Annotated in this window: 56 protein-coding genes, 1 tRNA gene and 1 pseudogene (1 of these 58 cut by a window edge); 36 read left to right on the top strand and 22 right to left on the bottom strand. The window is 64.3% G+C overall.

Features of this window, described 5'->3' with window-relative positions; translation table 11 throughout:
• The 6 genes from LB524_RS20195 to LB524_RS20170 form a co-directional block, all read right to left on the bottom strand.
• A protein-coding gene (locus LB524_RS20195; RefSeq protein ID WP_224529602.1) for an aminotransferase class I/II-fold pyridoxal phosphate-dependent enzyme crosses the window boundary here: on the bottom strand, positions 1-511 show its 5' portion. It extends 590 nt beyond the left edge of the window; the window shows 511 of its 1,101 coding nt (coding positions 1-511); its start codon is at positions 509-511; its stop codon lies off the left edge, out of view.
• A 125-nt stretch (positions 512-636) separates the two neighbouring features.
• Positions 637-1,119 (bottom strand): MucR family transcriptional regulator, encoded by a 483-nt coding sequence (locus LB524_RS20190; protein ID WP_015315076.1) that lies wholly within the window; start codon positions 1,117-1,119, stop codon positions 637-639.
• 189 nt (positions 1,120-1,308) lie between these two features.
• The gene (locus LB524_RS20185) at positions 1,309-2,013 is read right to left on the bottom strand and encodes an ROK family protein (RefSeq protein ID WP_224529601.1); all 705 of its coding nucleotides are present in this window, start codon (positions 2,011-2,013) and stop codon (positions 1,309-1,311) included.
• Between the two features lie 14 nt (positions 2,014-2,027).
• The gene (gene zwf, locus LB524_RS20180; RefSeq protein ID WP_224529599.1) at positions 2,028-3,404 is read right to left on the bottom strand and encodes a glucose-6-phosphate dehydrogenase; all 1,377 of its coding nucleotides are present in this window, start codon (positions 3,402-3,404) and stop codon (positions 2,028-2,030) included.
• 22 nt (positions 3,405-3,426) lie between these two features.
• A complete protein-coding gene (gnd, locus tag LB524_RS20175) occupies positions 3,427-4,443 on the bottom strand; it encodes a phosphogluconate dehydrogenase (NAD(+)-dependent, decarboxylating) (protein ID WP_224529597.1) in 1,017 nt (338 codons plus the stop codon).
• Positions 4,444-4,491: 48 nt separating this feature from the next.
• Complete coding sequence (locus LB524_RS20170; protein ID WP_224529595.1) at positions 4,492-6,909, bottom strand: glucan 1,4-alpha-glucosidase; 2,418 nt, start codon at positions 6,907-6,909, stop codon at positions 4,492-4,494.
• A gap of 210 nt (positions 6,910-7,119) precedes the next feature.
• On the opposite strand from LB524_RS20170, the gene LB524_RS20165 reads away from it, so the two are divergent.
• The 5 genes from LB524_RS20165 to LB524_RS20145 all read left to right on the top strand — a co-directional run bounded on the left by LB524_RS20165 (position 7,120) and on the right by LB524_RS20145 (position 13,824).
• The gene (locus LB524_RS20165) at positions 7,120-8,133 is read left to right on the top strand and encodes an ABC transporter substrate-binding protein (protein ID WP_140822767.1); all 1,014 of its coding nucleotides are present in this window, start codon (positions 7,120-7,122) and stop codon (positions 8,131-8,133) included.
• Positions 8,134-8,182: 49 nt separating this feature from the next.
• Entirely contained in the window at positions 8,183-9,703 is a 1,521-nt protein-coding gene (locus tag LB524_RS20160) for a sugar ABC transporter ATP-binding protein (protein ID WP_224529594.1), read from the top strand.
• A gap of 1 nt (position 9,704) precedes the next feature.
• Positions 9,705-10,700: an ABC transporter permease gene (locus tag LB524_RS20155; protein WP_181177736.1), complete on the top strand. Its 996-nt coding sequence runs from the start codon at positions 9,705-9,707 to the stop codon at positions 10,698-10,700.
• On the top strand, positions 10,688-11,635 hold the full coding sequence (locus LB524_RS20150) for an ABC transporter permease (protein WP_023771850.1): 948 nt from the start codon (positions 10,688-10,690) through the stop codon (positions 11,633-11,635). Before LB524_RS20155 ends, LB524_RS20150 begins: the two co-directional genes overlap by 13 nt.
• A 119-nt stretch (positions 11,636-11,754) precedes the next feature.
• Positions 11,755-13,824, top strand: coding sequence for a 3-hydroxyacyl-CoA dehydrogenase NAD-binding domain-containing protein (locus LB524_RS20145; protein ID WP_224529592.1), 2,070 nt, complete (start codon positions 11,755-11,757; stop codon positions 13,822-13,824).
• A 17-nt stretch (positions 13,825-13,841) separates the two neighbouring features.
• Here LB524_RS20145 and LB524_RS20140 read toward each other — a convergent pair whose 3' ends face one another.
• Complete coding sequence (locus LB524_RS20140; RefSeq protein ID WP_224529589.1) at positions 13,842-14,654, bottom strand: response regulator transcription factor; 813 nt, start codon at positions 14,652-14,654, stop codon at positions 13,842-13,844.
• Positions 14,655-14,768: 114 nt separating this feature from the next.
• Between LB524_RS20140 and LB524_RS20135 the strand changes: the two genes are divergently transcribed.
• The 10 genes from LB524_RS20135 (at position 14,769) to LB524_RS20090 (ending at position 24,220) form a co-directional block, all read left to right on the top strand.
• A complete protein-coding gene (locus LB524_RS20135) occupies positions 14,769-15,905 on the top strand; it encodes an ABC transporter ATP-binding protein (protein WP_224529588.1) in 1,137 nt (378 codons plus the stop codon).
• On the top strand, positions 15,886-17,049 hold the full coding sequence (locus LB524_RS20130; protein WP_140660487.1) for a PotD/PotF family extracellular solute-binding protein: 1,164 nt from the start codon (positions 15,886-15,888) through the stop codon (positions 17,047-17,049). Before LB524_RS20135 ends, LB524_RS20130 begins: the two co-directional genes overlap by 20 nt.
• 63 nt (positions 17,050-17,112) lie before the next feature.
• Complete coding sequence (locus tag LB524_RS20125) at positions 17,113-17,976, top strand: ABC transporter permease (protein WP_140660488.1); 864 nt, start codon at positions 17,113-17,115, stop codon at positions 17,974-17,976.
• The gene (locus LB524_RS20120; protein ID WP_023771844.1) at positions 17,976-18,788 is read left to right on the top strand and encodes an ABC transporter permease; all 813 of its coding nucleotides are present in this window, start codon (positions 17,976-17,978) and stop codon (positions 18,786-18,788) included. The genes LB524_RS20125 and LB524_RS20120 overlap by 1 nt, the downstream gene beginning before the upstream one ends.
• A 10-nt stretch (positions 18,789-18,798) precedes the next feature.
• Positions 18,799-19,560, top strand: coding sequence for an SDR family NAD(P)-dependent oxidoreductase (locus tag LB524_RS20115; RefSeq protein ID WP_140874621.1), 762 nt, complete (start codon positions 18,799-18,801; stop codon positions 19,558-19,560).
• A gap of 285 nt (positions 19,561-19,845) precedes the next feature.
• Complete coding sequence (locus LB524_RS20110; protein ID WP_140719804.1) at positions 19,846-20,667, top strand: hypothetical protein; 822 nt, start codon at positions 19,846-19,848, stop codon at positions 20,665-20,667.
• Between the two features lie 63 nt (positions 20,668-20,730).
• Positions 20,731-21,138: a hypothetical protein gene (locus tag LB524_RS20105; RefSeq protein ID WP_224529586.1), complete on the top strand. Its 408-nt coding sequence runs from the start codon at positions 20,731-20,733 to the stop codon at positions 21,136-21,138.
• A gap of 171 nt (positions 21,139-21,309) precedes the next feature.
• Positions 21,310-21,543: a hypothetical protein gene (locus LB524_RS20100; protein WP_041163291.1), complete on the top strand. Its 234-nt coding sequence runs from the start codon at positions 21,310-21,312 to the stop codon at positions 21,541-21,543.
• Between the two features lie 5 nt (positions 21,544-21,548).
• A complete protein-coding gene (locus LB524_RS20095) occupies positions 21,549-22,919 on the top strand; it encodes a glutamine synthetase family protein (protein ID WP_318012232.1) in 1,371 nt (456 codons plus the stop codon).
• Positions 22,920-22,921: 2 nt separating this feature from the next.
• A complete protein-coding gene (locus LB524_RS20090) occupies positions 22,922-24,220 on the top strand; it encodes an NAD(P)/FAD-dependent oxidoreductase (protein WP_181174480.1) in 1,299 nt (432 codons plus the stop codon).
• Between the two features lie 54 nt (positions 24,221-24,274).
• On the opposite strand, the gene LB524_RS20085 is transcribed toward LB524_RS20090, so the two are convergent.
• On the bottom strand, positions 24,275-25,045 hold the full coding sequence (locus tag LB524_RS20085) for an IclR family transcriptional regulator C-terminal domain-containing protein (RefSeq protein WP_140712327.1): 771 nt from the start codon (positions 25,043-25,045) through the stop codon (positions 24,275-24,277).
• Between the two features lie 122 nt (positions 25,046-25,167).
• Between LB524_RS20085 and LB524_RS20080 the strand changes: the two genes are divergently transcribed.
• The 9 genes and pseudogenes from LB524_RS20080 (at position 25,168) to LB524_RS20040 (ending at position 34,452) form a co-directional block, all read left to right on the top strand.
• Entirely contained in the window at positions 25,168-26,025 is an 858-nt protein-coding gene (locus tag LB524_RS20080) for a CoA transferase subunit A (RefSeq protein WP_224529582.1), read from the top strand.
• On the top strand, positions 26,022-26,822 hold the full coding sequence (locus LB524_RS20075; RefSeq protein ID WP_140712329.1) for a CoA-transferase subunit beta: 801 nt from the start codon (positions 26,022-26,024) through the stop codon (positions 26,820-26,822). The genes LB524_RS20080 and LB524_RS20075 overlap by 4 nt, the downstream gene beginning before the upstream one ends.
• 1 nt (position 26,823) lies before the next feature.
• Positions 26,824-28,029, top strand: a complete 1,206-nt coding sequence (gene pcaF, locus LB524_RS20070) for a 3-oxoadipyl-CoA thiolase (RefSeq protein ID WP_140874629.1) — start codon at positions 26,824-26,826, stop codon at positions 28,027-28,029.
• Between the two features lie 152 nt (positions 28,030-28,181).
• Positions 28,182-29,213, top strand: coding sequence for a BMP family protein (locus LB524_RS20065; protein WP_224529579.1), 1,032 nt, complete (start codon positions 28,182-28,184; stop codon positions 29,211-29,213).
• Between the two features lie 160 nt (positions 29,214-29,373).
• Positions 29,374-30,720, top strand: a pseudogene (locus LB524_RS20060) (ABC transporter ATP-binding protein); the annotation flags it as partial.
• 236 nt (positions 30,721-30,956) lie between these two features.
• Complete coding sequence (locus LB524_RS20055; protein ID WP_224529578.1) at positions 30,957-32,012, top strand: ABC transporter permease; 1,056 nt, start codon at positions 30,957-30,959, stop codon at positions 32,010-32,012.
• Positions 32,009-32,953 (top strand): ABC transporter permease, encoded by a 945-nt coding sequence (locus LB524_RS20050; RefSeq protein ID WP_140662481.1) that lies wholly within the window; start codon positions 32,009-32,011, stop codon positions 32,951-32,953. The genes LB524_RS20055 and LB524_RS20050 overlap by 4 nt, the downstream gene beginning before the upstream one ends.
• A 263-nt stretch (positions 32,954-33,216) precedes the next feature.
• Positions 33,217-33,372, top strand: a complete 156-nt coding sequence (locus LB524_RS20045; RefSeq protein ID WP_015315103.1) for a hypothetical protein — start codon at positions 33,217-33,219, stop codon at positions 33,370-33,372.
• A gap of 138 nt (positions 33,373-33,510) precedes the next feature.
• Positions 33,511-34,452 carry an LLM class flavin-dependent oxidoreductase gene (locus LB524_RS20040; protein WP_224529576.1) on the top strand — a complete coding sequence of 314 codons (942 nt, stop codon included), beginning with the start codon at positions 33,511-33,513 and terminating at the stop codon, positions 34,450-34,452.
• Here LB524_RS20040 and LB524_RS20035 read toward each other — a convergent pair.
• Entirely contained in the window at positions 34,410-35,144 is a 735-nt protein-coding gene (locus tag LB524_RS20035; RefSeq protein ID WP_140616531.1) for a cysteine hydrolase family protein, read from the bottom strand. The genes LB524_RS20040 and LB524_RS20035 overlap by 43 nt on opposite strands.
• A gap of 289 nt (positions 35,145-35,433) precedes the next feature.
• Here LB524_RS20035 and LB524_RS20030 point away from each other — a divergent pair, with 289 nt between their 5' ends.
• The 4 genes from LB524_RS20030 (at position 35,434) to LB524_RS20015 (ending at position 38,639) form a co-directional block, all read left to right on the top strand.
• Positions 35,434-36,225: an ATP-binding cassette domain-containing protein gene (locus tag LB524_RS20030; protein WP_224529797.1), complete on the top strand. Its 792-nt coding sequence runs from the start codon at positions 35,434-35,436 to the stop codon at positions 36,223-36,225.
• Positions 36,226-36,290: 65 nt separating this feature from the next.
• Positions 36,291-37,217, top strand: coding sequence for a tonB-system energizer ExbB (exbB, locus tag LB524_RS20025; protein WP_224529573.1), 927 nt, complete (start codon positions 36,291-36,293; stop codon positions 37,215-37,217).
• Between the two features lie 13 nt (positions 37,218-37,230).
• Positions 37,231-37,698 carry a TonB system transport protein ExbD gene (exbD, locus tag LB524_RS20020; RefSeq protein ID WP_140616534.1) on the top strand — a complete coding sequence of 156 codons (468 nt, stop codon included), beginning with the start codon at positions 37,231-37,233 and terminating at the stop codon, positions 37,696-37,698.
• Positions 37,695-38,639 (top strand): energy transducer TonB, encoded by a 945-nt coding sequence (locus tag LB524_RS20015; RefSeq protein WP_224529570.1) that lies wholly within the window; start codon positions 37,695-37,697, stop codon positions 38,637-38,639. Before exbD ends, LB524_RS20015 begins: the two co-directional genes overlap by 4 nt.
• Positions 38,640-38,690: 51 nt before the next feature.
• On the opposite strand, the gene LB524_RS20010 is transcribed toward LB524_RS20015, so the two are convergent.
• The 4 genes from LB524_RS20010 to LB524_RS19995 all read right to left on the bottom strand — a co-directional run bounded on the left by LB524_RS20010 (position 38,691) and on the right by LB524_RS19995 (position 40,600).
• Positions 38,691-38,942: a hypothetical protein gene (locus LB524_RS20010; protein WP_015315110.1), complete on the bottom strand. Its 252-nt coding sequence runs from the start codon at positions 38,940-38,942 to the stop codon at positions 38,691-38,693.
• Positions 38,943-39,009: 67 nt separating this feature from the next.
• Complete coding sequence (locus LB524_RS20005; RefSeq protein WP_224529567.1) at positions 39,010-39,213, bottom strand: nitroreductase family protein; 204 nt, start codon at positions 39,211-39,213, stop codon at positions 39,010-39,012.
• 241 nt (positions 39,214-39,454) lie between these two features.
• Positions 39,455-40,204 carry a helix-turn-helix domain-containing protein gene (locus LB524_RS20000; RefSeq protein ID WP_224529564.1) on the bottom strand — a complete coding sequence of 250 codons (750 nt, stop codon included), beginning with the start codon at positions 40,202-40,204 and terminating at the stop codon, positions 39,455-39,457.
• Positions 40,205-40,524: 320 nt separating this feature from the next.
• Positions 40,525-40,600, bottom strand: a tRNA-Ala gene (locus tag LB524_RS19995).
• 148 nt (positions 40,601-40,748) lie between these two features.
• On the opposite strand from LB524_RS19995, the gene LB524_RS19990 reads away from it, so the two are divergent.
• A complete protein-coding gene (locus tag LB524_RS19990) occupies positions 40,749-41,042 on the top strand; it encodes a YggT family protein (RefSeq protein ID WP_015315112.1) in 294 nt (97 codons plus the stop codon).
• A 7-nt stretch (positions 41,043-41,049) separates the two neighbouring features.
• Entirely contained in the window at positions 41,050-41,364 is a 315-nt protein-coding gene (locus LB524_RS19985; RefSeq protein ID WP_224529562.1) for a DUF167 domain-containing protein, read from the top strand.
• 138 nt (positions 41,365-41,502) lie between these two features.
• Here LB524_RS19985 and LB524_RS19980 read toward each other — a convergent pair whose 3' ends face one another.
• From LB524_RS19980 to LB524_RS19970, 3 genes are read right to left on the bottom strand one after another with little or no spacing between them, the layout of a single operon-like run.
• Entirely contained in the window at positions 41,503-42,384 is an 882-nt protein-coding gene (locus LB524_RS19980) for a MurR/RpiR family transcriptional regulator (RefSeq protein ID WP_015315114.1), read from the bottom strand.
• A gap of 16 nt (positions 42,385-42,400) precedes the next feature.
• On the bottom strand, positions 42,401-43,471 hold the full coding sequence (locus tag LB524_RS19975) for an ABC transporter ATP-binding protein (protein WP_140616538.1): 1,071 nt from the start codon (positions 43,469-43,471) through the stop codon (positions 42,401-42,403).
• A 2-nt stretch (positions 43,472-43,473) separates the two neighbouring features.
• Positions 43,474-44,244 carry an SDR family NAD(P)-dependent oxidoreductase gene (locus tag LB524_RS19970; protein ID WP_224529559.1) on the bottom strand — a complete coding sequence of 257 codons (771 nt, stop codon included), beginning with the start codon at positions 44,242-44,244 and terminating at the stop codon, positions 43,474-43,476.
• A 182-nt stretch (positions 44,245-44,426) separates the two neighbouring features.
• On the opposite strand from LB524_RS19970, the gene LB524_RS19965 reads away from it, so the two are divergent.
• From LB524_RS19965 to LB524_RS19950, 4 genes are all read left to right on the top strand, one after another.
• On the top strand, positions 44,427-45,653 hold the full coding sequence (locus tag LB524_RS19965) for an ABC transporter substrate-binding protein (protein ID WP_140662496.1): 1,227 nt from the start codon (positions 44,427-44,429) through the stop codon (positions 45,651-45,653).
• Positions 45,654-46,084: 431 nt separating this feature from the next.
• Positions 46,085-46,954, top strand: coding sequence for a carbohydrate ABC transporter permease (locus LB524_RS19960; protein WP_015315118.1), 870 nt, complete (start codon positions 46,085-46,087; stop codon positions 46,952-46,954).
• Positions 46,951-47,775 carry a carbohydrate ABC transporter permease gene (locus LB524_RS19955; protein ID WP_224529558.1) on the top strand — a complete coding sequence of 275 codons (825 nt, stop codon included), beginning with the start codon at positions 46,951-46,953 and terminating at the stop codon, positions 47,773-47,775. Before LB524_RS19960 ends, LB524_RS19955 begins: the two co-directional genes overlap by 4 nt.
• Positions 47,776-47,853: 78 nt before the next feature.
• Entirely contained in the window at positions 47,854-49,347 is a 1,494-nt protein-coding gene (locus LB524_RS19950) for a M81 family metallopeptidase (protein ID WP_224529557.1), read from the top strand.
• A 25-nt stretch (positions 49,348-49,372) separates the two neighbouring features.
• Here the strand turns inward: LB524_RS19950 and LB524_RS19945 are convergent, their stop codons facing one another.
• The 6 genes from LB524_RS19945 to LB524_RS19920 all read right to left on the bottom strand — a co-directional run bounded on the left by LB524_RS19945 (position 49,373) and on the right by LB524_RS19920 (position 54,677).
• The gene (locus LB524_RS19945; RefSeq protein WP_224529556.1) at positions 49,373-51,427 is read right to left on the bottom strand and encodes a M3 family metallopeptidase; all 2,055 of its coding nucleotides are present in this window, start codon (positions 51,425-51,427) and stop codon (positions 49,373-49,375) included.
• 89 nt (positions 51,428-51,516) lie between these two features.
• A complete protein-coding gene (locus LB524_RS19940) occupies positions 51,517-51,951 on the bottom strand; it encodes a nuclear transport factor 2 family protein (RefSeq protein WP_224529555.1) in 435 nt (144 codons plus the stop codon).
• Positions 51,948-52,592, bottom strand: coding sequence for a carbonic anhydrase (locus LB524_RS19935; RefSeq protein WP_140616544.1), 645 nt, complete (start codon positions 52,590-52,592; stop codon positions 51,948-51,950). The genes LB524_RS19940 and LB524_RS19935 overlap by 4 nt, the downstream gene beginning before the upstream one ends.
• Before the next feature lie 147 nt (positions 52,593-52,739).
• Positions 52,740-53,531, bottom strand: a complete 792-nt coding sequence (locus LB524_RS19930) for a DUF429 domain-containing protein (protein ID WP_224529554.1) — start codon at positions 53,529-53,531, stop codon at positions 52,740-52,742.
• The gene (gene pdxY, locus LB524_RS19925) at positions 53,528-54,412 is read right to left on the bottom strand and encodes a pyridoxal kinase PdxY (protein ID WP_140616546.1); all 885 of its coding nucleotides are present in this window, start codon (positions 54,410-54,412) and stop codon (positions 53,528-53,530) included. Before pdxY ends, LB524_RS19930 begins: the two co-directional genes overlap by 4 nt.
• Before the next feature lie 13 nt (positions 54,413-54,425).
• Positions 54,426-54,677: a hypothetical protein gene (locus LB524_RS19920; protein WP_023771802.1), complete on the bottom strand. Its 252-nt coding sequence runs from the start codon at positions 54,675-54,677 to the stop codon at positions 54,426-54,428.
• A gap of 162 nt (positions 54,678-54,839) precedes the next feature.
• Between LB524_RS19920 and LB524_RS19915 the strand changes: the two genes are divergently transcribed.
• Positions 54,840-55,478, top strand: a complete 639-nt coding sequence (locus LB524_RS19915; RefSeq protein ID WP_015315127.1) for a LemA family protein — start codon at positions 54,840-54,842, stop codon at positions 55,476-55,478.
• Positions 55,479-55,577: 99 nt separating this feature from the next.
• A partial coding sequence (locus LB524_RS19910) for a TPM domain-containing protein (protein WP_224529796.1) occupies positions 55,578-56,026 on the top strand: 449 nt, incomplete at its 3' end.

Raw genomic sequence — 56,026 nt, 5'->3', positions numbered from 1 at the left:
CGACCAGCGCGTCCAATTCGGCACGGCTCATCATGGTGCCGGTCGGATTGTGCGGGCAAGTAACGCTGATCAGCTTCGTGTTCGGCCGCATCGCGGCCCTGACGCGCTCGACGTCGATGGCGAAGCCTTCGTCGAAGGCGAGGTCGACAAAGCTGATGGCGCAGCCGATCGCCCGCGGCGTTTCGATGTTGGTGGCGTAGTTGGGCCTGATGACGACGAGGTGATCGCTGGCGGAGAGCAGCGAGGTGGAGATGATGAACAACGCGCCGGCCGCACCGGCCGTGACCAGCACATCGTCGGGCGCGATGCCGGCATCCTGCGCGGCGATCAGCGCGCGCAATTCCTTGTCGCCGCGATGCTCGCCATAGAAGAGGGTCAGATCAGGCAGCGAGAGGCCGATGTCGGAGAGTTTCTGATCGGCGATCGAACTTTCGGAGAGGTTGTAACGGATGCGGTCGTAACCGTACTCCTCCGGCGCTTCTCTCTCGATCACCATCCTGGTGTAATTCATGGCTTCCCCCAGATCGTCTTGTCCCAGGGTATCCAAGCCACAAAAGCACGAAGCCTGCCAAGGCGAATTCGCCGGCAGGCTTCTATTCCAGTCGTCCTAACAATTGGCTCAGCGTCCAAATCGCCTCAGGCCGAGACTTTGGCCTTTCGGCCCTTGCCTTTGACGGCGGCGACCACGGCGGCCTTGCGGCCGAGGCCGATCGACTTCGCCAGTTCGGAGCGCGAAGCCGCGTAGTTGGGGGCAACCATCGGATAGTCGGAAGGCAGGCCCCATTTGGCGCGATAGGCGTCCGGCGTCAGGCCGAAATGCACGCCGAGATGACGCTTCAGCGATTTGAATTTCTTGCCGTCCTCGAGGCAGATGATGAAATCCGGCGTCACCGACTTCTTCGGGTTGACGGCCGGGACCAGCGGTGCCGCCACCGGGGCGACCGGCTGGCCGAGCCCACTGATCGAGGCGCTGACGCTGGCGATCAGCTCGGGAAGGCCGGACGCAGGCAGGCGATTCTTCTCGACATAGGCCGATACGATATGGGCCGTCAGCTCGAGAAGGTCGAGTGTCTTGCTGGCGTGGCTGTTTTCGTCGGTCAATCTATTTCCTCCATCCATGGCGCATAACCTCGAAAATGGGGCCGTTTTCAAAAAGGATGATGCGCAAAATTAAAGTGGGTCGTCTTCGTGCGTCGCGCGCGACGCGATGTAGTGGGGCTGACTTCCTAGTCGGCAAATCTGCGCAATGCAATCTATCGCCGCGACATAACACGGCATTTTGAACAACTATACTAAGCTGTAATAATATCAGACGATCAGCGCCTTGTCGCGCCACAGACGAAATCCGCCTTCGAAGGCGCGTGTGTTGTCACCGCGCCTGGAGTCGGGGGGCAATTCGTCTAGCTTGTCGACATTGCCGCCGCCGATGACGACATAGTCTGGCTGCAGGGCGGCGCGCAGCCGGTTGACGACGTCGAAGACATGACCGCGCCACTTCTTCTTGCCGCGCTTTACGAGGCCACGTTCACCGACATAGTCCTCGAAACTCTGGCCTTTTCTGTAGGGAAGGTGGGCGAGTTCCATCGGCTGGCCGACATTGTCGAGGACCATCGCGGCACCGAGGCCGGTTCCGAGGCCGAGGAACAGCATGCGCCCGCCCTCATAGCTGCCGAGGGCCTGCATCAGCGCGTCATTGACCACCTTGACCGGCTTGCCGAACTCAGCGGTGAAATCGAAGGCGGCCCAGCCCTTGCCGAGATTCATGGGATCGAGCACCGGCTTGTTTTGACGCACGGGGCCCGGATAGCCCATCGAGATGACGTCGTAGGACAGGCCGTCGGCGAGCTTCTTCACCTTGTCGATCATCTGCCCTGGCGTCAGGTCAGGCCCGGAATCCGTCCGGCGCTCGGTGCCACCGTCGCTGGTCAGGATCTTGACGTGCGACCCGCCAATGTCGATCGAAAGGACTACCTGCCCGGTGTCCGACGCGGCCTTCTTAACCACCTTGGCCATCTCGTCCCCTCCACTCATGCGACCGGGTCGATCCAGCCATTGGGCGGCCCGAAGCCGGCCATGGCGTCCGCTGGCCCCCACGTCTTCGGCTCGTAAAGATGCGGCGGCGTGGTGTCGCCGAGCACCGGACCGACGATGCGCCAGGCGAGTTCGGCGGCGTCCTGGCGGGTGAAGAGCTGGCCGTTGCCGTTCATGGCGTCGCCGATCAGCCGTTCATAGGGCGGCATGTCGCCCTTCGAATCGTCGAGCGCGGTGAGTTCCACCTGCTCGCCAATCATGTCGTCGCCCGGCGCCTTGCGCTGGGCGCCGATGGCGATCATCACCTGCGGGTCGATGCGGAAGCGGACGTAATTCTGGTCGGCGGGCTTGATCGGGTCGAAGACGTCGAGCGGCGGCCGTTTCAGCCGCACCACCACCTCGGTGACATGCACCGGCATGTTCTTGCCGGCGCGGATGAAGAACGGCACGTCCTGCCAGCGCCAGGTGTCGACGAAGAAGCGCACCGCCGCGAAGGTCTCCACCGGCGAGTTCGGCGCCACGCCGGGCTCGGCGAGATAGCCGGTGAACTGGCCGCGCACGACATCGTCTTTCGTCAATGTCCGGATGGCGCGCAACACCTGCACCTTCTCGTCGATCAGGTCGTCGGCGGAGCGGCCGACCGGCGGCTCCATGGCCAGGAGCAGCAGGATGTTGAGCAGATGGTTCTCGATGACGTCGCGGATGGCGCCAACATCGTCATAGAACCGCCCGCGCCCCTCGACGCCGAAATCCTCCGCCATGGTGATCTGCACACTCTCGACGTAATTGCGGTTCCAGATCGGCTCCAGCAGGGAGTTGGCGAAGCGGAAATAGAGCAGGTTCTGGATCGCCTCCTTGCCGAGATAGTGGTCGATGCGGAAGATCGACTGTTCGTCGAACACCAGGTGCAGCACTCGGTTCAGCCAGCGCGCCGACTGCAGATCGTGGCCGAACGGCTTTTCGACCATCAGCCGCGCGCCGTGCGCGGTGCCGGATTGCTCCAGCCCTTGCACGACGGTCTCGAACATGGACGGCGGCACCGCCATGTAATGCAGCGGCCGCTGGGCGCTGCCGAGTGCCGTCTTCAGCTTCTCGAAGGTCGTGGGATCGCGATAGTCGCCGCTGACATAGCGCAGCAGCGACGCGAACTTGGCGAAGACCGTCTCATCGACGGCGCCCAGGGCATGGACGATGCCGTCGCGGGCGCGGTCCTGCAACTGCTTCAAATCCCAGGCGTCGAAGGCGACGCCGATCACCGGTTCGGTGAGCGTGCCCTTGGCGACCATCTGGTAAAGCGCTGGAAATATCTTCTTGTGGGCGAGGTCGCCGGTCGCTCCGAAGAGCACCAGCGTATCGGACCGTTCCTGGCTCATGCGTGCGTCTCCCCTGTCGCCGTCACTTGCCGCCCTTCGGCTTTTCGATGTGCCCGCCAAAGGCATAGCGCATGGCAGACAACAGCTTGTCGGCGAATTCGGATTCGCCTTGCGAGGAGAAGCGGTCGAACAGGGCCGACGACAGCACCGGTGCCGGCACGCCGGTGTCGATCGCCGCCTTCAGCGTCCAGCGGCCCTCGCCGGAATCCGAGAGCCGGCCGCCGAATTGCGCCAGACCCGGATCGCTCTTCAGCGCACCGGCGGTGAGATCGAGCAGCCAGGAGCCGATGACGCTGCCATGCCGCCACACCTCCGCCACCTGCGGAAGGTCGATGTCGAACTGGTAGTATTGCGGGTTTTCCAGCGGGCTTGTCTCGGCGTCCGCCGTCCGCTGCCGTTTGCCGGCATTGGCCGACTTCAGGATGTTCATGCCTTCGGCATAGGCGGCCATGACGCCGTATTCGATGCCGTTGTGCACCATCTTGACGAAATGGCCGGCGCCGCTCGGTCCGCAATGCAGGTAGCCATAGGGCGCGGTGCCGGCGGTCTTGTCCGGGGTGGGCGCTCCGGCATCAGCGCCAGGCGCCAGCGTGGCAAAGACCGAATCGAGGTGCTGCACGGCCACGTCGGGACCGCCGATCATCAGGCAGTAGCCGCGCTCCAGCCCCCAGACGCCGCCACTGGTGCCGACATCGACAAGATGCATGCCCTTGGTGGCCAGTTTCGCGGCCTGGTCGACGGCGTCGTGATAGTAGGAATTGCCGCCGTCGATGACGATGTCGCCGGGCTCCATCAGCGCCGCGACCTGATCGATGATCCTGCCGGTGATCGCCGCCGGCAGCATCAGCCAGACACAGCGCGGCTTGGCCAGCTTGCCGACGAATTCCTCCAGGGATGCCGCCCCCAAGGCGCCGTCGCTCACAAGCGCCGCGACGCTGGCCGGGTTGATGTCATAGACGACGCATTCGTGGCCGTCGCGCATCAGCCGCCGCACCATGTTGGCGCCCATCCGGCCCAGTCCCATCATTCCGATCTGCATGGTTTCGTCCCTGTTCCTAGAGATTTTCTGGGGTTGTCGAGGAAGGATCTACTGGCTGTCCTGCGCGCCTGACATGACGGAGAAGTCGACATTCTCCCAATCGCCGGTTCCGGGCCAGAAAAAAGTGAAGATCAGCGTGCTTCCGTTGGGAAGGCTGGCCGTGGGCAGATCGACAAGGTGAAGGCCGAAAGCGTTTTCCGCTGTCCGGCTGTCGTGGGCGGTTGCCCAATTGTCCGTGCTCCAATGGATGGTGGCCGCCGTCAACAGCTCGACGCGCAATGTCTTGCCCTCCGGCAGTGCGCGGATCTTGTTGTTGAAGCGCCATGCCCTGAACGACGATACGGTCTTGTCCTGGATGTAGCGCTTCACGCCTTGCGGCGGCATGTCGAAGACGGCGCCGTCGCGTAGCGAGCGCAGCAGCTTGATGTGTTCGGAATGCGCCCAGACCAGTGGCATGGCGCTGCCCGATGGCTTGCCATGCAGCAGCTCGCGCTCGGGAATATCGGCGCCGTCCCACACCTGTTCGGGCAGCAGGCCGCCAGGCCCGGCCGACCGCTCCAGCGCATCGAGCAAGCTGGACGCCTTGTCCTTGCGCCCGGCGGCCAGCTCGTAATGCGCCCTTTCGCCGGCAAGCAGGGGCCACGGCCGGCCCTGGCCGGTGCCGTCGAAGGGCGCGCCATCCTCATGCTCGCCATAGCCGTCGCTGTTATAGCGGTACCAGAGCGGCCCTTGTGGCAGTTCGCAGCGCAGCAGCGCGTCGATGACCTTGACGGTGTCGACGATGCGCGGATCGTCGGTGGCCCTCAGGCCAAAGCGCACCAGGGCCAGCGCGTCCGGGCTGACGATTTCCTCGGCCGGTCGGTCGGTGTCGCCTGGTGGCCGGTTCTTGATCGGCACATAGCCGTCCTTCGGCGAGCCGGCTTCGGGGTCGTCTGGCGGCGCAATGCGGACGTAATAGCCGCCGACCCCGACGGCCTTGCAGATGGCGGTGCCGGTGACATAGGTCCAGCGTTCGACCTGGTCGTTCCAGCAGTCGGCGGTTTCGCGCAGGTAGGCCGCCTCCGCCGCTTTGCCGTAGGCGTCGAGCAGGTCGGCGCCGGCAAGCAGTGCCGCGATCTCGACGGCCAGCGTGAACGGGCTATAGCCGGCGTCTTCTTCCCAGCGGTCCTCGCCGGTGACCGGACCATTGCGCACGACATAGGAGGCGGCGCGTTCGATCATCGGCAGGAAGGCCTTCAGCCTGGCATGCGGCAAGTGGCCAGCGCGATGCAGGGCATCCGCCAGCAGCAAGGGAAAGGCGCATTCGTCCATCTGGATGCCGGGCCAATAGGCCGTGCCGTCGAGCCAGGCGTTCTGCGGCCAATGGCCGTCCGGCTGCTGGACGGAGCGGAGATATTCCAGGATCCGCAGTGCCGAGGCGGCATCGCCGGCGGCGAGAAAGCCGCCCGCCGTTTCGACCAGGTCGCGCGGCCAGACCAGATGGTAGCCGCCGAGATCATCGTCGCCTTTGTTGAACCCCCATGGGATCGACAGGCTGGCCACCGCAGCGCCGGGCATTGCCGACGACCGGTGGGTTGCCAGCACCGCGGTGGAGACGCGGTAGCTGTTCACTCCGGGGACCGCGTGGCGGTCCAGTGGCAGCAGCCCCGCCTGCCATTCGCGCCATTGTTCGACGTAGGATTTCGCCGCCGGTTCAAAACCCCGCTCCAGGCTGGCGAAGGCGTTTTCGGCGGCTTCGTCCGGTGTCGTCCCAAAACCCAGCGCCAGCATGGTTTTTGTGTTGGCGGCGGTGAAGCCGATCTCGCCGGTCAGCGCGACATTGCCGTCCTCGGCACGCCGGCAAGCCGTGTCGAGCTTGCCGGCGCTGTTGAGTTGCTGCCAGCCGTCGGAGAAGCCGACATAGCCGGCCGAGCAATCCCGCCAGGGCAGGGACGAGGCCAGCGCCAGGCAGGTGCCGCGCCCCGAGGCAAACAGGACGGGTTTTCCCTGGTACTCGCCGATCCAGGCGGTGTTGCCCATGCCGGCATTGACCAGATGCGGCGCCAGAAGCGCGTAGACGCGGTAGTCGGCCGCGGAGCCCTTGAGCGGGCTGAAGGTGATTTCCTGCAGCAAGGTCGGGCGCGCCGGATCGGCCAGAATACGCTTCTCGATCCGGTAGGCGCCGTCGTCGGCTGTATTGACCAGCCTGTAGGCGGGCACGCCGTCCTCGAACGGCTCTATGCCGTGCGAGGCATCGCGCTTCTCCTCGGAGAAATAGCCATCCATGCCGGTGACGATCAGGCCGAGGTCGCGCGTGCAGGCGCTGTCGACGCGCGGATAGTACACCTCGTTCAGGATGCCGTGGCTGGTGGTGAACCAGACGCGGCTGGACGGCGAAAGCGCCGAGCCGACTCCGCTCTTGGCGCTAGAGGTCCAGCGCGCGGGAATTCCCGGTGCGCCCGGCGGCACAGTCGGCGTCACTGCCATGCTTGTTCGCTCTCCTGGCCCGCATGCCTAGCCATCAAACGAAGCCATTTCAATCAGCGCACCGCAAGTTGATCGCCGGCGCACATCGGATTGCAGTTGACAGCCCGCCGGCCTTCTGCACTTTTGTCTGACAATAGATAAAAAACAGGATCTCAATCGCGAAATTCGTCGACAATCAAACTGATCAGCAACTCTTGGGAGGAGTATCACATGAAGAAACTATTGGTTCTCAGCACGCTTGCGGCGGTGCTCGCGGCCGGTACGGCTTTTGCCGACACCAGCGGCAAGAAGATCGCGTTCTCCAACAATTATGCCGGCAATTCGTGGCGGCAGGCGATGCTCGACAGCTATGGCATCGTCACCAAGAAGGCCGTCGACGACAAGATCGTCGGCTCGGCTGATGTCTTCACCACTGCCGACAAGGAGGTGCCGACCCAGGCCGCCCAGGTGCAGAACCTGATCCTGCAGGGCTATGACGCCATCGTCATCAACGCCGCCTCGCCGGATGCGCTCAACGGCGCCATCAAGCAGGCCTGCGATGCCGGCATCACCGTCGTCTCCTTCGACGGCACCGTCACCGAGCCCTGCGCCTACCGCGTCGTCGTCGACTTCAAGGACATGGGCAAGCAGGAAGTCGAACAGATGGCCAAGTTCCAGCCCAAGGGCGGCAATCTGCTTGAAATCCGGGGGCTTGCCGGCACCTCGATCGATGATGCCATCCACGCAGGCATCCTCGAAGGCGTGGCCGCGCATCCCGAATTCAAGATCGTCGGTTCTGTCACCGGCGACTGGGACCAGACCACGGCTCAGAAGGCGGTGGCGACCATCCTGCCGTCGCTGCCCGACGTCGTCGGCATCGTCGACCAGGGCGGTGACGGCTATGGCGCCGCGCAAGCCTTCGCCGCCGCCGGCAAGCCGCGCCCGACCATCATCATGGGCAACCGGCAGGATGAATTGAAGTGGTGGAAGGAACAGAAGGACAAGGACGGCTATCAGACCTGGTCGGCTTCGATCGCGCCGGGCGTATCGACGCTCGCCTTCTGGGTGGCGCAGCAGGTGCTCGATGGCCGCAAGGACATTCCGCACGATCTGCTGGTGCCGTATCTGGCCTTCACCCAGGACGATTTCGAGGCGGCCCTGCCCAAGATCAAGGAGGGCGGTGTCGCCACCCACGAATACACGCAGGAAGATGCCATCGCGGCGATCAAAGCCAATATCAAGTGAAAGTCGCAGACGCGTTGCCGCGGGCATCACCGAGCGGATATCGTTGAGCATGGCTGCAGGCGACACGGACATCATCAGACCGGACGGCGCCGAAAACCAATTCGGCGCCGCCAGTGTTGACATCGTAAGACTTGACGGTGCCGAAAAGCATTTCGGCGCCGTCAGGGCGCTGGGCGGGGTGGATTTTCATGTCGGGCCCGGCGAATGCGTCGGCCTCGTCGGCCATAACGGCGCCGGCAAGTCGACGCTGATGCACATGGTGGCCGGGACCTCGACGCCTGACAGCGGCACGATCACCGTGCATGGCGGCATCGAGGACAACTACTCGGTGTCGCGGGCGCAGCAGCGCGGCATACGCTGCGTGTTCCAGGAACTGTCGCTGTGCCCCAATCTCAGCGTCGCCGAAAACACGCGTATCAACCATGCTTCGCTCACCGGCTTCGGCTGGCGGCGCAAGGCGGCAGAGCTGATCGCCGCCAAGCTGGACGAAATCTTTCCGGACCATGGCATCTCGGCCTGGGACATTGTCGGCGATCTGTCGATCGGCCGGCGCCAGATGGTCGAGGTGGCGCGTGCCTTCACCGTGACGCAGGACCGGCTCGACCTGGTCATCCTCGACGAACCGACCTCGTCGCTCGACGCGCACACATCGGGCCAGTTGCTGGCCTTCGTGCGCCGCTTCGTCGCTGGTGGCAAAAGCTGCATCCTGATCTCGCACGTGCTGGGCGAGGTGCTGCGGAACGCCGACCGGATCGTGGTGATGCGCGACGGCAAGGTGGTGGCGTCGGACGCGGCTGGTGACTTTGATCGCGACCGGCTGGTGACCGTGATGGGCGGAGCCGAGGCGCGTGCGAAGACCGCCGCGCAGGCCGCCGCCGCCAACACAGACGCCAATCCGCTGCGCGTGCGGGCGCGGCCGGCCGGACAGGCGGATGGCAAGGACCTCGTCGCGCGCGCGGGCGAGATCATCGGCCTTGCCGGGCTGGCCGGTCACGGACAGACCGACTTGCTGCTGCGCATCTTTGACGCCGCCGCACGCGCCAAGGCCGGCATCGAGGTGACGGCGCCGGTGGCGCTGGTGGCGGGCGACCGCCAGTCCGATGGCATTTTCCCGCAATGGTCGATTGCCGAAAACATTGGCATCCGCTCGCTGGCGCGCTTGCGCAACGGGCTGTTGATTTCACCCCAGCGTGAGGCGGAATTGGCCGCGTTCTGGCAGAAGAAGATCGGCATCCGCACGCCTGACATGAACAACAATATTTTCTCGCTGTCGGGCGGCAACCAGCAGAAAGCGCTGTTCGCCAGGGCGCTCGGCTCCGATGCCCAGATCGTGCTGATGGACGACCCGATGCGCGGCGTCGACATCGGTACCAAGCTGGAGGTCTACGATCTCGTGCGCGAGGAGGCGGGCCGCGGACGCACCTTCCTCTGGTACACGACCGAAACCGAAGAGCTCGACAATTGCGACCACATCTATGTCTTCAAGAACGGCCGCATCGTCGCCAATCTGACGCGCGACGAGCTGACCGAAGAGAAGATCATCCAGTCCTCCTTCGGCGATGCGGCCTGAGATGACGGCGACGCCAATCGACAATGGCTTCAAGGGATCGGCGGCACGCAATGCGGCGGCGCGGGCGCGGCTGTTGCGCGGCCTGCTGCCCGCTCTATCGCTGGCGCTGGTGTTGCTCGCGATCGCCTGGCTCAATCCGCGCGCCATCAGCTATTTCGGCTTCAGTCTGATGTTGAACCTGGCGATTCCGATCGCGCTGGCGACGATCGCGCAGATGTTCGTCATCGCCGGCAACGAGCTTGATCTCTCGATCGGCACCTTTGTCGGTTTTGTCGGTTGCGTCACCGCGACCTGGCTGAAGGATGCGCCGCTCGTTGGAGTCCTTATTCTCGCCGGATCGATCGGCATCTATGCGCTGCTCGGCGCGCTGATCCATCTGCGCAACCTGCCCTCCATCGTGGTGACGCTCGGCATGAGCTTCGTCTGGCAGGGCCTCGCCATTCTCGTCCTGCCAAAACCGGGCGGCAAGGCGCCGGACTGGCTGCTGGCGATCATGTCGTTCAAGCCGCCTTTCATTCCGTTTCCGATCATCGCCGCGCTGCTGATCGCGGCGGTCGTGCATTTCGGCCTGATGCGTACCTCCTACGGGGTGATCCTGCGCGGCTCGGGCGGCAATCCCGCGGCGCTCAAGCGCGCCGGCTGGTCGCTGCTCAAGACCAAGATCGTGCTGTTTGCGCTGGCCGGCCTGTTCGGCGTTCTGTCGGGCATGGCGCTGATCGGCATCACCACCTCGGCCGATGCCAATATCGGCAATGGTTACACGCTGCTGGCCATCGCCGGCGTTATCCTCGGCGGCGGCGAGTTCGTCGGCGGCCGGGTCTCGCCGATCGGCGCCGTCATCGGCGCGCTGACGCTGGCGCTGGCCGCCTCGCCGCTGCTCACCTTCATGCACATTCCGCCCGACTGGCAGGTGGCCGCCAACGGCGCCATCCTGATCATCGTGCTTGCGGCGCGGGTGCTGATCAGCCGCAGGAAAGGTGAGCGATGGCTTCGCTGAAAACCCTGCTCACAAAACCCTGGATCTGGTCGTTTGTCGGTGCGCTGCTGGTGTGGTTGGCGACGATCGCCTTCACCGGGGGCTATGGCGGCGGCGGCATGGTCACGGCGGCATTGTCGCTTGCCGTGTTTACCGTCATCGTCGGCGTCGGCCAGATGTTCGTCATTACGCTTGGACCCGGCAATGTCGACCTGTCGCTGCCGGCCAATATCGGCCTCGCCAGCGCGGTCGCCATGAAGGTGATGGGCGGCAGCGATGCCATGATCCTGGTCGGATTGCTGGCGGCGCTCGCCTGTGGCGCAGCGATCGGCGCCATCAACTATCTCTTGATCTGGGCGCTGCGCATTCCGCCGATCATCGCCACGCTGTCGGCGAGCTTCATCATCCAGTCGGTCGACATCAGCTATGGGCGCGGACTGCAGATCAAGCCGCCGCCTGGCTTCGCCGATTTCACCAACTGGCAGGTGCTGGGCGTGCCCGTGCTGGCGATCCTCACCGTGCTGTTCACCATCGCAGCGGCCATCGCCTTGCAGCGCATGATCTATGGCCGCTCGGTGCTGGCGATCGGCCAGAACATCCGCGCCGCCTGGCTCGCCGGCGTCAATGTCGGGCGCATCCGTTTTCTCACCTATACGCTGTCGGGCGCGCTCGGCGGCATCGACGGCGCGCTGCTCGCCGGTTATTTCCGCGGCGCCAATGTCGACATCGGCAACGAATACCTGCTCGCTTCGATCGCCGTGGTCGTTATTGGCGGCACGTCGGTGGCGGGCGGCAAGGCGAATGTGCCCGGCGTCTGGGGCGCGGCGCTGTTCCTGGTTCTGCTGCTCACCATGCTTAACACATTCGGCGTCAGCGCCGGGGTGCGTCTCCTGCTGACCGGGCTTATCATCGTAGGGGTGATCACGGCTGCGGGCGGCGAGAAGGCGGTGCGCTGACCGCAACGTCTCCGGCGTGACCGCAGCCTGTCCGCCAACCATTGGACCAGCCGGTTCCCATTCGCGGCGTGGCCTTGTAAACCGGTCCCCAATCTCAGCCGGTCTTGGGAGGCCTCCACTTGTCCAGTTCTGTCAGCGTCGCGAACGAGGGTGGCGTCGCCATCGTCACCATCGACAATCCGCCGGTAAACGCGCTGAGTTTCCACGTCCGCGAACCGCTGATGCAGGCTCTGGTCGCTTTGCGCGATGACGCATCGGTCGCCGCCATCGTCATTGCTTGCGCCGGCCGGACCTTCGTTGCCGGTGCCGACATCACCGAATTCGGCAAGCCGATGCGACAGCCGGAATTGCGTTCCATCGTGGCGGTGCTGGAAGCCATTGCCAAGCCGACGGTCGCTGCCATCCACGGTACCGCGCTCGGCGGTGGGCTGGAATTGGCGCTCGGCTGCCATTTCCGGGTTGCCGATCAAGGCGCCAGGCTCGGCCTGCCCGAGGTGAAGCTCGGCATCCTGCCCGGTGGCGGCGGCACGGTACGGCTGCCGCGCCTGGTTGGCGCCGCCAAGGCATTGAAGATGATCGTTTCCGGTGCACGGATCGGTGCCGATGAGGCTTACGGCGCCGGCCTGGTGGATGCCGTTTTCGAAGGCGATCTGACCACCCACGCCGTGAATTTCGCCCGCGAAATGGCCCGCAAGGGCGGTCCGTTCACGCCGGTGCGCGACCGCGACGACGTCCTGAAGGAAACCGACCTTGCCGCCTTCGATGCGGAGGCCGCGGATATTGCCCGCAAAGCGCGTGGCCTCGAAGCGCCAATCGCCTGTGCGCAGGCGGTGCGCAATGCCGTCACGCTGCCCTTCGACGAGGCGCTGGCGGAGGAGCGGGCGCTGTTCGTCAAGCTTGTCGCCAGCGACCAGTCGCGCGCCCAACGGCATCTGTTTTTCGCCGAACGCGAGGCGGCCAAGCTTCCCGGCAAGGATGTCGTCAAGCGCAGGATCGCCCGCGTCGGCGTCATCGGCGCCGGCACGATGGGCGGCGGCATTGCCGTGGCCTTCGCCAATGGCGGCTTTCCCGTCACCTTGCTGGAAACCAGCCAGGAGGCGCTGCGGCGCGGGCTGGCGACGATCGAGAAGAATTACACCGTCTCGGTTGCACGCGGCTCCTTGAGCGAGGATGCCAAGCGGCAGCGGCTCGCCCAGTTCAAAGGCACGATCGACCATGCCGATCTCGCCGAGTGCGACCTGATCGTCGAGGCGGCGTTCGAGGACATGGCGGTCAAGAAAGAAATCTTCGGGAAGCTCGACGCAGCGGCGAGGCCGGGCGCCATCCTCGCCACCAACACCTCTTATCTCGACATCGACGAAATCGCCGCCTCGACCTCGCGGCCGCAGGATGTGCTCGGCCTGCATTTCTTCTCGCCGGCCAACGTCATGAAACTGCTGGAGATCGTGCGCGCCGAAAAAACGGCGCCTGATGCGCTGGCGACCGTGATCGACCTTGCGCGCCGGATCGGCAAGGTGGCTGTCGTCGTCGGCGTCTGCCACGGCTTCGTCGGCAACCGCATGCTGGCCGCGCGCGGCTCGGAATCCGAAGCGCTGCTGCTCGAAGGCGCAACCCCCAGCCAGATCGACAAGGCGTTCACCGATTTCGGCTGGCCGATGGGTCCGTTCCAGATGGGCGACCTTGCCGGCCTCGACATCGGCTGGCGCAACCGCAAGGCGCGGGGCCTGACGGCCGTCATCGCCGACACGCTGTGCGAACAGGGGCGCTTCGGCCAGAAAACCGGCCGTGGCTTCTATCTCTACGAGAACGGTTCGCGCACGCCGGTGCCCGATCCCGAGGTCGAGGCGCTGATCCGCGACAAGGCGGCGGAAAAGGGCATCGTGCCGCGCACGATAGGCGCCGACGAAATCATCGAGCGCACACTCTATCCCCTGGTCAACGAAGGCGCGAAGATTCTGGAGGAGGGCATCGCGGCCCGTGCGTCCGACATCGATGTCGTCTGGGTCAATGGCTACGGCTTTCCCATCGGCAAGGGCGGCCCGATGTTCTGGGCCGGGCTCGAAGGCGCGGCCAGGATCGTCGGGCGACTCAGGTATTGGCATGAGCGGACGGGCAAGGATGTCTTCAAACCGGCGCCCTTGCTCGAGCGGATGGCCGAAACCGGTCATGGGAAGCCTGATCCAGCGTAGTCAGCGGCCTGTGGGAATTACCGGATCCGCCCGTCGATGATCTCGACAAAGCGGGCGAAAAGGCCGGCCTGCGACTTGATGTTGAGCTTGCGGTAGATGTTGCGGCGATGAACCTTCACGGTTCCCGGCACGATGCGCATGGCCCTGGCGATCGATTCCGTCGAATGGCCCTGCAGCACCAGGTCGACGACGTGTTTTTCGCGCGGCGTCAGCGACAGGCTTTTCCAGATATGGGCGCGGTCGAACTCGTTGACCTCGGTGATTTCCTCGTCCTGCTTCGTCTCGGCCGGTTCGTCGGCGGGAAGAGTTGGCCAGCGCAGCCTGGTGAAGCTGATCACCGCCGGCGCCATGTCGCGCAGCAGCCTGGCATCGGCGGTGCCGAACGGACCGGAAGCGCTGAGCCGCATCAGCGACAGCACCAGCGCGTCCTTGCCCGGCAGCGGCACGAAGAAGCCGACTTCCTCGGCCAGCCTGGTCTGGCTGTAATAGGAGCGAAAATATTCGCTGGCGTAGAAGCGATCAGGAGCCAGTTCGCGCATGCGCCAGAACCCTTCCTTGCGCTCGACCGCCGCGTGATGGAAGGGGTCGAGCAGATAGGGGCCTTCCTGATAGAGCGCGACGAAGACGTGGCTTTCGGCCGGCGTGAAGGTCTCGAACAGCAGTGGCGGGCGCGCGGCACCCCGATAGCCGAAGATCACGCAATGGTCGAAGCCGACATGCTGCCGCAGCCAATCGACCATCGCTTGGCCGAAGAGATCGCCGCTCGTCTCCCGCGTCGCCGCGACAAGCGTCGCGAGCCGGCGGTATTCGTCGCTGCGGGAAGCGCTCAATCCAATACCCCCTTAAACGGGAAAATAGATCAGATATACCACCTGCGAGGTATATACTAGCTGCCATTAGCTCTGGTAGCGTCTTGAAATCGCATCGTCCTGGAGCCCGCAGCCTTGACCGCAGTGCCCGACATCGAATTTCGCGGCGTCGCCAAGCGCTATGGCGCGGTGACCGCGGTCAGCGGCATCGACCTTGCCGTGCCGCCCTCCGCCTTCGTTGCGCTGCTTGGACCGTCCGGCTGCGGCAAGACCACCTGCCTGCGCATGATCGGCGGGTTCGAACAGCCGAGCGAAGGCCAGGTGTTCATCCGTGGCCAGGACATGGCCGGCACGCCGCCCTACCGACGGCCTGTCAACATGGTGTTCCAGCAATACGCGCTGTTTCCGCATCTCGATGTCGAAGCCAACGTTTCCTACGGGCTGCGCCAGGCAAGGCCACGGCTGTCGTCGCGCGATATCGGCCGGCGGGCTGGCGAAGCGCTCGAAATGGTGCGGCTCGCCGGCTATGGCGGCCGCAAGATCCACGAACTGTCCGGCGGCCAGCAGCAGCGTGTCGCGCTGGCGCGTGCATTGGTCAACAAGCCGGCGGTGCTGCTGCTCGACGAACCGCTTGCGGCGCTGGACAAGAAGCTGCGCACCGACATGCAGATCGAGCTGCAGAACCTGCAGCGCGAGATCGGCATCACCTTCGTGCTGGTGACCCACGACCAGGAGGAAGCGCTGTCGATGAGCGATTTCGTCTGCGTCATGAATGGCGGGCGCATCGTCCAGCTCGGCCAGCCGAGCGAGATCTATGACGAGCCGGCCGACCTGTTCGTCGCCGATTTCGTCGGCAAGACCAATCTCTTGAGCGGCACCGTCGCCGGGCACACGGGCGACCTGGTGGACGTGGCGCTGGCGGACGGCACTGTGATCGCGGCGCGCAAGCGAACCGCGCTTCGACAAGGCGAGACCGTCTCGGTTAGTCTGCGCCCCGAATCGCTCAGCCTTGGCGCTCCCGAAAGCGGCCGGCTCAAGGGCATCGTCCGCAACCGGATATTCCTCGGCTCGACCGCGGAATACGCGATCGAAGTGCAGGGCATCGGCACTTTGCTCGCCAAGGCTGATCACCTGATCGGCCAAGGCAATCTCTTCAAGCCGGGTGAACCCGTCGCCATCGGCTATGCCACGGGAACGCCGCTGGCGTTTCCGGAAACCAAGAACAACGGGACCAACCAGAGGGTAAACAAACATGTCGAAATCATATCGTGACGGACTGCCGATAAGCCCCGAGAATTTCGTCGACCAGCTGATGCGCCTGAAGCGCGGCTCGATCGGCCGCCGCGACTTCCTTGGCCTCACCGGCCTTGGCATCGCAACGGCGGTGATGGCGCGCGAGATCGGCATCATGCCGACCCCTGCCTTCGCCGCCGAAAGCCTTGGCGACCGCATGTCGATCGCCACCTGGCCGAATTACCATGACCCGCAGACCTTCGAGAACTTCAAGAAGGACACCGGCGTCGCCGTCGAGGTCAACGTGTTCGGCTCCAATGAGGAGATGCTGGCCAAGCTGCAGGCCGGCGCCTCGGGCTGGAGCCTGTTCGTGCCGACCAATTATACGATCTCGACCTACAAGAAGCTCGGCATTATCGAGCCGCTGGAGATGGCGAAGCTGCCGAATTTCGACGGTGCGCAGGAAGATCCGCGCTTCACCTCCGAGGGCACGATCGACAAGGTGATCTACGCCGTGCCGAAGAACTGGGGCACCACGGGCTTTGCAGTGAACACCAAGAAGCTGACCAAGCCGATGACGAGCTGGAAGGAGTTCTGGGATACCGCCATGGCCGAGGGCGATGGCCGCACCATGGTGCACGACTACCAGCTCACCACCATCGGCAACGCGCTGAAATATTACGGCTATTCGTTCAATTCGCTGAAGCAGGACGAGCTCGCCAAGGCAGAGGAACTGCTGCTGAAGGTCAAGCCGCATCTGTTCGCCGTCTCGTCCGACTACCAGCCGGGTATGCGTGCGGGCGACGCGTGGATGACGATGTGCTGGACCAATGACGGCGCGCAACTGCATCGCGACATTCCCGAGATCGCCTATGTGCTGGGCAAGGAGGGCGGCGAGATCTGGACCGATTTTTATGCCATCCCGAAGGACGCGCCCAACAAGCCCGCCGGTTACGCGCTGCTCAACTATCTGATGAACCCGCAGGTCGCGGTGAAGGAGCACCTCGCCAACGGCGCGCCTTCGACGGATGCGCGCGTCAACAAGCTGCTGCCCAAGGAAGTGCTCGACAATCCGATCCTCTACCCGGCGGCGGAGCTGTTGACGCCGCTCGAATTCGGCGCGGCGGCAACGCTGACCGACCCGGGCCGTGCCGAACTGATGGCGCGCTTCAAATCGGCTTGAGACTGGCCTGGATAAAGACAATCGACCGGCGGGCCCATGCCCGCCGGCACCGGGGCGGTTTCGATGCACGGCAACAGATTTCGGCGTAATTTCCTGACCGCCTTGCTGCTCGCGCCGGCGACGGCATGGCTGGTGGTGTTCCTGGTGCTGCCATTCATCGCCATCGCCGTGTTCAGCGTCGGCGAGCGGGCGCCGGAGGGCGGCTACCAGGCAGCCTTCACGCTGGCGCAGTATGCCAATCTCCCGGCACGGGCGACCGCGTTCTGGAACACGATGGTGCTGGCGCCAGTGGGCGCGCTCGCCTGCCTGCTTGTCGCCTATCCGGTCGCCTATTACCTCGCCTTGCAGGCGCCGCAGCGCTGGCGGCTGATCCTGCTCGCGCTGGTCGTCATTCCGTTCTGGACCAGCCTTTTGATGCGGACCTATGCGTGGATGTACATTCTGGGTGGACGCGGCATCCCGGCGCTGCTCGCCTTTGCCGGCATCGAGGATGTCAGGTTGATCAACACGCCGGGCGCGGTCCTGCTCGGCATCGTCTACGGCTATCTGCCGCTGATGATCCTGCCGATCTATGTCAGCCTCGAACGGCTCGACCGAAGGCTGCTGGAGGCCTCCGCCGATCTCGGCGCGAGGCCGTTGTCGACCTTTCTCGGCGTGACCCTGAAGCTGTCGCTGCCGGGCGTGATGACCGGCTTCTCGCTGGTCATGATCCTGCTGCTCGGCGAATACCTGATCCCGACGCTGCTTGGCGGCGGCAAGGTGTTCTTCATCGGCAACGCGCTGGTCGACCTCTTCCTGCAATCGCGCAACTGGCCGTTCGGGTCGGCCATCGCGATCACGCTGGTGCTGGTCTCGGTGGTGGTGCTGATTGTCGCCAACCGCATTTCGAACCGCGTTGCGGGCGCTCGCCGGGTGGACCTCATCTGATGCGCGCCTTCGTCATTGCCGTCTTTGCGTTCCTTTATCTGCCGATCGTGCTGGTCGTGCTGTTTTCCTTCAACGCCGGCCACCATGCCAGCGAGTTCACCGGTTTCTCGGTGCAGTGGTATGGCAAGGCCCTGTCCAACCCGTTCCTGGTCGAGGCGCTGAAGAACAGCCTGTTCATCGCCACCACCAGCGCCCTGCTGGCGGCGGTGTTCGGCACCGCGGCGGCGCTTGGCCTGGCGCGTGTCGGCGCCAGAACCCGCGCCGTCTTCGACGGGCTGCTTGGCGCGGCGATCGTCGTTCCGGGCGTCGTCATCGGCATCTCGACGCTGGTCGCGCTCGTTCAGCTGTTCGCGGTCGTCAATCCGTTCCTCGCCTCGGTCTGGCCGGGCGACCAGCCGCCGCGCCTGTCGCTCGGCTACGGCTCGATCATCGCCGCGCATGGCCTGTTCTCGATGGCGCTGGTGACGATGATCGTCGGCACGCGGCTCGGCAGCCTCGATCGCAATCTGGTCGAGGCCTCCAGCGATCTATACGCCACGCCGTTAACGACCTTCCGCTCGATCGTCCTGCCGCAGATCATGCCGGCGGTGGTCGCCGGTTTCCTGCTCGCCTTCACCTTCTCCTTCGACGACTTCATCGTCGCCTTCTTCGTCGCCGGCGCGCAGACGACGCTGCCGATCTATGTCTTTGCCTCTATCCGGCGCGGCGTAACGCCGGAGATCAACGCCATCGCGACGATCGTGCTCGTCGCCTCCGTCCTGCTCGTGGTGCTTGCCCAATGGCAACTGCGCCAGCGCAAGCCGTCAAACTGAAAGCCGCTCCATGATCCTCAAAGACCGCATCGCCGTGGTGACAGGCGCCGGCTCCGGCATCGGACGTGCCGGAGCCATGATCATGGGCAGGGAAGGCGCGGTGGTCGTTATCGCCGACAGGGATGGAGCCGCCGGCGAGGCAACGGCCGCGGATATCCGGGCGGCGGGCGGCCGGGCCGAGGCGATCGCGACCGACGTCTCGAACGACAATGCGATCGACCAGCTCATCGTCGGAACGCTCGACAGACATCAGCGCATCGACATCCTGCATAATCATGCCGGCATCCAGGTCGGCGGCACGCTGACCGAGGTCGAGACCGCCGGCATGGACGCCTCCTGGCGGGTCAATGTGCGGGCGCAATTCCTCGCGGCGAGGATCGTCATGCCGTCGATGATCGCGCAAGGCGGCGGCGTCATCCTCAACACGGCTTCGAATTCGGGTGTGTTCTACGACCGCGAGATGATCGCCTATGCGACGTCGAAACATGCCGTGGTGGCGATGACCAGGCAGATGTCGCTCGACTATGCCCGGCACAATGTGCGCGTCAACGCGCTCTGCCCGGGCTGGGTCGACACTCCATTCAACGAGCCGTTCATCGCCCAGATGGGCGGACGCGAGGCGATCGAAACCTATGTCCGCACCAAGATCCCGATGGGGCGCTGGGCGGTGGCCGAAGAGATCGCCGAGGCGATCCTGTTCCTGGTCTCGGACCGTTCATCCTTCATGACCGGGCAAGCGCTGGTGATCGACGGCGGCGAGAGCATCGGCTGACGCTGCTTTGATCGATCGACCTTTCCCAGTTCAGCCCCGCTTTTTCTGTCGTTTCGCGGGATGCCGGACGGCACAAGACCATGGTCTGGCGGGCATGGGACTTCAGTGCCAAGCCAGGTCAAAGCGGTATATTTCCTTGTCTTTTCAATTGGTTATTGATCCGATGCAGCGCGCGCTCTCGGATTGAGACCGCATTTGTCTAAAGTTTACCGGGTATGATTAGTGATTTCTCATACGCAGGTGGTTCAGCGGTGGGCGAGTGCGGCGATTCCCGAGGAGATTAGCATGACAAACCGGAAAACACTGTTCGCGGCCGTGGCCGCATTGGCGCTTCTGGCGTCTCCGGCGCTCGCCGGCAATGGGCATGGCAATGGCGGCGGCAATGCTGGAGGCAATGGCGGCGGCAACGGCAATGGCGGCGGCAATGGCGGCACCCATGGGAATGGCAACGGCAACAGCGGTGCTTCGCACGGCAAGTCATCGTCGGCACCGGGACGGGCAGCCAAGACGGACACGGACACAACGGCCGACGCCACGGTCGATACGAACACAAAGGTCTCGTCCGTGCCCAAGGAGAAGAATATCCACGCCAAGCTTGGCCGGCTGAATTCGCTGCAGCGCAACGTCAACGCCTATATGAACTCCAAGAGCAAGAAGTTCGCCGCCGTTCAGGCATTCGTGACGCAGTCCGCGAAAGCCAAGAACGCGCAGACCGCGGCTGCGGCGGCCGCTGCCACAGCTGCCGCGGCCCAGGCTCAACTGGATACGCTGAATTCGCAGTTGAGCGCACTGACGTCGCTGTCTCAGGCCGAAATCGACGCCATGACAGCCGAACAGCAGGCGGCCCTGCCCGGCCAGATATCGGCTCTGCAGGCTGACATCACTGCCCAGCAGGCGGTGGTCGACGCCGACAATACTGCGGCCGATGAGGCTGCGGCCGCGGCTGCGGCGGCAGCGGTCGGCACCGATGATGCATCGCTCGATGCGGCGCTGACCGACATGGCCAACAAGCCGGTCGACGCCGAGGTCACGGCCTGGGCCCAAGGTGTTCTTGCCGGCAAGATCGACCAGACGGCGGCCAAGCTTCAGGCGGGAACGACGCCGTAGCGGTTCGTCGCTGAAAAGGCAGTAGTCACCAAAGGAGATGCCGCTGGGCTTGGCCCGGCGGCATTGTTTTCCTCCTGGAGCCCTTCCGTTCAACCACAACGCAGAACCGCTCCTCGCTTCGACCTGATTGTCGGCGAAAAAAGCCGAGCGCGGCTTGTCGACTGGCTGGTGGCCCACAAGACTGGTGGTGAGCGCATCAGGGCGGGCCTGCCGAGAGGCTGGAAATGCGGCGACAAGACCGGACCGGCGAGCGCGGCAGTACCAATGAGCCGTTCCGGGTCATGCATCAACGTCTTCCGGCCGAAGCAATCGTTGCGCGAGCACCTCAATACACTCGACCATCTCGACAACCGGCGATATGAAATGGGTGCCGATCTGTTTCGCATCCACCTGCGCCTCTCCCGCAGCCGGCGGCCGCAGGCGGCCAGGCACGGGGCCGCACTGTTCGGCGTGATCAGCCGGCCGGATTGAAGAGGATGAATTGACGCGTAAAGCCAGCCCGACCATCGCGCTGTTTTCCAAGGCGGGCTCTGGCGCCGCGCTAAACTGCATTGGCATCGCACAGGCCTTGCCCGCCCGGGGCGCCCAGCCTTCATCCACCACGGCGGCAATAAAAGCTTTTGCGAGGCGCTGCGCTTCGGCGTGCCGTCGCTGATCATGCTCTATTGCTGGGACGACAATGCGCAACGCGCCGGAGAGACCGGCGATCATATCGGCCGCGACGGCTGGACCGAAGGGGGATTGAAGAGAGCCATTCTCGGCCTGCTGGCCGATGACGCCACGCCCGCCCGCCTCAGGGACAATTCAGCCGAGATGGCGCTGAAATCCGGAACGGACGTGGCCGCGCAAGCCATTCTCTCCCCGATACGGACATGAACGAAATGCTTGATAAGAACACGAATACCGCAATCAACGACCCCAAGGCCTGGCTCACGCAGCACGGCATCATCGAGGTCGAGTGCCTGGTGCCCGACATGAACGGCGTGTTGCGCGGCAAGGCGCTGCCGACCGCCAAACTCCTCAAGGCGCTGGAAGACCGCGCGCTCTACCTGCCGAGCAGCGCCTTCCTGGTCAGCATCGACGGTCGCTATTCCGGCTCTATCGACGAGGGTTTTGCTTATTCGGACCCCGACATGCGCATGGTGCCCGATGTCTCGACGCTATGCCTGGCGCCGGGTGCGGGGGCGGGCAAGGCCTATGTCTTCGCCGACGCCTTCCACATGGACGGCAGGCCATGGATGGCCTCGCCACGCCATGTGCTGCGCGCCGTGCTCGATCTCTATCGCCAGCGCGGCTGGGGCGCGGTGGTGGCGCCGGAACTTGAATTCTATCTGACCGCACCGAATCCCGATCCGGACAAGCCCCTCACCGCCCCGGTCGGCGCCAATGGCCGCGCCGAGGGTGTGCAGCATCCCTATGACATGGCCGCGCTGGAAGAATTCGAGCCGGTGATCCGGCGCATCTACGACTATTCAGCGGCGGCCGGTCTGCCGCTCGATACGCTGATCCATGAATCGGGCACGGCGCAGCTGGAAATCAACCTGCTGCATGGTGACGCCCTGCCGCTTGCCGACCAGGTGCTTTTGTTCAAGCGGTTTACGCGCCAGGCCGCGCAGCAATGCGGCATGCATGCGACCTTCATGGCCAAGCCGATCGCGGCCCAGGCCGGCAGCTCGATGCATCTGCACATGTCGGTCGTCGACGAGGCCGGCAATGCGCTTTTCGCCAGCGGCGACGATGCCGACACCGGGATGTTCGGCCACTTCATCGGCGGATTGCAGAAATATGTTCCGGAAATCATGCCGCTGTTCGCGCCAAACGTGAACTCTTTCCGCCGCATAAGGCCCAACCACAGCGCACCCGCCAATATCGAGTGGTCACATGACAACCGCTCCTGCGGCCTGCGTGTGCCGGCGGGGGGACGCGCGGCGCGGCGGGTGGAGAACCGGCTGCCTGGGGCGGATTGCAATCCCTATCTGGCGATCGCCGGGTCGCTGCTTGCCGGCTATCTGGGCGTCGAGCAGAAATTGGCGCGCTCGGCCGAGGCGTCGGGCAATGCCTACAAGATCAGGAGCACGCTGCCTAAGACCATGGAGGAGGCGCTGGATCGTTTCGAGGCTTGTGCCCCGGTGCGAGAGCTGCTCGGCGAGGACTTCTTCCAGACCTATCTGCGCGTCAAGAGCGTCGAACTCGACCTATTCCAAAGCGTGGTGACGAGCTGGGAACGCGACCATCTCTTGCTGAAGGTGTGATCATGGCATCTTCAACGGGTTTCAATTCCGGTCTCGACATCGGCAAATCCTACTACGTCGCCACCGCCAATCCGGCGCCGGACCATCCAGCGCTCGTCGGCGATGCCGAAACCGACCTGGTCGTCGTCGGCGGCGGCTGCACCGGGCTGTCGGCCGCCCTTCACGCCGCCGAACGCGGGCTGAAGGTGGTGCTGCTCGAAGGCGGCAAGATCGGCTGGGGCGCATCGGGCCGAAATGGCGGCCAGATGATCCCCGGCCTGCGCAAGGGCGCCAAGGGTCTGGTCAAGCTCTACGGAGCCGAGCGGGCCAAGGTGCTGTTCGACCTCGCTTTCGAGGCGCGCGGCCTGGTGCTCGACATCATCGAACGCAATGCCATCGAGTGCGATCTCAGGCTGACCGGCCATCTGGTCGGCGCGGTCAACGGATCCGACCTCAGGGATCTGGAAGAAGAGGCCAAGTGCCTCGAGAGCGTGATGAAATTCCGCGATGTCGAGATACTCTCGGCGGCGGCGGCTCGGGCCAAGGCCGACGCGCCTTATCATGGCGCCATGTATGAGCCGCTCGGCGGCCACATGCATCCGCTCAACTACACGCTTGGGCTTGCCCGCGCGGCTGTCGCGGCCGGGGTGGTCATCCACGAAAACTCGGTGGCCGTGAAGCTGGAGCGCGAGCCCTCGATCCGGGTCTCGACGGCAAAGGGATCGGTGCGGGCCAGACATGTCGTGCTGGCGGGCGACGCGCTGCTCAACGGGCTGGAGCCGCGCGTCAACAGTCGCATCATGCCGGTCGGCAACTACATTGTCGCCACCGAGCCGCTGGAGGGCGCGCGCAACGTCATCCCGGCCAATGTCGCGGTGTCCGACACACGCTTCGTCGTCAACTATTACCGGATGTCCGCCGATGGACGCCTGCTGTTCGGCGGCGGCGAGCGCTACACGCCGTCACCGCCGGCCGACATTGCCGGCTTCGTGCGGCCGCACATGGAGAGCACCTTTCCGCAACTCAAGGGCTGCCGCATCGACCATGCCTGGGGCGGGCTGGTGTCGGTAACGACGTCGCGGCTGCCGCATGTCGGGCACTATGGCGAGGTCTATTTCGCGCACGGCTATTCAGGCAAGGGCGTCATCCTGTCGACGCTCTCGGGCAAGCTTTTGGCCGAGGCGATCACCGGCGATGCCTCACGGCTCGACCTGTTCTCGACGCTGACACCAATGCCGTTCCCGGGCGGCACGGCGCTGCGCGGGCCGCTCTATGTGCTGGGCATGCTGTGGTACGCGATGCGCGACCGGATCAAGCATTGAGGGCGCTATTTAGACGCTGGCGGGCCAACGCCAGGGAAGCCTAACAGCCCTCTTTCAGACGACAAAGAAATCCTCGACACGCTGTCTGGCCTCAAGCAGCGCAGGCAAGATCTCCCGCTCCATATCCGCGACGGAAAACCGTGCCGACTGGGTCGAGACATTGATCGCCGCGACCGTGCGCCCAGCGCGGTCGCGGATCGGCACGGCGATGGAGCGCAGGCCGAGTTCCAGCTCTTCGTCGACGATGGCGAAGCCATCCATTCTGGCTTTGGCAATGGCCTTTGCCAGCAACGGTCTTTCAACAATTGTCTTCGGCGTCCGCCGCTCGACCGTTGCCTTACGGAAGAACGCGTCCAATTCCGCCGGTGTCAGCCCCGCCAGCAGCATCCGCCCCATCGAGGTGCAATAAGCGGGTAGCCTGGTGCCGACATCGAGCGATACGCTCAGGATCCGCCGGCCGGGAATGCGGGCGACATAGACGACATCTTGGCCCGACAGGATCGCTGCAGAGCAGGCCTCGTTCAGCTGCGCGGCGACCGCGCGCATGATCGGCGCGGCGAAGCTCCACAGCGAGGCGCCGCCGAGCCAGGTGCGGGCAACGGTCAGCAAGCGCGGGGACAGGGAGAATACACGCCCGGATTGCGTCGCATAGCCGGTAGCGGTGAGCGTCAGCAGGAATCGCCGGGCGCCGGCACGGGTCAGGCCGGCTTCTTCGGCCATTTCGGTCAGGGTCATGCCGGAGGGATGGCGGGCCAATATCTCCATCACGCCGAGTCCGCGCTCGAGCGAGCCGACGTGATCACGGGAAACGGTCTCGTCGTCCATCTCATCTCTCGGTCCGGGCGATCTCGCCACGATTGACACCCCGGCTCAACGGAGTTTAGAAAGTATCGCATTCAATACATGTGTTCGCAATACGAACTTTTTGGACTCTGGGAGTCGCCGCGATGGTCAAGTTCCTGCCGCTCAAACAGGCCGTGGCGGAGAACCTGAACGATGGCGACACCGCTGCCTTCGAAGGTTTCACCCACCTGATCCCGACGGCTGCGGCGCATGAGGCGATCCGCCAGGGATATCGCGACCTGACCCTGATCCGCATGACGCCGGACCTGATCTACGACCAGATGATCGGCATGGGCATGGCCCAGAAAATCGTCTTCTCCTATGTCGGCAATCCCGGTGTCGGCCTGCTGCGGCGCGCCCGCGATGCGATCGAGAACGGTTTTCCCCGCTCGATCGCGGTCGAGGAACACAGCCATGCCGGCATGGCCAATGGCTATGAGGCGGGTGCGGCCGGCCTGCCCTGCGCGGTGTTCCGCGGCTATCGCGGCACGGGGCTGGCTGATGTCAATCCGAACATCAAAGCGGTGACCTGTCCGTTCACCGGCGAGATGCTGGCGGCCGTGCCTTCCATCCGGCCCGATGTCACTTTCATCCATGCGCAGAAAGCCGACCGGAAAGGCAATGTGCTGGTCGAAGGCATCATCGGCGTCCAGAGGGAGGCGGTATTGGCGGCGACGCGCGCGGTGGTGACGGTGGAGGAGGTGGTCGACAATTTTGACGATCTTCACCCCAATCTGACTGTGCTGCCCCGCTGGACGATCGCGGCGATCTCGGTCGTGCCCGGCGGCTCGCACCCCTCCTATGCCCATGGCTATTATGCGCGCGACAATGCCGCCTATCTCGAATGGGACGAGGTCGCGGCCGACCGCGAGAAATTCCGGGCCTGGATGCAGGCAAACGTGATCGAGAAAAGTCCCGACGATTTCGCGGCCCGGGTCTCGCATCTGCGGAACGCGGCATGAGCGAGAATCAGCTGGGCTTCACCCCCAACGAGATGATGACGATCGCTGCGAGCCGGGCGCTGAGGAATGACGATGTCTGCTTCGTCGGCATCGGCGCGCCGTCCGCGGCCTGCAACGTCGCGCGGCTGACGCATGCGCCCGACATCACCTTGATCTATGAGAGCGGCACGATCGGTACGGCGCCCGACGTGCTGCCGCTGTCGATCGGCGATGGCGAATTGTGCGAAACCGCCGTCACCACCGTCGCCGTACCGGAGATGTTCCGCTACTGGCTGCAGGGCGGCCGCATTTCCATCGGGTTCCTCGGTGCGGCGCAGCTCGACAAGTTCGGCAACATCAACACCACTGTCATCGGCGACTATTTCCATCCCAAGACCCGACTGCCCGGCGGCGGCGGCGCGCCGGAGATCGCGACGTCGTCGAAGGAGATCTACATCACCATGGCGCAGACCAAGCGCGGCATGGTCGAGAAGATCGACTTTGTCACCTCCTTCGGCCATGGCGAGGGCGGCGATCACCGACAGCGGTTGGGCATCCATACATCCGGCCCGACATTGCTGGTCACCGATCTCGCCCTCTGGAAGCCGGATCCGGTGACCAAGGAATTCACGGTCGTGTCGCTGCATCCGGGCGTCACCCGTCAGCAGGTGCAGGAGCGCTGTGGCTGGGTTGTTAAGTTCGCCGAGGCGCTTGACGAAACACCCGCGCCAAGCGAACTCGAACTGAAGACATTGCGCGACCTGCAGGCCCGCACCAAGGCGGCGCATGAGGGAACCGGAAAAACAAAGGCTGCATAAAATGGCCGAGGCCTATATCTGCGACTACATCCGCACGCCGATCGGCCGCTTCGGCGGTTCGTTGTCTTCGGTTCGGGCCGACGACCTTGCCGCCATCCCGCTGAAGGCTTTGCTTGAGCGGAATCCCGGCATCGACTGGCAGCGGATCGACGACGTCGTCTATGGCTGCGCCAACCAGGCCGGCGAGGACAACCGCAACGTGGCGCGCATGGCCTTGCTGCTAGCTGGGCTGCCGAAGGAGATACCAGGCTCGACGGTCAATCGTCTGTGCGGCTCGGGCATGGACGCGCTGACCATCGCGGCGCGTGCCATCAAGGCCGGCGAGGCGGAACTGATGATCGCGGGTGGTGTCGAATCGATGAGCCGCGCGCCTTTCGTCATGCCCAAGGCCGACACGGCGTTCTCGCGCAATGCCGAGATCTATGACACCACCATCGGCTGGCGCTTCGTCAACCCGCTGATGAAGAAGCAATACGGCGTCGATTCCATGCCGGAGACCGGCGAGAATGTGGCGGAAGACTTCGCTGTTTCTCGCTCGGACCAAGATGCCTTTGCCGTGCGCAGCCAGGACAAGGCGGTCGCGGCCCAAGCCAATGGCCGGCTGGCGAAGGAGATCACCCCGGTGACCATCCCACAGCGCAAGGGAGATGCGGTCACTATCAGCAAGGATGAACATCCTCGCGCCGGCACAACCGTCGAGGCGCTGGCCAAATTGCCGACGCCGTTCCGGCAAGGTGGCACCGTGACGGCCGGCAATGCGTCGGGTGTCAATGACGGCGCTGCGGCGCTCATTGTTGCCTCGGAAGCGGCGGTGAAGACATACGGGCTGACGCCGATCGCCCGTATTCTTGGCGGGGCCGCCGCCGGGGTCGCGCCGCGCGTCATGGGCATCGGTCCGGCGCCGGCGACGCAGAAACTTTGTGCGCGGCTTGGCCTGACGCCGCAACAATTCGATGTCATCGAACTCAACGAAGCCTTTGCCTCGCAAGGCATCGCCGTGCTGCGCCAACTCGGCATTGCCGAGGATGCGCCGCACGTGAACCCGAATGGCGGTGCCATCGCACTTGGCCATCCCCTGGGCATGTCGGGCGCGCGCATCTCCGGCACGGCGGGGCTGGAGCTGCGCGAGCGCGGCGGCCGCTATGCGCTGGCCACCATGTGCATCGGCGTCGGCCAGGGCATTGCCATCGCGCTCGAACGGGCCTGAGCAATCGCTCTTCCTGGCAGGCCAGGAGAGTGGATATGCTCGATCCTGCCAAATTTGACCATGTGGACAAAAGTCCGGACCCGTTCCATAGTTCCCCGTCTGATTTCAGGAACGGCCGGCTCGACACGGCTGTCAAACAGAGGGGCACTTCAATGGAAGACCGGAAGAACAGATCTCATTCGATGCGCGAAGGGCTGTCGCGACGCAACGTGCTGGAGCTGGGCGCGCTTGGCCTGGCCGCGACGATGCTGCCGGGTGCGGCCTTCGCGGCGGGCAAAAAACTGAAGGTGGCGGCGATCTTCGCCACGCCGATCGAGGAACCCTGGGACAACCAGATCCACGTCGCCCTGCAGAAGGCGGAGAAGGAACTGGGCATAGAATATAAATGGTCGGAGAAGGTCCAGACCGCCGACTTCAGCCGCGTCATGCGCGAATATGCGCAGGGCGGCTACCAGCTGGTGCTGGGTGATGCCTTCGCCGCCGAGCGTGAATCGCGCCGCACGGCCAAGCAGTTCCCCAAGACAGCCTGGCTGTTCGGCTCCGGCGCCGGGCCGGCCGAGCCGAATTTCGGCGTGTTCGACAACTGGATCCACGAGCCCGCCTATCTCTCCGGCATGATCGCAGGCAAGATGTCGAAATCGGGCACGGTCGGCGCGGTGGCGGCGATGGGCATTCCGGAAGTGAACCGGCTGGTCAACGCCTTCTTCGCCGGCGCCAAGGAGGTCAACCCGAACGTCAAGAAGAAGGTCGCCTTCATCGGCTCCTTTTTCGATCCGCCGAAGGCCAAGGAAGCCGCGGTGGCGCAGATCGATGCCGGCGTCGATGTCATCTATGCCGAACGCTTCGGCGTCATCGAGGCGGCGGTGGAAAAGAAGATCTTCGCCATCTCCAACATGTCCGACCAGTCGAGCCTCGGCCCCGATACCGTCATCACCGGTCCGGTCTGGGACATGTATCCGACGGTCGAGCAGGCGATCAAGCTGGTCAAGGCCGGGGTCTACACCGCGCAGGACTATGGCGATTTCTCGCGCATGGCCAAGGGCGGTTCGTATCTGGCGCCCTTCCACAAGTTCGACAAGACTTTGCCCGCCGAGGTCAAGGATCTGATCGAGAAGAAGAAGGCCGAGATCCTGGAAGGCAATTTCCGCGTCGACGTCGACGAGAACACGCCGGTTTCGGATTGACGCCATGATTGAGGGCTGGCGCGTGGCGCCCCCCTCTGGCCTGCCGGCCATCTCCCCCCTCGAGGGGGGAGATCAGATGTCACTTCGGCTTTCGCCAATCGCCGACCTTGAAACATAAGCGAAGTCGGCGAAGCTGCCAATCTCCCCACTTGAGGGGGAGATGTCCGGCAGGACAGAGGGGGGTACAGCGCCGCCCTCCGCAGCTAAGGCCGGATCGGAAAAATCAGGAGCATTCTTGTCCGCCCCTCTCATCGAAATGCGCGGCATCACCAAGAGCTTCGGCGTCGTCAAGGCAAACGAGGCTGTGGATCTCAGCGTGGCGCCGGGGGAAATCCTCGGGCTGCTCGGCGAGAACGGCGCCGGCAAGACGACATTGATGAACGTGCTGTTCGGTGCCTACGCGCCGGATGCCGGTGAGATCCTGATCCAGGGCCAGCCAGTCAGGATCACCAGCTCGGCCGATGCGCTGGCCGCGGGCATCGGCATGGTGCATCAGCATTTTCATCTGGCACCACGGCTCACCGTGCTGGAAAATCTGCTCATTGGCATTCCGGGCAAATCGGGACGGATCGACCACAGCGGCGGGCTGGCGCGGCTTGCTGAAATCAGCAGCCGGCACGGGCTGACGCTCGATCCCAATCTGCCGGTCTCGGCGCTGTCGGTCGGCGAGCAACAGCGGCTGGAGATCGTCAAGGCGCTGTTTCGCGGTGCCAAGCTCTTGATCCTTGACGAGCCGACGGCGGTGCTGGCACCGAGCGAGGTCGACGGACTGTTTTCGGCCCTGCGCTCGATGGCGGCGCAAGGCCTGGGCATCATCTTCATCTCGCACAAGCTCAACGAGGTGCGGGCGCTGACGCATCGCTGCACCGTGCTGAGGCACGGCCGCGTCGCGGGCCGTGTCGACGACCCCGCCAACACGACGTCGGCTGCAATGGCTGAACTGATGTGCGGCCATGAGATCGTGCCGCCGGCAAGGGGATCGTCGACGCCCGGCGCCGATGTGCTGACGCTCGACGGCATTTCAACCTCGAAGCATTCCGGCACGGCGTTGCGCGACGTGTCGCTTGCGGTTCGTGCAGGCGAAATCCTCGGCATCGCCGGCGTCTCCGGCAATGGCCAGCGGGCGCTGGCGGAGATTATCTCGGGCACGCGCGCGCCCGACAGCGGTCAAATGACGATAGCCGGCAAACAGGTCGTGCAATTCTCGCCGCGCGAAGTGCAGGCACTCGGCCTTGGCCGCATCCCGGAAGATCGCATGACGACGGGGCTGGTTACCAATTTGCCGCTCGCCGATTCGATGGTGCTGCCGCGCATCGGCACTTCAGCCTTCTCCGCCAAGGGCTTGCTCAAGCCGGATGCGATCCGCGCTTTCGCCGAAGAACAGATCAAGGCCTATGACATCAGATGTCCCGGGCCGATGACGCGCGCCGGCGCGCTGTCCGGTGGCAATCTGCAGAAAGCGCTTCTGGCGCGCGAGCTTGCTTTCGATCCGAAGGTGCTGATCGTTTCACAGCCGACACGTGGCCTCGACATCGGTGCGGCGCGCTTCATCCATGAAAAATTCCTCGACATGCGCGCCAAGGGCTGCGGCATCATCGTCATCGGCGAGGATCTGGAGGAACTGCTGGTGCTCTGCGACCGCATCGCGGTGATGTATGAGGGCCGCATCGTCGGCACGCTGGACAGTGCCGATGCGACCGTCGCCCGGCTCGGCCTGCTGATGACCGGCGCGGAGGGCCACTGATGTTCCGCCTCGAAGTCCGCACGTCCACGCCCGCCTGGTTCAACCTCGCGCTGCCGTTGCTGGCGATTGTCGCCACGCTCATCCTGTGCAGCGGCCTGATCGCGCTGGCCGGGGCCGGGGTGTTCGAATCCTACGGCGTGATGTTCACGGCCTCGCTTGGCGACAGCTACGCCATCACCGAAACGCTGGTCCGCGCCGCCCCGATGATCTTTACCGGGCTGGCGGTGGCGGTCGCCTTCCGCGCAAAGTTCTGGAACATCGGCGCGGAAGGACAATTGCTGGCCGGCGCGGTGGCGAGCTGTTTCGTCGGTGCGATCCCGATGCCAGGACCGCTCGCCATGCTTTTCATGGCGCTGGCGGGGGCGGCCGCGGGCGCGGCGGTCGCGCTGGTGCCTGCGACGCTGCGGGTAAAGTTCAAGGTCGACGATGTCGTGAGCTCCTTGCTGCTCAACTCGGTCATCTATTATGCCCTGATGGCGCTGATCGAGGGACCGTGGAAGGACAGCTTCAGCGGCTATCCGATCTCGCCGCCGATCGAGGATACAGCGAACTTTCCGGTGCTGATCGAAGGCACGCGGCTGCATCTCGGTGTCGTCGCGGCGCTGATCGCGGCCCCGCTGATCTGGTTCCTGATCGTGCGCACGACGCTGGGCTTCCGGATCAGGGTCACCGGCGAAAACCCGGAAGCGGCACGCTATGGCGGCATCCATGTCGAGCGCGTGCTGCTGTCGACGGCGCTGCTGTCGGGCGCGTTGGCGGGGCTGGCCGGCGTCGGCGAGGTCGGCGGCGTGCATTTCCAGGTGATGAGCGATATTTCGCCGGGCTACGGCTATTCCGGCATAGTCGTCGCCATGCTGGCGCGGCTCAACCCGCTCGGCGTCGTGCCGGCGGCGATCTTCCTTGCAGCCGTGATGACCGGCGCCGAGGCGATGTCGCGGGCGACCGGCGTGCCGGCCTTCCTCAGCGACGTCATCCAGGGCACGGCGCTGCTCGCCATGCTGGTGGCGCTGCTGTTCACGGCCTATCGTATCCGCCGCGTCGGAGCCGTTGGATGAGCGCGGTGTTCGAACAGATTTTTCAGGTCGGCTTTCTCGCCGCCATCATCCGCATCGCCACGCCGCTGGCCTTTGCCACGCTCGGCGAAATGTTCTCCGAACGGGCCGGCGTGCTCAATCTCGGCATCGAAGGCATCATGCTGCTTTGCGCCATGACCGGCTTCACCGCCACCAGCCTCAGTGGAAGCCTGTGGCTGGGTGTGCTGGTGGCGGTGCTGACCGGCATGCTGATGGGCGCGCTGCATGCGCTGTTCACGGTGGTGCTCGGCCTCAGCCAGCATGTCTGCGGCATCGGCGTCACCCTGTTCTCGTCGGGGCTGGCCTATTTCCTCTACCGGCTGATCTTCGGCCAGCAATCGGTGCCGCCGAGCATCAAGGGTTTTCAGACGCTGCCGATCCCGGTTCTCTCGGACATTCCCGTGCTGGGACCTGCGGTGTTCAACCAGTTCGCGCTGGTCTACATGGCCATTCTGGCCATTCCTCTGGCGGCCTTCATCCTTTACCGCACCCCGTGGGGGTTGTCGGTGCGCATGGTCGGCGAGAACCCGCGCGCGGCCGACTCCGCCGGCGTCAGCGTCATCGCCACGCGCTTCCAGGCCGTCATTCTCGGCGGCGCCCTGATGGGGCTCGCTGGTGCTTTCCTGTCGATGGCGCAGTTCAACGCCTTCACCTTCGGCGTCGTTTCCGGGCGCGGCTGGGTGGCGATCGCGCTGGTCGTCTTCGGCCGTTGGGATCCCTGGCGCTCGGCAGGGGCCGCGCTGCTGTTCGCCTTCGTCGATGCCTTGCAATTGCGCATGCAGGCGAGTGGGCTTGGCCACATCCCCTACGAGGCGTTCCTGATGCTGCCGTTCATCTTCACCATCGTCGCCATGGCCGTCATGTCGCGCAATGCGGTGGCGCCATCGGCGCTGCTCAAGCCGTTTCGAAGGGAAGAGCGTTAGACGAGTAGGATTTGGTGTCCTTGCTATCCCTCCGGACAGGAGAGGAAGGGCGTCAAGCTGTCCCGCAATGAAGAAGCTGGACCTTGGGACGCCTCACATCGATACCGCCGCGCTCTTCCGATCGATTGCCTGGAACCCATGCCCATAGCAATTTCACACCAATCTTTGGCGGTCGACGAGAAAATAATTCTGCCATTTGCACAAAAATAGCAATCGACAAAGTCTACAAGTTTTATAGATTAAGCGGCGAGACGGAGGTCGACATGTCCTATTTCCAGAACGCCCAGACCGACAGCAACGGCCAGCGAGTGGCCAATGCGCAGGGCTTTCGCCCGGCCTATGCCGGCGCTTTCGCCTATCTCGTCTTTGCCCTTGCGTTCGTGTTCACCGGGGCAGTCGTGCTGGGCCTTATTCCCTAAGGCGCGGGATCGACAGGGGCTGCTGCCCCACAACTTTCAGGCAATCGGAGTTGAATGAGCCGAATCCCGGGGCGTTTTCGCGCGCCTGAGGATTCGCATTTCACAGCATCAGTGATTCCAGTGATGGAGGAGATGACAATGCCGATCGAATTCACGCATGTACCCGGCAAGACCGCCGACGCGGCGGTTCCCTTTTTCTATGACTTCGCCGAGACCTCGACCAAGCTCGGGCTGATCGAGGACAGCGGTTTCCAGAAGATCGTCGTCGACGATTCGGCCGGGCTGCTGACCAACATGGATCTGGCCTCGCAGGTGCTCAACCGCACCGCTTCGCTGCAAGTGGTGCTCACCCACTGGGCCGGCGTGATCGAACCCACGGTCGCTGCCCGCCAGCTGGCGTCCATCGACAGGGAGAGCGGCGGACGGCTGACGCTCAGGATGATCAGCGAGCCCTTGAACGACGACGATGCCGAGACACGGCCGGTCGGACATGGCGTCGTCTGGCAGCGCATCGACGAATATCTGGTGCTGTTGAAGCGGCTGTGGTCGAACGACCGGCCCTTCGATCACGAAGGCGCTTTCTACAGCATCAAAAGCGGTTATGTGCCGCGCAAGGGCCCGCATGGCGCCGACCTTGTGGTCCGCATGGGCGGGCAATCCGGAACGGCGCTGAAGGTGGCCGGCCGGCATGCCGATGTCTTCGAACTGGCGCCGGGGCCGATCGACGACATCAGGCAATTGATGGAGCGGGCACGTGGCGCCGCGGCCGAACATGGCCGTGCGGGCAAACTGCGCTTCGCGCTTCCGGTCAGGATCCACCAGGGTGTTTCCGCCGCCGGCCACAAGGCGATCGACCTATCCGGCCCGCCTGCTCAGGCCGCGCTGTCGCTGCTCGCCTATGCCGGGCTCGGGATCGATGAGTTCATGATCGTCGGCGTCGACACGCCGCGCGAGATCGCGACGGCCGGCCGGGAAACATTGGCGCTGCTGCGCAACTCCCTGGCGCGCCGGGAGGCCAGCGAGTTCCAGCCTGGAGCTTATGCGCCTCGCCCAGGATTGGAGACGCGAGCAGCGGGGTGAAGCCCATCAATCGTCTGCTGCTTCAGGCTGTCGCCAAGCCGCGACAGGCCTTCAATGACGGCGTCCGAATCGGCCAGCACGCCGAAGACGCCGTCCTCGACCGTCACCATGTGCAACGCCGCTTCATGCGCTTGTCTGTCGCCGCTGGCGCAGGCGTCCGAAATCGTCAGACACTGGAAATTGCGGTCACAGGCCTCGCGCAGCGTGGTGTGAACGCAGACATCCGTCGTGCATCCGGAAAACATCAGATGCGTGATGCCTTGCGCCCGCAGCACAAGCTCGAAATCCGTATAGGTGAAGGCGCTGTTGCAGGTCTTGTCGACGATGATGTCGTGCGGCGCGACGTCGATCTCCGGGACGATCTGGAAGCCAGCGCCTGAGCGCAGCAGGACGTCGGTGCCGTCGAGGCCGGAACGCTTGCGGCGCCATTTCTCGTAGGGCGTCATGTCCGCCATGTCGGCGCGGTAACCCTGTCTTGTGTGGATGACCGTGACGCCGGCTTTGCGCGCGGCCGCGATCAGGCGGTTCACGGCGGGCAGGATCGCCCGCAGCGGCGAGGGGTCATACCCCTTCCTGGCGAAATAGCCCGATGTCGACAGGAAATCCTGTTGCAGGTCGATGACGACGAGCGCGGTGTTTTCGGCAACCAGCCTGCCGTCATAGGGGTAGTCGAAGGGTGTCGCCTTGATCATCCGGAGCTCCTTGCCGCCGGCTCACCCTAGCGTGTCCGCATCGATGCGGCGACACCGGATGCCGACATCGTGTGGCCCGGGACCGAGATCGCCGGCGCGGATCGGCCGGCTGCGCGGGTGAGGGCCCGTACGCGGCAACAATGGCACCGGCCCCGGAGCGTTTCAGGTTTTTGCGGTGCATTCCCATCTTAAATCTTGACTAACAATATCATGTTTCATAGTCAACCGGGGACCTGCCTCCGCAGACAGGATCGGAATGCGGCGGCGGGGCTGGAGAAATGCCGTGACCATGGCCGAAGCCGATAGCCAGACCGCATTCGATATCGATGCCGTGCGTTTCGCCGTCGGCGAACGGACGCTGCTCGGTCCGGTCTCGCTCGAATTGCGGCGCGCGCGCGTCTACGGGCTGATCGGCCATAACGGTTCGGGCAAATCGACGCTGATCAAGCTTTTGGCGCGCCAGCAGCCGGCAAGCTCCGGCGCCATCACTTTCGCCGCACGGCCGCTATCGCAATGGCGCGCGCGCGAGCTGGCGCGGGCTCTTGCCTATCTGCCGCAGACGACGCCGGCGGCGACGGGCTTGACCGTGCGCGAGCTGGCAACGCTCGGACGCTATCCGTGGCATGGCGCGCTTGGCCGTTTCGGCGCCGAGGACAGGCGCCATGTCGAGCAGGCGCTTGTGTTGACCGACATGGGAGGGTTCACAGAGCGGCTGGTGGATGAATTGTCCGGCGGCGAGCGCCAGCGCGCCTGGTTGGCCATGCTGGTGGCGCAGAATGCCGGCGTCATGCTGCTCGACGAGCCGATCTCGGCGCTCGACATCGCGCATCAGGTCGAGGTGCTGGGTCTGGTCAGGGAACTCAGCCGCAAGCGCGACCTGTGCGTCGTCGTGGTGCTGCACGACCCCAATATGGCGGCGCGCTACTGCGATGAGCTGATCGCGCTGAAGGACGGCAGGCTGCTGACGCGCGGCACACCGGGCGAGATCATGCGGAGCGATGTGCTCAAGGACATTTTCGGCGTCGAGATGGGTGTGTTCGCGCATCCCGTCACCGGCCAGCCCGTCGGCTATGTGCAGTGAAGTCGTCGCCGGCGGTTGCAGGAACCGGCAAGCGGCTGGCCGCCGTGAGAACAAGGAAGAAGCTCATGTCGAGACATGGTTTGTTGGCGGCGTTGGTCGCATCGCTTGTCCTGGGGGCGACCGGCGCCACGGCCCAGGAGCAACCGGCCGGCTCTTCTCCAGCGGTTGAGGCCCCTGCCGCGCCGGCACAAGCTGCACCGGCTGCCATGGCGCCCGCGCAACCAGCCGGCCAGCCGAGCGCGACAGCGCCGGCCGAGGCCGCGCCTGCGGGGGCGATGGACCTGAACCTGCCGCATGACCTGTCGCCATGGGGCATGTTCAAGGCCGCCGACATCATCGTGAAGGCGGTGATGACTGGACTGGCCTTCGCGTCGCTCGTCACCTGGACGATATGGCTGGCCAAGTCGCTGGAGATTTTCGGCGGCAAGCTGCGCCTCCGCCGTGCCGTCCGCGCGATCGGCGATGCCGCCACGCTGAAGCAGGCGAGCCGCGCGCTCGACCGCGGTGGCGATCCCGGCGCGCTCCTGGTGCGGGCAGCGGAAGAAGAGGCCGCGCTTTCGGCCAATGCGCTCGACCACGTCGGCGGCGACGGACTGAAGGAACGGGTCAGCTCGCGCCTGTCGCGCATCGAGGCGGCTGCGTCGCGGCGCATGTCGCGCGGCACCGGCCTGCTGGCGACGATTGGTTCCACCGCGCCTTTCGTCGGCCTGTTCGGCACCGTCTGGGGCATCATGAACGCCTTCATCGGCATCTCGCAGGCTCAGACCACCAATCTCGCCGTGGTCGCGCCGGGCATCGCCGAAGCGCTGCTGGCCACCGCGATGGGTCTGGTCGCGGCAATCCCAGCGGTGGTGATCTACAACGTTTTCGCCCGCTCGATAGCCGGCTACCGGCAGATCCTCGCCGACGCCTCGGCCGGCGTCGAACGGCTGGTCAGCCGCGACCTTGATTTCCGCACGATAGCGCCGGCGACAGCCTTGGCGGCGGAGTAGCGGGAGCGACGCCATGGGGAGCAGAATTCGACAGACCCTGGACGACGACCTCGAGGAAAGCCACGAGATCAACGTCACGCCCTTCATCGATGTCATCCTTGTGCTCCTGATCATCTTCATGGTCGCGGCACCGCTGGCGACGGTGGATGTCAATGTCGACCTGCCCGGTTCGACCGCGACGCCGGCGCCGCGACCGGAGACGCCGCTGTTCCTGACGCTGAAGAACGATCTCAGCCTGGCGATCGGCAACGACACGGTGCCGCGCCCGGCTTTTGCCGCCACGCTCGACAGCCGCACCAAGGGCGACAAGCAGACGCGGATATTCCTGCGAGCCGACAAGGCGGTCGCCTATGGCGAGCTGATGGAGGCGATGAACCTGCTGCGGGCCGCCGGCTATCTGAAGATCGCGCTGGTCGGCCTGGAGGCCGCGCCGGCAGGTGATATCGCCGCACCGGCGCCAGGCAAAGCGGCCGCTCCATGACGCCATCCGCCGCCTCGCCCACGGTGGTGCTGTCGCGCTTCGACTGGCGCGACCTTGGCCTATGGGCATGCGCGGCGGTGCTGATGCTTGGGGCTCATGTCGCGGTCGCGTATGCCGTGCAGAATTTCAATCCAGTCGACCTGTCGGATGGCGGACCGCCGCCGGCCCTAGTGGTCGAGATGGCGCCGATGATGGTGACGCCGTCGGTGCCCGAACAGGCCGCGATGCCCGACGCGGCCATTCCCGACCGGGCCGAGCCAGTCGAACAGACCGAGAAGGCCGCCGAGGCCGAGCCTGACAAGATGGTCGAGCAAGCGGAGCCTGTTACCGAGGCCGTGATGGTGCCGCCGAACGAGCCTACGGAGATGACGAAGGCCGAACCGGTCGAACAGCCGCCGCTGGAACAGGTCGTCCCCGCTATTGTCGAGACCGTCGCGCCGGAGGCTGTCGTTCCGCTGCCGCGGGCAAAGCCGACGGAACGGCGCAAGGAAAAGAAACCGGCCGAAGCCAAGGTTAAAAAGCCGGTCGACAAGCCCAAGCCAAGGCCGAAGAAGGAAAAGGCCAAGCCACCGAAGACGGCAAGTGCCGCGAGAGCCGAGGCCAAGCCTGCCGCCAAGGCGGCGGCGCCGAAATCGGCGGCCGGGTTCTCGGGTGTCAGCCCGGCCAAATGGGAATCGCGGCTGACGGCGTGGATCAATCGCCACAAGCGCTATCCGAGCGCCGCGAAATCCCGGCGCGCGCAGGGCAATGTGAACGTGACTTTTACAATGGACCCATCCGGCCGGGTCCTGTCGGCCCGGGTCGCCCGTTCGTCCGGCGATGCCGAACTCGACCGAGCAGCACTTGCGGTGCTGCAGGGCGCGACCGTGCCGGCGCCACCGGCGGAACTCGGCCCGCGCGTCAGCCGTACAGTGCCATTCGTGTTCAGTTTGCGGGACTAATGCCCCTCAAATCCGTGCCAGCCGTCCCGCAAGCCCGACAATTGCATCGCGCTACGCTGTTCTTGGCTGAGCGTGGTTGTCTTTCGGGTGTGCCTTGGGGTGCATCGGATTGCCGCTGAGCTGCGCGTGTCGTGCCGGCCGTGCGCCGCGCAAGACGTCGAAGGCTTCGGCATAGGCCATACCGAGCAGATAGGAGATCATGGGGAAGCGGCTCGCTTCGGCCATCTGCACCAGCTCATTGGTCATCGTCGCGATATATTGGAGACTGTCGAGCTCTGACTGACGTAAGGCCTGATTTGACATGTTCTGCTCCTGTCATCGAATGAACTTTAGGGAATGCGTACTGGCTGCACTAGATGTACTACGCCGGCTAATTGATCGATCGACCGGCCGAATGCGGATCAAGTTCCGGGATTGAGAGGGTCAACGCATAGATGGGCGCGTCGGTGAGGCGGTCGAGGCCCAGAAGGCGCTTGATCGCCGAATGGCTCAGCGCCGCCGTGGGGCAGGCCGACAAGCCGTGCCTGGTTGCCGCCAACATCATGTTCTGGCCAATGTTCACTTTCTTGGTCATTTTCGTCCCTTTCCCCGACCCCCAGGGATCTGTTGAAAGATCCCGGAAAGGGATCCGCGGGAAGAAAGGTAAGGTCGGAAGAGTTACTGGTTTGTTAAAACTGTAGTAAATCAGCCATGAGCTAAAATATCTTTCTTGGCTAGAAAGTCTAAAAAATCGATTTTACTCGGTTATGGAGTAGGCAATCGCTGGCATACGCTTTTTCGGGATATTCTTGTTCTTATTCAGCGTAAGCAAGCGGCTAACCCAGCCCGTCCCGAGCGAGGCTGACGACGAGCTGGTCGAGGCTGGGATCATCGAGCCTGACGACATGCGCCATGCGGATCGCATGCCTGGGCCGGATATTGGACCTATCCTGCCGCATGATGACCGACACGAATGCCGGCCCGGCTTCGGTCAGAAGCATGGCCTTGCCTGTCAGCACCGGTTCGGAGATAGGCGCCCATTGCACCGAGATCAGCGACGGCTCGCCTGTCTGGCGGCGGTTGACGCCGCTGAAATAGATCCAGTTAAGGCGCGAGATCGCCACGCCGTAATGATTGCCGCGTGCCCGCGCCCATGTCGAGCGATGATGCTCCGACCATCCGGTGACCCTGCGGAACGTGACCAGCTCGGCTTCGCGACGCACGAAGGTGATCGCCCGCACCAGCAGATCGGATCTGCCGGGGATCGAAAAATAGGTGAAATAGGTGCCGCCCGCAATCGACGGAGCGGGCGGCCGGATCATCTGGGTGAACAGGCTTTCGGAGATCGGCGGCAGACCGGGAGCCGTGGGCGAGGTGGTGCCGGGGTCCCGGTACAGCTCGGCTTCGTCGACGCGGAAATAATCGCAGATCAGCTTGGCGGTGGCCTTGTTGGGCACGGTCTGCCCTTGCAGGTAACGCTCGAATTGTGTGCGGTTGATGCCAAGCTCGCGGCATACCGCGCTGACAGAAGCATGGTCCTTGCAGAGCCGCCTGAGATTTGCAGCAAGATTCTGGCGAATGGACACTAGTTTGCTTTCGCAGGCGGATACTTCATTTCGACTCGGAATCCGTATAGCGCTTTCGGTCGCCCCCGCCGAAACGCCCTGTCACAACACACAGAAAAAACTGATTTGAGAACGCCAGTCTAATGGGACGGCTTCCAAAAAAAATAGCGCCTGCCGGACACCGGCCATCGCCATAAGTCCAATTGACAACCATTTCGCCTTGGAAACGGCGAAATGCCATTGGCCATTTTTGGGGGGATCGGGGCTATGCCTTGCATCGCACCGTGGCGGATGCCGGCCGGGCCTTGCAGGAAGGGCCAAAAGCGGAACGATTATTCCGCTGGTGGAGCTGAGGAGGATCGAACTCCTGACCTCGTCATTGCGAACGACGCGCTCTCCCAGCTGAGCTACAGCCCCGTCCAGCGGATGGCGCATTTATCGGGCGCCGCGGTTTCCTGTCAAGGCGGCGCTTCACCGAAAAACCGGCTGCCGGTCGCGTGGCGGAACCCTGCCCTTGCCGGTTTGGCGCGTAATGGCTACATGTCGGCAACAATTGGAGTCCGGCATGCTCGCCCTCATTCAAACCATCGTCATGGCGCTCGACCTCTATTGGTGGGTCATCATCGCCTCGGCGATCTTTTCCTGGCTTTATGCCTTCAACGTCGTCAACTCGCGCAACCAGTTCGTCGGGAGCATCGGGAACATGCTCTACCGACTGACCGAGCCGGCGCTGCGGCCGATCCGCCGCTTCATGCCCGACCTTGGCGGTATCGACATCTCGCCGATCATCCTGTTGCTGATCCTGTTCTTCCTCAGGCAGTTCATTCTCACCACGGTCGCGCCGCTGCTGCTGGCCTGACGATCGCATGAGCGCGCCGTTCCGCATGCGCGAGAACGGCGTCGATCTGTTCGTGCGGCTGACGCCGAAGTCTTCCGTGGACCGAATCGAAATCGTCGAAACATCGGCGGACGGACGCAGTCACGTGAAGGCGCGGGTCCGCGCCGTGCCGGAAAACGGCGCCGCCAATCAAGCGCTGGAGAGGCTGGTCGCCAAGGCGCTGGGTGTTCCGGCATCGGCTGTTTCGGTCGTTGCCGGCGGTACGGCCCGCCTCAAGACGTTGCGGATATTGGGTGATCCTGAGGCGCTGGTAACGGGTGTCGAAGCGCTTTTCCAAAATTAAGATGCAGGCAGGACAGCGCCCCCCTCTGTCCTGCCGGACCCGGTCCTGCGCCGTCGCTCCGGGCATTGGTCGTTCGGAAGGCGCGGACCACTCCTTATCCCCGCTTGGGGAGAAATTGGCGGTTTCGGCGCCGGCTCGTCAATCGCCCAGCGGCAAACGGGGGTCGTCGACCTTCAGCGTGTTCACGCTCTGCTTGATGCGGCGCAGGTTCTCCAGCACCTTCGGTCCGCGTGTCTCGGCGACCGAGGTCACGATCATGTCGACGATCGCCAGCAACGCGTAACGTGACGATGTCGGCTTGTAGATGTTGCCGTCCTCGAACGGCTGCAGGTGGATGACAGTGTCGGCGACCTTGGCCAGCGCGGAGTCGGGCGCGGTGACCGCCACCGTGGCGGCGCCATATTGTTGGGCGACCTGCACCGCCTCGATGACCGAGCGCGCATAGCCGGAGACCGAGAAGGCGACCACCGTGGTGTCTGGCGTGGCAACGGCGGCATACATGCGCTGCAGCTGTCCGTCGATCTGTGCCAGAACCGGCAGGCCGAGCCTGAACAGCCGGTTTTGCATTTCGGTCGCCATCATCGAGGAGATGCCACCCGAACCTATGCACAGCACATTGCCTGATGCCGCAAGCCGCGCGGCGACGTCGACCAGCGTCGTCATGTCGAGGTTCTCGCTGGCGCGCTGGATGGCTGTAACAGCCGCTTCGGTGATGGCCGAGGCAATGCGCTGTTCGCGGGCGTCGCGGCTCAGTGGCTCCGGCGACAGATACTGGCCGCCGATGGCGATGGCCTGGGCCAGGTAGAACTTGAAGTCGCGCAACCCCTCGCAGCCGAGATTGCGGCAGAAGCGGGTGACAGTCGGTTCGCTGACGCCGACCCGCGCGGCGATCTCGGAGATCGCGGCCTTGGAGGCGAAGTCGAGGTCGGACAGGACGAGGCTCGCCAGCCGGCGATCCGACTTGGTGCCGTCCTGCGACATCAGCTGCAGCCGCGTGATGATGTCGGCCGGCGTCTTCATATCCGCGTTTCTGTCGTCATCGCAGCGGCAGGCCCGTCGCCGTGTCGAACAGATGGATGTTGCCGGGGTCGACCGAGACCGGCAGCAGGTCGCCCGGCCGCACCGGCACCCGGTCGCGGAACACGGCGCGCACCGTATCGGTGCCAATGGCGCCGTAGACATGGGTTTCGGAGCCGGTCGGCTCGACCACGTCAACCTTGAGCGTCATGGCGTCGGTGGCTTCACCGACGATGAAATGCTCCGGCCGGATGCCCGCCTCGACGGCACTGCCTGCCGGCACCGGGTCGCCGGCAAGCGCAAGCCGGCCGCCGCCGACCGACTCGAACCAGGTCGTCCCGGGCGTCGTCTTCAGTGCCCCGGATACAAAACTCATCGACGGCGAGCCGAGGAAACCAGCGACGAACTTGTTGGCCGGCCTGTCATAGAGCTCCAGCGGCGGCCCGACCTGCTGGATCCTGCCGCGGTCCATCACGACGATGCGGTCGGCCATGGTCATGGCCTCGATCTGGTCGTGGGTGACGTAAACTATGGTGGATTTCAGCCGTTGGTGCAGCGCCTTGATCTCGGTGCGCATCTGTACGCGCAACTGCGCGTCGAGATTGCTGAGCGGCTCGTCGAACAGGAACACCGAGGGTTCGCGCACGATGGCGCGGCCCATGGCGACACGCTGGCGCTGGCCGCCCGAGAGTTGGCGGGGATACCGGTCGAGATAGGAGAACAGGTTGAGGACGCCGGACGCCTTCTTGACCTTCTGGTCGATGGCGGCGCGGCTCTCGCCCCGGATTTTCGGACCGAAGCCGATATTGTCGGAAGCCTTCAGGTGCGGGAACAGCGCGTAGGATTGGAACACCATGGCGATGTTGCGCTGCTGCGGCGGCAGGTCGTTGGCGCGCGTGCCACCGATCAGGAGGTCGCCGGAACTGATGGTCTCCAGGCCCGCCAGCATGCGCAGCAAGGTCGACTTGCCGCAGCCGGACGGGCCGACGAGCACGACGAACTCGCCGCTCTTGATGTCGAGGCTGATCTCCTCGAGGATCTTGTGCTGGCCGAAGGATTTCGAGAGGTTGCGAAACTCGACGTCGGTCATGGTCACGCTCCCAGTATGTCGTCGATGAACGGCAGGCAGCCGGCGGTCAGTCCCGCATCCACGGGCATCACCACGCCTGTTACGCCCGAGGCGCGGTCGGAGGCAAGGAAAGTCACCGCTTCGGCGACTTCGGAGGCGTTGACGATGCGGCCGAGCGGATAGAGCCGCTGCAGCTTGCCGATTATGTCAGGGTTCTTGGCAAGGCGATGGTCCCAGGCGGCGGTGCGAATCGATCCGGGGCAGACGACATTGGCGCGCACGCCGCTACGGCCGAGCTCGACGGCGATCGACTTGGCATAGGCGTTGATGCCGGCCTTGGCGGCGGCGTAGGCCGGATTGCCGAAATGCGCGATGGCGTTGACGGAAGAAATGAAGACGACGCTGCCCGAACCGCGTGCAGCCATCGCCTTAACCAGCGGGCCGGCGAAAGTCATCACACCGGTCAGGTTGAGGTCGAGCTCATGTTCGATCGTGTCCGCCGTCAGCGCATCGAGCGTTTCGGCGCGCGTCCAGCCGGCATTGTTGACCAGGATATCTGGCACGCCGTCCCGGTCGAGAACGGCGGCGATCCCCGCCTCGATGGAAGCCCGGTCGAGAAGGTCGAAGACATGCCGCGAGGCAAGGTGCGGGCTCGCCAGCGCCTCCTCTGATTGGTCGCAGCCGACCACCCGCGCGCCCCTGCCGGCCAGCAGTGCGACGATCGCCGAGCCAAGGCCGCCACCGGCGCCGGTGACGACGGCGGTCCTGCCTTCGAATTCGGCTCTCGAAACCACGGCGCTTGCTCCTCCCGCAGGTCAGGCAGATGCCTGAGAGGCTAAAGAACCGGATGTAATTAAGCAACATACTAATCCGCTTGCGTGCAGCGAATTCATCGATAATGTAGGAAAGTCACATAAATCTTGTGCCGGCACCGGCACAAGGAGCGCGAATGCGCGAAACAAATGGGAGAGATCGGATGAACCTTGCGAAATGGACTGCCGGCCTGATGGCCGGAATGGGCATTCTGGCCTTCGCGGCGCAGGCAGAGGCCGGCGAAGTGCGGGTTACCGTCGCCGAATACAGCGCCAAGACCGGTCCGTATTTCGAGCAGGTCAAGAAGGAGTTCGAGGCGAAGAACCCTGGCATCACGGTCAAGTTCGAGGTGGTGCCGTGGGATGTGCTCTTGCAGAAGCTGACCACCGACATCACCGCCGGCACCAACGCCGATCTCTCCATCATAGGCACGCGCTGGCTGATCGACTTCGTCCAGCAGGACGTCGCCGAGCCGCTCGACAGCTACATCACGCCCGAATTCAAGGGTCGCTTCATCGACACCTTCCTGTCGCCCTCGATCATGGGCGGCAAGACCTACGGCCTGCCGATCGCCGCCTCGGCGCGCGCCATGTATTACAACAAGGAGCTGTTCGAGAAGGCCGGCATCGCCAAGCCACCGGCAACCTGGACCGAATTGCAGGAGGATGCTCGCAAGATCAAGGCGCAGGGTGCCTTCGGTTTCGGCCTTCAGGGCAAGGAGATCGAGACCGACGTCTATTACTACTACGCGATGTGGTCGCAGGGCACCGAGATCCTCAACAAGGACGGCACGTCGGGCCTGAGCACGCCGGGCGCGCTCGAAGCGGCCAAGCTCTACAAGTCGATGATCGACGAGGGGCTGACGGAGCCCGGCGTCACCTCCAACAATCGCGAGGACGTGCAGAACCTGTTCAAGCAGGGCAAGGTCGGCATGATGATCACGGCGCCCTTCCTGTCCAACCAGATCAAGGACGAGGCGCCGAGCCTCAAATATGGCGTTGCCGCCATTCCGGCCGGTCCGACCGGTGCGCGCGGCACCTATGGCGTCACCGACTCCATGATCATGTTCAAGAACTCCAAGAACAAGGACGAGGCCTGGAAGCTGATGGACTTCCTGTTCACCACGGAACAGCGCGCCAAGTTCACGCAGGGCGAAGGCTTCCTGCCGGTGAACAAGGAAGAGGCCAAGATGGACTATTACGTCAACAACGCCGACCTGGCCGCCTTCACCGCCCTGCTGCCGGATGCCCGTTTCGCGCCGGTCATCCCAGGCTGGGAAGAAGTTGCCCAGATCACGTCGGATGCCATGCAGAAGATCTATCTCGGCGGCGATCCCGAGGCAGGCTTGAAGGAAGCGGCGGCCAAGGCCAACGCAGTGCTGAAGAAGTAGGGGCCGCGCCCAACAAATAGGGCGTATCTCCCTGCGCCCGTGGCGCGCCCCCGACTCAGGTGGGGCGCGCCACATTTCCAAACAGACATTTGGCTGCGCTCCACGTAAATAACGAAGACTGACAAGCAACCACTTTGGACGAATTGTCGACGTCAGCGCCGCCCCTCATTGCCCTGCCGGGCATTTCTCCCCGTATAGAGACGGGGAGAAAGGGCGGCCGGCATCTCGGAGCCCTTTCTGGACGCTGGTGACTGGCGAAAGCGGTGATGAAAGCTCCCCTCTCCCCGTCTCTATACGGGAGAGGATGCCGGCAGGCAGGTGAGGGGCGGCGCCGACGCCGGGGAAGAGTTCGAAACCGAGCGCCTGGGAAGAACAGGTCAACTGGCCAACCAGTGCTACTGATGCCTCGCAACGCGGTGTAAAATCAGCCGATGCAAAATCGCTTCCTGCCCTACCTCCTGACCTTGCCCAGTCTGTTCCTGGCGGCGGTGGTCATCTTCTGGCCGGTCTGGGACCTGATCCAGATCGCCACGCATGACGTCAATCGCTTTGGTCAGCTGCGCGAGTTCAGCGGTCTTGCCAATTTCGCCGCGCTGGCCGCCGATCCCGACTTCGTCGCCGCGCTCTGGCGCACGGGGCTGTGGACGGTGCTGGTGGTCGGCGGAGCGCTGCTGCTCTCGGTCCCGGTGGCGATGATCCTCAATACCGATTTCTATGGGCGTGGCCTTGCCCGCGTCATCATCATGCTGCCCTGGGCAGTGTCGCTGACCATGACGGCCGTGGTCTGGCGCTGGGCGCTGAGCGGTGAAAGCGGCATGCTGAATTCGGCGCTGATCGGACTTGGCCTGATCGACCACAACATCCAGTGGCTTGCGAGCGCCGAGACGGCGTTTCCGATGCAGGTGCTGATCGGCATATTGGTGACGGTGCCGTTCACCACGACGATCTTTCTCGGCGGCCTGTCGTCGATCCCGGACGATCTCTACGAGGCGGCGGCGCTCGAAGGGGCAACGCCGCTCCAGCAGTTCCGCGAGATCACCTTTCCGCTCCTGAAACCCTTCATCAACATCGCCATCGTGCTCAACACCATCTACGTCTTCAACTCGTTCCCGATCATCTGGGTGATGACGCAGGGCGGGCCGGCCAACTCGACCGACATACTGGTCACCCACCTCTACAAGCTGGCATTCCGTATCGGCAAGCTCGGCGAGGCCTCGGCGGTCTCGCTGGTGATGTTCGCCATATTGCTGATCTTCACCATGATCTATGTGCGCCTTGCGATGCGGGAGCAGCGCGCATGAAGGCCAAGCTGAAGCGCACCATCATCGCCTGGCTGCTGCTGGCGCCCTTGATCGTGGTGACGATCTTTCCCTTCGCGGTGATGTTCCTGACAGCGGTCAAGCCGCGTACCGAAGTGCTGACGCCGACATGGTGGCCGAGCGAGTTCCGGTGGTCGAATTTTGCCGACATGTGGGTGGCGACAGGCTTCGGCCGGGCGCTGGCCAATTCGCTCTATGTGTCTGTCATCGCCACCGTTGGCGCCATCCTCATATCCGTCCCGGCGGCCTATGCCATGTCGCGCTTCCGCTTTGCCGGCTATGGAGCGTTCCGCCAGTTCCTGCTGATCTCACAGATGATCTCGCCGATCGTGCTGGTGCTCGGCCTGTTCCGGCTGATGGCTGCCTGGGGACTGGTCGAATCGACCACCACGCTCGGCTTCATCTACATGGCCTTCAACGTCGCCTTCACCGTATGGATGCTGCAGAGCTATTTCGACACCATTCCGCGCGACCTTGAGGAGGCCGCCTGGATGGAAGGCGCCGGCCGCTGGCTGACGCTGCGAAAAGTGTTCCTGCCGCTCTGCCTGCCGGCGATCGCGGTGACGGCGATCTTCACCTTCATCAATGCCTGGAACGAATTCGTCGTGGCGCTCACCATGCTGCGCAGCCAGGAGAGCTATACGCTGCCGATCCAGGTGTTCTCGCTGGTTGCCGGGCGCTACACGATCGAATGGCACCATGTCATGGCGGCGACGCTGCTGGCGACGCTGCCGGTGGCGATCCTGTTCATCTGGCTGCAGCGCTATCTTGTCCGGGGCTTGGCGCTCGGGGCTGTCAAATAGCAATCCCAGCAATTCCAGGAAAAGTGCCCAGCGGTTGTCCGTCCGGAATTGCGAAAACAAGAAGCCCGTGGAGTTTTCATGCGTATCTTCACCGCCTCGCTGGCGACGGAAACCAACACCTTCTCGCCTGTGCCAACGGACCGGGCCTCTTTCGAGATGGCGTTCTATGCCGAGCCGGGCAAGCATCCGGAAACGCCGACCCTGTGCTCCTCGCCGATCGTGGCGCTGCGCCGCCGCGCGGCCGCCGAAAGCCTGACCGTGATCGAGGGCACCGCCACCTGGGCCGAGCCCGGCGGCCTCGTGCAGCGGCAGACCTATGAGGCGCTGCGCGAGGAAATCCTCGGCCAGCTCAAGGCTGCATTGCCGGTCGATGCCGTCATCCTGGGCCTGCATGGCGCCATGGTGGCGCAAGGCTATGACGACTGCGAAGGCGACCTGCTGGAGCGCGTGCGTGGCATTGTCGGGCCAAGCGTGGTGATTGCCTGCGAGTTCGATCCGCACAGCCATCTGACACCGAAGCGCGTGGCGGCGTCCGACATCATGGCCTATTTCCTCGAATTCCCGCACACCGATTTCTACGTGCGCGGCGAGCATGTGGTCGAGCTTGGCCTGGCCGCGGCGCGCGGCGAGATCAAGCCGGTCATCTCAACCTTCGATTGCCGCATGATCCAGGTGCTGCCGACCAGCCGCGAGCCGATGCGCTCCTTCGTCGACCGCATCAAGGCGCTGCACGGCAAGGACGGCGTGCTGTCGGTCTCGGTCATCCACGGCTTCATGGCCGCCGACGTGCCCGAAATGGGCACGCGCATCCTTGTCGTTACCGACAATGACAAGGCCAAGGGCGATGCGCTGGCGGAGCGGCTTGGACGCGAGCTCTATGCCATGCGCGAAACGACCGCGATGACGATGCTGAGTACGGCCGACGGCATCGATCGGGCGCTGGCCGTGCGCAAGGAAAGACCGGGCAAGCCGGTGGTCATTGCCGATATCTGGGACAATCCCGGCGGCGGCGTTCCCGGCGACGGCACCTTCGTGCTGCGCCAGATGCTGGCGCGGGGCCTGGACAAGTTCGGCGTGGCGACGATCTGGGATCCGATCGCGGTGACTTTCTGCCAGGCGGCCGGCGAGGGTGCCGTCATCGACCTGCGTTTCGGCGGCAAAGCCGGCCCGCAGGCGGGCGAACCGATCGATGCACGCGTCAAGGTACTGAAAGCGGTTGCCGAGGGCTGGCAGAGTTTTGGCCCGAGCCGGGTGACATTGGGGCCATCAGCGGTGGTGCGCATCGAGGGCACCGAAGTCGATGTGATCCTGAACACCAACCGCACCCAGACCTTCGAGCCGGATGTCTTCTCCAACATCGGCGTCGATCCGCTGTCGAAAGACATTTTGCTGATCAAGTCGACAAACCATTTCTACGCCGGCTTCGAGCCGATCGCCGCCGAGATCATCTATGTCGCGGCGCCGAGTTCCTATCCCAGCAATCCGGCGGCGACGAATTACACGAAGCTGACGCGGCCGGTGTGGCCAAGGGTAAAGGATCCTTGGGTCGGCAGCCAAGGACAACGAGGTTAACGTCGGCGCCGACTTCGGCGATTGCCTACACCAATCCGCGCTTGACCATCATCGCTTCCGGCGACGGCATTTTGCCGCGAAACGCCGTGTAGAGCTCTTCCGGATCCTTCGAGCCGCCGGCGGCGTAGATGTTCTTCCTCAGCCGCTCGGCCAGCGCCGGGTTGAAGGGGTCTCCGGTTTCCTCGAAGGCGGCGAAAGCATCGGCGTCCAGCACCTCCGACCACATGTAGGAATAGTAGCCGGCCGAATAGCCCTCGCCGGCGAAGACATGGCCAAAATGCGGGGTGCGATGGCGCATGGCGATCGTATCCGGCATATGCAGCGTCGCAAGCGTTTCGGCCTCGAAACGAAGCGGCTCTTCCGGCGCGTCGGGCCGTGCATGGTAGGCCATGTCCATCAAGGCAGAGGCGGTGAACTCGACGGTGGCGAAGCCGGCGCCGAAGGTGCGCGTGGCCAGCATCTTGTCGAGCAGCGCCTTCGGCATCGGCTTGCCGGTCTTGACATGCAGCGCGTGCTTTTCCAGAACCGCCGGCACCGTCAGCCAGTGCTCGTAAAGCTGCGAGGGCAGTTCGACAAAGTCGCGGCTGACCGAGGTGCCTGACACCGACGGCCAGGTGACGTCGGTCAGCATGCCATGCAGCGCATGGCCGAATTCGTGGAACAAGGTCTTCGCTTCGTCGACCGACAGCAAAGCCGGTTCGCCCGCTGGCGGCTTGGCGAAGTTCATGATGTTGTAGATCACCGGCTTCGAGCCATGGCCAAGCTTGTAACCGGACTTCAGCGCGCTCATCCAGGCGCCGGAGCGTTTTGACGGCCGCGCGAAATAGTCGGCGAGGAACAGGCCGCGCTCACTGCCGTCGGCATTTTTGACCACGAAGACGCGCGCGTCCGGATGCCAGGCGGCGATGCCTTTCTTCTCCTCGAACGTGACGCCGAACAACCGTGTCGCGACGTCGAAGCAGGCGTCAATGACGCGGTCGAGCTGCAGATAGGGTTTCAGCTCCGCTTCGTCGAAAGCGAACTTCTCGGCGCGCAGCTTCTCCTGGTAGAAGCGCCAGTCCCAGGCGGCGAATTTTTCGTTGCTGCCGGCCTCGGCTGCCAGACGCTCCAGCTCCTTCTGGTCGGCGGCGGCTTTTTCCAATGCCTTTTCCCAAACCGGGTCGAGCAGTGCGTGCACCGCCTTCGGTGTCTTGGCCATGGTGTCGTCGAGCTTGAGCGCGGCGAAGGAGGCGTAGCCGAGCAGCTTCGCCTTTTCGGCGCGCAGCTTCAGCATGTCGCGCACCACGGACGTGTTGTCGGACGCACCGCCGTTCTGGCCGCGCATGGTGAAGGCGCGATAGGCGATCTCGCGCAGGTCGCGGCGTTCGGAGAAGGTTGTGAACGGCTCATAGATCGAGCGCGACAGGGTGACGGCGTAGCGGCCCTTCTGGCCGCGCATCTCGGCGGCCTCGGCCATCGAGCTTTTCACGAAATCCGGCAGGCCGGCGAGATCGGCCTCGTCGAGGAGCAGTGCCCAGTCGCGCTCGTCGGCCAGCACGTTCTGACCGAAAGTCGTGCCGAGCGACGACAGCTCCTCGTTGATTTTGGCCAGCCGCGTCTTGCCGTCCGCGTCGAGCTTGGCGCCGGAACGGACGAAGCCTTTCCAGGTCTTCTCCAGGACGCGCAGCGTCTCGGGATCGAGGTCAAGGCTCTCGCGGCGCCGGTAGAGATCGTCGATGCGGGCAAACAGCTTCTCGTTCATCGAGATGGCCGAGAAGTGCCGCGACATCTTCGGCGAAATGTCACGCTCCAGGGCCTGGATGGTTTCGTTGGTGTGAGCGCCGGCGCGGCACCAGAAGATCGATGAGACATGATCCAGCGCCTCGCCGCCGAGCTCAAGCGCGGCAAGCGTGTTCTCGATGCTCGGCGTATCCTTGTTGCCTGATATCGCGTCGATCTCGGCCTCATGCGCCTTCAGCGCGGCGTCGAAGACGGGAGAAAAATCACCGTCGCCAATATGGGCGAAATCGGGCAGGCCGAGCGGCCCTCGCCACGCGGTCAACGGATGGGCGGCGAGATCGACGGCTTTCGGAGAGGGCATGGAGGGTCTTTCGCTGGCGTCAGGAAGGAGGTGTCACCGATGTAGGGCGCGGTCCGCGGGCCCGCAATATGCCAGTTGGCCGCTCCGCCTCAGTAGCCCTCGCAGTTTTCAGCGATTGCCGCCTGCGAACTGGCGGTGATGCGGTTGTCGCTCACCGCGAAGGTCTCCTGCATCAACATATCATTGTCGGGGAAGTCGTAGCAGGCGATCACGGTGGTGACCCCGCCTTCGGTCTTCTCGATGCGGTGGCGGATCGCGGCTCCCGCAACCGCACCTTTCCATTCGTCGAGCGAGGCGATGAATTCCTGCTTGCTCTGGACAACGCCGAGGTCGTCGAGCTTGATGCGGACGTCGTCGGCGAGCAGGTCCGCCAGCTCGGTGCGATCGGCGACCAGCAGCGCCGAATACCAGCGGCTTATGATGGCGCGGTCATCGGCGCGAGCGGCAACGATCGCTATGATCAGCGCGGCCGCCGTGAAAACGACCGGCCGGACACTCATCGCCTGCCGCGCCGTACCGTTCATTCCAGCACCGGCCGCTCGAAATCGCCGGTCTCCTTGTTCATCACCCAGAGCTCGCCGGTCGAAATGTCGAACCAGGCTCCGTGCAATGACAGCCGCCCCTTGCCCTCAAGGATTGAGACGCAGGGAAAGGTCCTGAGATTGGCGAGGGAGTAGCGGATCGAGATGCGCTCCAGGGCCGTCTGGCGTTCCGTCGCCGTCATGAAGGTGCTGGCCGACACCGTCTCGGCGGCCGGCGCGATCAGGCTCATCCACTTGCCGATGAAGTCGCCGGGAGACAGCGGCGCGGAGTTGGTGTCGAGCGCGGCCCGGATGCCGCCGCAGCGGCCGTGGCCCATGACAACGATATTCTTGACCTTGAGGCTCTGCACCGCGAATTCGAGCGCGGCCGAGGTCGAATGGAACTCGCCGTCCGGCTCGTAAGGCGGCACCAGATTGCCGACATTGCGCAAGACGAAGAGTTCGCCGGGGCCGGCGTCGAAGATCGCCTCGGGCGCGGATCGCGAGTCGCAACAGGCGACGATCATGGTCTCGGGCGCCTGGCCTTCGCGGGCGAGCTCGCGATAGCGGCCGCTCTCGGTGAGGTAGCGGCCGTTCATGAAATTGCGGTAGCCGGCGAGGAGGTGTTCGGGAAGATGAGGCATGGGCGGCTAAGGCCTTTCCGGGTTGGAGGCGGCAGCTCGTTGCGGTCGAGGAAAGCCTCTAACGGCAAAAACCCGTTACGAGCAATGCAGAATTGTAGGGGCTAGCTATAAATGCCATGCGCCAGAGCGGGACGCCCGCCGACATTGTCACGCCCAAATGGCGACCGGTATGCCAAAACCGTCAGTGCGAGGCGGGTCGGGAAACGGCTTCGCGTCGCCGCTGGCGATGCGGCCGGCAATCAGCATCATGGCCGCCGCATCGAGGAAATCGTCGGCGGCCGCACCACGTGGCGGCAGCTGGTCGAGGAAATCCATGTCATAGCCGTGCCGGCAAAGCAGCGCCTTGCGCTCCGCCATGCCGGCCAGATTGACGCTGCCCTTGATCTTCTTCGGCAACCGCATGGCCTGATCGCCGTTCAGGCGACAGAAGGCGACTTCCGGATGCGATTCGAAGATGCGGCCGCGCAGTTCGGGCCGCGCGATCAGCAATGTGTCGATCTCGCGGATTTTCGAAAAGATGCCGAAGGCCTGGATGGAAACGCCGCGCGGCGGGTTGGATGTGGCCTTGGCCGCTTCGCTTGCCCTGATATGCGCCGCGTACCAGGCTTCGATCGTGGTGAAGCCGCTGGTGTCGGCATAGAGCGCGGCACGGGACGGAATCGAGAAGACGCTGGACTGGCGAGCGCCAAGCAGCGGCCGCACCAGCGCTTCCGGCCCGCGTCCGCCCTTTTGCGAAAATTCCGGTAGACCGATCGGCATGTCGACGGCGACGATCGCGTCATCGGGGATCGCCGCCAGCAGGGCGGCGAACGAAGAGAAGACATCGACCGAAGGCGCCGTATCTGGGTCACGACGTGTCGAACCGGGTTCGCTCCGCACGGCGATCCAGCCGGCCTTGCAGCCATCGGCGCCGACGAGCACGACCTTGGCCGGGGTCACGCCCGGCGATCCCGCCCCGGATGCGTGAGGTGGCGAAGCTGGACCATGGCCATCGGGTGCGACAGGCTCTGCGCGTCGGTTTCGAGCTGCAACTCGTCGCCGCCGCGTTTTGCGGTGCGCGCCAGGATTTCGTAGACCGCCGCCGTCGTCGACTGCAGCGCCTTGATCGCCGGCTGGCCGGACAGGATGCGCGCCAGGTAGACCGCTGCCGTCAAGTCGCCAAGGCCGTTCGGCGGCTTGTCGATCAGGCGGTGTTCGGCCAGCAGCGCCTGGGTGCCGTCGAGCAGCAGATTGCCTGTTCCGCCTGACATCATCGACGGTGCCGAGGTGACCAGCATGGTCGATGGTCCGGCGTGGAGTGCGGCCGAGATCACCGATTTCAGATCGGGCAGCGGCGCGCCGGCCATCCATTCCAGCTCATAGCGGTTGGGGGTGGCGATGTCGGCGATCGGCATCAGCCGGTCGCGCATGGCGGCGGCGGTGGGCTCGGGCACGTAGAGGCCGCCGGAATCACCCATCACCGGATCGCAGATATAGACGGCATCGGGCGTTCTCGCCTTGACCGCGGCGACCAGCGAGGCGACCGCCTCGGCCTGGCCGGCCTCGCCGAGATAACCCGACAGCACGGCCCCGACCTCACCCAGCCACGGCGCGCGCTCCAGATCGGCCATCAGCGCCTTGAACTGGTCGAGCGGCGGCACGATGCGGGTCGCGCGGCCATGGCCGGGATGCCAGGGCAGGGTGACCGTAGGTACGGCCCAGACCGGAAAGCCCAGTGTCTCCAGCGCGAAGACGGCCGCGCGGTTGCCGACGGAGCCGCGGGCGACATGGCTGGAAATGACGATGACCGCGTGCGGCGCGTCGGTTTTTTCGGCGCTCATTGTTTCTTGATTCCTAGCTGCCCCGGGTGAGGAAAAGCACGAGCCAGACCATCAGGCCCAGCGCCAGAAGCAGGCCGAGTATCCTGCCAACACGCGTGCCCCAGACTTCGATCGGATCCGTGCGATCGGCATCGGCCGCGGAGACGTGGTCGCGCACGCCTTTCGTCGTCCGTGCCACGAAAGAGTTGCCGGCCGGATCGGTCTCCTGCGCGACGCGCTGGAGGATACGGCGCGATTCGCTGTCGCTGTCCTGGCGTTTCGCCATGATGATATCCCGTTCTGATCGAACCTTATCGCGTTCACCGGGCCAATCACAGGGCCTTGGGCGGGCACAATTCATGCCGAGCCTGCTTCAGAGGCCGAGGCCGTTTTCTTGCGCGCCGATTGTGGTAATGCTCGGATGCAACTTCTATCGAGGGATCCCTTCATGCTTGCCCAGCGCCTTGCTCGACCATCGACATTTCGCACGTTGCCCGCCTTCCTGATGATGGCAATCGTGCTGCCGCTGCTTGCCGGCTGCGGCTACAACACGATCCCGACGGCGGAAGAAAACGCCAGGGCGGCATGGAGCGAGGTGTTGAACCAGTATCAGCGCCGCGCCGACCTCATTCCCAATCTGGTCGAGACGGTCAAGGGCTATGCCTCGCATGAAAAGGACACGCTCGACGCCGTCGTCCAAGCGCGCGCCAAGGCGACGCAGATCACGGTGACGCCCGAAACGCTGAAGGATCCGGAAGCCCTCAAGAAGTTTCAGGATGCCCAGGCCGGGCTGACCAGCGCGCTGTCGCGGCTGATCGCGGTGTCGGAAGCCTATCCCGACCTCAAGGCCAACCAGAATTTCCTGGCGCTGCAGGCGCAGCTCGAAGGCACGGAGAACCGCATCGCGGTGGCGCGGCGCGACTACATCCAGGCGGTCAGGGACTACAATTTGACGCTGAAGACCTTCCCGTCGGTACTGTGGGCGACATTCTGGTTCCGCGGCAACGAGCCCTTCGCCAACTTCACCGTCGACGAAGACAAGATGCAGCCGCCGAAGGTCGATTTCGGCACGAAGCAGGGCGGGTGAACGGCGACTGTCATCGGAACGAATTCCGCGAAAAGACGGACCGCCGGCGTGCAAACACCCCCCTCTGTCCTGCCGGACATCTCCTCCTCAAGGGGGGCGCTGCGGAACGCCTACCTTTCCTTTCTCGGCCTTCTTGCCAGCATCCTCTTCCTCCCGTTCGCCGCCTTCGCTGCCGATCTTCCGGCGCTGACCGGCCGCGTCGTCGACAATGCCGGCATCATCGATGCCGGCACACGTGCGGCGCTGACGCAGAAGCTGGCGGACTTCGAAACCAAGGGCTCCGACCAGATCGTCGTCGCCACCATTCCCAGCCTCGGCGGCGAGGAGATCGAGCCCTACGCCAACCGGCTGTTCCGCTTCTGGAAGCTCGGCCAGGCCAAGGAGAACAACGGTGTCCTGCTTTTGGTCGCGCCAAACGACCGCAAGATGCGCATCGAGGTCGGGTACGGGTTGGAAGGCACGCTGACCGATCTGCACACCAAACTGATCATCGAGAACGACATGGTGCCGGCCTTCCGCGCCGGCGATTTCCCGGGCGGCATCTCCAA

The organism is Mesorhizobium sp. ESP6-5 (genome assembly GCF_020164695.1).
Lineage (GTDB): Bacteria > Pseudomonadota > Alphaproteobacteria > Rhizobiales > Rhizobiaceae > Mesorhizobium > Mesorhizobium australicum.
The sequence above is the reverse complement of the archived record's forward strand: the minus strand, read 5'-3'. Positions and strand labels throughout refer to the sequence as shown.

What these genes read in the sequence shown, in the direction of transcription:
- LB524_RS20190 (WP_015315076.1), bottom strand. Translation starts at nt 1,119, where the DNA reads ATGGATGGAGGAAATAGATTGACCGACGAAAACAGCCACGCCAGCAAG.
- LB524_RS20185 (WP_224529601.1), bottom strand. Translation starts at nt 2,013, where the DNA reads ATGGCCAAGGTGGTTAAGAAGGCCGCGTCGGACACCGGGCAGGTAGTC.
- zwf (WP_224529599.1), bottom strand. Translation starts at nt 3,404, where the DNA reads ATGAGCCAGGAACGGTCCGATACGCTGGTGCTCTTCGGAGCGACCGGC.
- gnd (WP_224529597.1), bottom strand. Translation starts at nt 4,443, where the DNA reads ATGCAGATCGGAATGATGGGACTGGGCCGGATGGGCGCCAACATGGTG.
- LB524_RS20170 (WP_224529595.1), bottom strand. Translation starts at nt 6,909, where the DNA reads ATGGCAGTGACGCCGACTGTGCCGCCGGGCGCACCGGGAATTCCCGCG.
- LB524_RS20165 (WP_140822767.1), top strand. Translation starts at nt 7,120, where the DNA reads ATGAAGAAACTATTGGTTCTCAGCACGCTTGCGGCGGTGCTCGCGGCC.
- LB524_RS20160 (WP_224529594.1), top strand. Translation starts at nt 8,183, where the DNA reads ATGGCTGCAGGCGACACGGACATCATCAGACCGGACGGCGCCGAAAAC.
- LB524_RS20155 (WP_181177736.1), top strand. Translation starts at nt 9,705, where the DNA reads ATGACGGCGACGCCAATCGACAATGGCTTCAAGGGATCGGCGGCACGC.
- LB524_RS20150 (WP_023771850.1), top strand. Translation starts at nt 10,688, where the DNA reads ATGGCTTCGCTGAAAACCCTGCTCACAAAACCCTGGATCTGGTCGTTT.
- LB524_RS20130 (WP_140660487.1), top strand. Translation starts at nt 15,886, where the DNA reads ATGTCGAAATCATATCGTGACGGACTGCCGATAAGCCCCGAGAATTTC.
- LB524_RS20125 (WP_140660488.1), top strand. Translation starts at nt 17,113, where the DNA reads ATGCACGGCAACAGATTTCGGCGTAATTTCCTGACCGCCTTGCTGCTC.
- LB524_RS20120 (WP_023771844.1), top strand. Translation starts at nt 17,976, where the DNA reads ATGCGCGCCTTCGTCATTGCCGTCTTTGCGTTCCTTTATCTGCCGATC.
- LB524_RS20115 (WP_140874621.1), top strand. Translation starts at nt 18,799, where the DNA reads ATGATCCTCAAAGACCGCATCGCCGTGGTGACAGGCGCCGGCTCCGGC.
- LB524_RS20110 (WP_140719804.1), top strand. Translation starts at nt 19,846, where the DNA reads ATGACAAACCGGAAAACACTGTTCGCGGCCGTGGCCGCATTGGCGCTT.
- LB524_RS20095 (WP_318012232.1), top strand. Translation starts at nt 21,549, where the DNA reads ATGCTTGATAAGAACACGAATACCGCAATCAACGACCCCAAGGCCTGG.
- LB524_RS20090 (WP_181174480.1), top strand. Translation starts at nt 22,922, where the DNA reads ATGGCATCTTCAACGGGTTTCAATTCCGGTCTCGACATCGGCAAATCC.
- LB524_RS20085 (WP_140712327.1), bottom strand. Translation starts at nt 25,045, where the DNA reads ATGGACGACGAGACCGTTTCCCGTGATCACGTCGGCTCGCTCGAGCGC.
- LB524_RS20080 (WP_224529582.1), top strand. Translation starts at nt 25,168, where the DNA reads ATGGTCAAGTTCCTGCCGCTCAAACAGGCCGTGGCGGAGAACCTGAAC.
- LB524_RS20075 (WP_140712329.1), top strand. Translation starts at nt 26,022, where the DNA reads ATGAGCGAGAATCAGCTGGGCTTCACCCCCAACGAGATGATGACGATC.
- pcaF (WP_140874629.1), top strand. Translation starts at nt 26,824, where the DNA reads ATGGCCGAGGCCTATATCTGCGACTACATCCGCACGCCGATCGGCCGC.
- LB524_RS20065 (WP_224529579.1), top strand. Translation starts at nt 28,182, where the DNA reads ATGGAAGACCGGAAGAACAGATCTCATTCGATGCGCGAAGGGCTGTCG.
- LB524_RS20055 (WP_224529578.1), top strand. Translation starts at nt 30,957, where the DNA reads ATGTTCCGCCTCGAAGTCCGCACGTCCACGCCCGCCTGGTTCAACCTC.
- LB524_RS20050 (WP_140662481.1), top strand. Translation starts at nt 32,009, where the DNA reads ATGAGCGCGGTGTTCGAACAGATTTTTCAGGTCGGCTTTCTCGCCGCC.
- LB524_RS20045 (WP_015315103.1), top strand. Translation starts at nt 33,217, where the DNA reads ATGTCCTATTTCCAGAACGCCCAGACCGACAGCAACGGCCAGCGAGTG.
- LB524_RS20040 (WP_224529576.1), top strand. Translation starts at nt 33,511, where the DNA reads ATGCCGATCGAATTCACGCATGTACCCGGCAAGACCGCCGACGCGGCG.
- LB524_RS20035 (WP_140616531.1), bottom strand. Translation starts at nt 35,144, where the DNA reads ATGATCAAGGCGACACCCTTCGACTACCCCTATGACGGCAGGCTGGTT.
- LB524_RS20030 (WP_224529797.1), top strand. Translation starts at nt 35,434, where the DNA reads ATGGCCGAAGCCGATAGCCAGACCGCATTCGATATCGATGCCGTGCGT.
- exbB (WP_224529573.1), top strand. Translation starts at nt 36,291, where the DNA reads ATGTCGAGACATGGTTTGTTGGCGGCGTTGGTCGCATCGCTTGTCCTG.
- exbD (WP_140616534.1), top strand. Translation starts at nt 37,231, where the DNA reads ATGGGGAGCAGAATTCGACAGACCCTGGACGACGACCTCGAGGAAAGC.
- LB524_RS20015 (WP_224529570.1), top strand. Translation starts at nt 37,695, where the DNA reads ATGACGCCATCCGCCGCCTCGCCCACGGTGGTGCTGTCGCGCTTCGAC.
- LB524_RS20010 (WP_015315110.1), bottom strand. Translation starts at nt 38,942, where the DNA reads ATGTCAAATCAGGCCTTACGTCAGTCAGAGCTCGACAGTCTCCAATAT.
- LB524_RS20005 (WP_224529567.1), bottom strand. Translation starts at nt 39,213, where the DNA reads ATGACCAAGAAAGTGAACATTGGCCAGAACATGATGTTGGCGGCAACC.
- LB524_RS19990 (WP_015315112.1), top strand. Translation starts at nt 40,749, where the DNA reads ATGCTCGCCCTCATTCAAACCATCGTCATGGCGCTCGACCTCTATTGG.
- LB524_RS19985 (WP_224529562.1), top strand. Translation starts at nt 41,050, where the DNA reads ATGAGCGCGCCGTTCCGCATGCGCGAGAACGGCGTCGATCTGTTCGTG.
- LB524_RS19980 (WP_015315114.1), bottom strand. Translation starts at nt 42,384, where the DNA reads ATGAAGACGCCGGCCGACATCATCACGCGGCTGCAGCTGATGTCGCAG.
- LB524_RS19975 (WP_140616538.1), bottom strand. Translation starts at nt 43,471, where the DNA reads ATGACCGACGTCGAGTTTCGCAACCTCTCGAAATCCTTCGGCCAGCAC.
- LB524_RS19965 (WP_140662496.1), top strand. Translation starts at nt 44,427, where the DNA reads ATGAACCTTGCGAAATGGACTGCCGGCCTGATGGCCGGAATGGGCATT.
- LB524_RS19960 (WP_015315118.1), top strand. Translation starts at nt 46,085, where the DNA reads ATGCAAAATCGCTTCCTGCCCTACCTCCTGACCTTGCCCAGTCTGTTC.
- LB524_RS19955 (WP_224529558.1), top strand. Translation starts at nt 46,951, where the DNA reads ATGAAGGCCAAGCTGAAGCGCACCATCATCGCCTGGCTGCTGCTGGCG.
- LB524_RS19950 (WP_224529557.1), top strand. Translation starts at nt 47,854, where the DNA reads ATGCGTATCTTCACCGCCTCGCTGGCGACGGAAACCAACACCTTCTCG.
- LB524_RS19945 (WP_224529556.1), bottom strand. Translation starts at nt 51,427, where the DNA reads ATGCCCTCTCCGAAAGCCGTCGATCTCGCCGCCCATCCGTTGACCGCG.
- LB524_RS19940 (WP_224529555.1), bottom strand. Translation starts at nt 51,951, where the DNA reads ATGAACGGTACGGCGCGGCAGGCGATGAGTGTCCGGCCGGTCGTTTTC.
- LB524_RS19935 (WP_140616544.1), bottom strand. Translation starts at nt 52,592, where the DNA reads ATGCCTCATCTTCCCGAACACCTCCTCGCCGGCTACCGCAATTTCATG.
- pdxY (WP_140616546.1), bottom strand. Translation starts at nt 54,412, where the DNA reads ATGAGCGCCGAAAAAACCGACGCGCCGCACGCGGTCATCGTCATTTCC.
- LB524_RS19920 (WP_023771802.1), bottom strand. Translation starts at nt 54,677, where the DNA reads ATGGCGAAACGCCAGGACAGCGACAGCGAATCGCGCCGTATCCTCCAG.
- LB524_RS19915 (WP_015315127.1), top strand. Translation starts at nt 54,840, where the DNA reads ATGCTTGCCCAGCGCCTTGCTCGACCATCGACATTTCGCACGTTGCCC.